Annotated in this window: 51 protein-coding genes (2 of these 51 cut by a window edge); 18 read left to right on the top strand and 33 right to left on the bottom strand. The window is 36.2% G+C overall.

What is annotated here, in order from left to right:
* Together DKG80_RS05900 and DKG80_RS05905 are read right to left on the bottom strand one after the other, a co-directional pair.
* Positions 1 to 313 carry the 5' end (the start) of an imelysin family protein gene (locus tag DKG80_RS05900; protein WP_109830395.1) on the bottom strand. 764 nt of this gene lie to the left of the window's left edge, so the window shows 313 of its 1,077 coding nt (coding positions 1-313); the start codon lies at positions 311 to 313; its stop codon lies off the left edge, out of view.
* Positions 314 to 375: 62 nt separating this feature from the next.
* Entirely contained in the window at positions 376 to 1,566 is a 1,191-nt protein-coding gene (locus DKG80_RS05905) for a DUF4856 domain-containing protein (RefSeq protein ID WP_109830396.1), read from the bottom strand.
* 219 nt (positions 1,567 to 1,785) lie between these two features.
* Here DKG80_RS05905 and DKG80_RS05910 point away from each other — a divergent pair, with 219 nt between their 5' ends.
* Genes DKG80_RS05910 through DKG80_RS05935 form a run of 6 tightly spaced genes read left to right on the top strand, consistent with a single transcriptional unit; the run spans position 1,786 to position 7,174 of the window.
* A complete protein-coding gene (locus tag DKG80_RS05910) occupies positions 1,786 to 2,442 on the top strand; it encodes a metal-dependent transcriptional regulator (RefSeq protein WP_109830397.1) in 657 nt (218 codons plus the stop codon).
* The gene (locus DKG80_RS05915) at positions 2,443 to 3,354 is read left to right on the top strand and encodes a metal ABC transporter solute-binding protein, Zn/Mn family (RefSeq protein ID WP_109830398.1); all 912 of its coding nucleotides are present in this window, start codon (positions 2,443 to 2,445) and stop codon (positions 3,352 to 3,354) included.
* On the top strand, positions 3,351 to 4,142 hold the full coding sequence (locus DKG80_RS05920) for a metal ABC transporter ATP-binding protein (RefSeq protein ID WP_109830399.1): 792 nt from the start codon (positions 3,351 to 3,353) through the stop codon (positions 4,140 to 4,142). Before DKG80_RS05915 ends, DKG80_RS05920 begins: the two co-directional genes overlap by 4 nt.
* Before the next feature lies 1 nt (position 4,143).
* Entirely contained in the window at positions 4,144 to 5,445 is a 1,302-nt protein-coding gene (locus DKG80_RS05925) for a metal ABC transporter permease (RefSeq protein ID WP_109830400.1), read from the top strand.
* A complete protein-coding gene (locus DKG80_RS05930; protein WP_109830401.1) occupies positions 5,445 to 6,332 on the top strand; it encodes a metal ABC transporter permease in 888 nt (295 codons plus the stop codon). The genes DKG80_RS05925 and DKG80_RS05930 overlap by 1 nt, the downstream gene beginning before the upstream one ends.
* Positions 6,333 to 6,370: 38 nt before the next feature.
* Positions 6,371 to 7,174, top strand: a complete 804-nt coding sequence (locus DKG80_RS05935) for an alpha/beta fold hydrolase (protein WP_109830402.1) — start codon at positions 6,371 to 6,373, stop codon at positions 7,172 to 7,174.
* On the opposite strand, the gene DKG80_RS05940 is transcribed toward DKG80_RS05935, so the two are convergent.
* From DKG80_RS05940 to DKG80_RS05950, 3 genes are all read right to left on the bottom strand, one after another.
* Complete coding sequence (locus DKG80_RS05940) at positions 7,171 to 7,716, bottom strand: rhomboid family intramembrane serine protease (RefSeq protein ID WP_245906966.1); 546 nt, start codon at positions 7,714 to 7,716, stop codon at positions 7,171 to 7,173. The genes DKG80_RS05935 and DKG80_RS05940 overlap by 4 nt on opposite strands.
* Before the next feature lie 67 nt (positions 7,717 to 7,783).
* Positions 7,784 to 8,251 (bottom strand): hypothetical protein, encoded by a 468-nt coding sequence (locus tag DKG80_RS05945; RefSeq protein WP_109830404.1) that lies wholly within the window; start codon positions 8,249 to 8,251, stop codon positions 7,784 to 7,786.
* 98 nt (positions 8,252 to 8,349) lie between these two features.
* Complete coding sequence (locus tag DKG80_RS05950; protein WP_109830405.1) at positions 8,350 to 9,753, bottom strand: TlpA family protein disulfide reductase; 1,404 nt, start codon at positions 9,751 to 9,753, stop codon at positions 8,350 to 8,352.
* Between the two features lie 312 nt (positions 9,754 to 10,065).
* Between DKG80_RS05950 and DKG80_RS05955 the strand changes: the two genes are divergently transcribed.
* The 3 genes from DKG80_RS05955 (at position 10,066) to DKG80_RS05965 (ending at position 14,501) form a co-directional block, all read left to right on the top strand.
* Complete coding sequence (locus DKG80_RS05955; RefSeq protein WP_109830406.1) at positions 10,066 to 12,927, top strand: hybrid sensor histidine kinase/response regulator transcription factor; 2,862 nt, start codon at positions 10,066 to 10,068, stop codon at positions 12,925 to 12,927.
* A 75-nt stretch (positions 12,928 to 13,002) separates the two neighbouring features.
* Positions 13,003 to 14,091 (top strand): potassium channel family protein, encoded by a 1,089-nt coding sequence (locus DKG80_RS05960; protein WP_109830407.1) that lies wholly within the window; start codon positions 13,003 to 13,005, stop codon positions 14,089 to 14,091.
* Positions 14,088 to 14,501 carry a hypothetical protein gene (locus DKG80_RS05965; RefSeq protein WP_109830408.1) on the top strand — a complete coding sequence of 138 codons (414 nt, stop codon included), beginning with the start codon at positions 14,088 to 14,090 and terminating at the stop codon, positions 14,499 to 14,501. Before DKG80_RS05960 ends, DKG80_RS05965 begins: the two co-directional genes overlap by 4 nt.
* 38 nt (positions 14,502 to 14,539) lie before the next feature.
* Here the strand turns inward: DKG80_RS05965 and DKG80_RS05970 are convergent, their stop codons facing one another.
* Together DKG80_RS05970 and DKG80_RS05975 are read right to left on the bottom strand one after the other, a co-directional pair.
* Complete coding sequence (locus DKG80_RS05970) at positions 14,540 to 15,178, bottom strand: GOLPH3/VPS74 family protein (RefSeq protein ID WP_109830409.1); 639 nt, start codon at positions 15,176 to 15,178, stop codon at positions 14,540 to 14,542.
* A gap of 32 nt (positions 15,179 to 15,210) precedes the next feature.
* Positions 15,211 to 16,488, bottom strand: coding sequence for a cation:proton antiporter (locus DKG80_RS05975; RefSeq protein WP_109830410.1), 1,278 nt, complete (start codon positions 16,486 to 16,488; stop codon positions 15,211 to 15,213).
* A gap of 310 nt (positions 16,489 to 16,798) precedes the next feature.
* Here DKG80_RS05975 and serA point away from each other — a divergent pair, with 310 nt between their 5' ends.
* From serA to DKG80_RS05990, 3 genes are all read left to right on the top strand, one after another.
* On the top strand, positions 16,799 to 18,697 hold the full coding sequence (serA, locus tag DKG80_RS05980) for a phosphoglycerate dehydrogenase (RefSeq protein WP_109830411.1): 1,899 nt from the start codon (positions 16,799 to 16,801) through the stop codon (positions 18,695 to 18,697).
* Positions 18,698 to 18,937: 240 nt separating this feature from the next.
* Positions 18,938 to 20,020, top strand: coding sequence for an aminotransferase class V-fold PLP-dependent enzyme (locus tag DKG80_RS05985; protein ID WP_109830412.1), 1,083 nt, complete (start codon positions 18,938 to 18,940; stop codon positions 20,018 to 20,020).
* 17 nt (positions 20,021 to 20,037) lie between these two features.
* Positions 20,038 to 20,964 (top strand): universal stress protein, encoded by a 927-nt coding sequence (locus DKG80_RS05990; RefSeq protein ID WP_109830413.1) that lies wholly within the window; start codon positions 20,038 to 20,040, stop codon positions 20,962 to 20,964.
* Between the two features lie 47 nt (positions 20,965 to 21,011).
* Here DKG80_RS05990 and DKG80_RS05995 read toward each other — a convergent pair whose 3' ends face one another.
* The 4 genes from DKG80_RS05995 to DKG80_RS06010 all read right to left on the bottom strand — a co-directional run bounded on the left by DKG80_RS05995 (position 21,012) and on the right by DKG80_RS06010 (position 24,922).
* On the bottom strand, positions 21,012 to 21,368 hold the full coding sequence (locus DKG80_RS05995) for a transmembrane 220 family protein (RefSeq protein ID WP_109830414.1): 357 nt from the start codon (positions 21,366 to 21,368) through the stop codon (positions 21,012 to 21,014).
* A gap of 56 nt (positions 21,369 to 21,424) precedes the next feature.
* Positions 21,425 to 22,480 (bottom strand): sugar phosphate isomerase/epimerase family protein, encoded by a 1,056-nt coding sequence (locus DKG80_RS06000; protein WP_109830415.1) that lies wholly within the window; start codon positions 22,478 to 22,480, stop codon positions 21,425 to 21,427.
* Positions 22,481 to 22,544: 64 nt separating this feature from the next.
* A complete protein-coding gene (locus DKG80_RS06005) occupies positions 22,545 to 23,708 on the bottom strand; it encodes a Gfo/Idh/MocA family protein (RefSeq protein ID WP_245906967.1) in 1,164 nt (387 codons plus the stop codon).
* A 41-nt stretch (positions 23,709 to 23,749) separates the two neighbouring features.
* Positions 23,750 to 24,922 carry an MFS transporter gene (locus DKG80_RS06010; protein ID WP_109830416.1) on the bottom strand — a complete coding sequence of 391 codons (1,173 nt, stop codon included), beginning with the start codon at positions 24,920 to 24,922 and terminating at the stop codon, positions 23,750 to 23,752.
* 127 nt (positions 24,923 to 25,049) lie between these two features.
* Here DKG80_RS06010 and DKG80_RS06015 point away from each other — a divergent pair, with 127 nt between their 5' ends.
* Positions 25,050 to 26,078, top strand: a complete 1,029-nt coding sequence (locus tag DKG80_RS06015; RefSeq protein ID WP_109830417.1) for an AraC family transcriptional regulator — start codon at positions 25,050 to 25,052, stop codon at positions 26,076 to 26,078.
* A gap of 16 nt (positions 26,079 to 26,094) precedes the next feature.
* Entirely contained in the window at positions 26,095 to 28,260 is a 2,166-nt protein-coding gene (locus DKG80_RS06020; RefSeq protein WP_109830418.1) for a TonB-dependent receptor, read from the top strand.
* Between the two features lie 80 nt (positions 28,261 to 28,340).
* Here the strand turns inward: DKG80_RS06020 and DKG80_RS06025 are convergent, their stop codons facing one another.
* From DKG80_RS06025 to DKG80_RS06035, 3 genes are all read right to left on the bottom strand, one after another.
* On the bottom strand, positions 28,341 to 30,263 hold the full coding sequence (locus DKG80_RS06025; RefSeq protein WP_109830844.1) for a plastocyanin/azurin family copper-binding protein: 1,923 nt from the start codon (positions 30,261 to 30,263) through the stop codon (positions 28,341 to 28,343).
* A gap of 20 nt (positions 30,264 to 30,283) precedes the next feature.
* Positions 30,284 to 32,167, bottom strand: a complete 1,884-nt coding sequence (locus DKG80_RS06030) for a family 16 glycoside hydrolase (protein WP_109830419.1) — start codon at positions 32,165 to 32,167, stop codon at positions 30,284 to 30,286.
* Positions 32,168 to 32,289: 122 nt separating this feature from the next.
* Complete coding sequence (locus tag DKG80_RS06035) at positions 32,290 to 33,549, bottom strand: DEAD/DEAH box helicase (RefSeq protein ID WP_109830420.1); 1,260 nt, start codon at positions 33,547 to 33,549, stop codon at positions 32,290 to 32,292.
* Between the two features lie 241 nt (positions 33,550 to 33,790).
* Here DKG80_RS06035 and DKG80_RS06040 point away from each other — a divergent pair, with 241 nt between their 5' ends.
* Complete coding sequence (locus DKG80_RS06040; protein WP_109830421.1) at positions 33,791 to 35,125, top strand: NAD(P)/FAD-dependent oxidoreductase; 1,335 nt, start codon at positions 33,791 to 33,793, stop codon at positions 35,123 to 35,125.
* On the opposite strand, the gene DKG80_RS06045 is transcribed toward DKG80_RS06040, so the two are convergent.
* The 16 genes from DKG80_RS06045 to DKG80_RS21250 form a co-directional block, all read right to left on the bottom strand.
* Positions 35,122 to 35,436: a putative quinol monooxygenase gene (locus DKG80_RS06045; RefSeq protein ID WP_109830422.1), complete on the bottom strand. Its 315-nt coding sequence runs from the start codon at positions 35,434 to 35,436 to the stop codon at positions 35,122 to 35,124. The genes DKG80_RS06040 and DKG80_RS06045 overlap by 4 nt on opposite strands.
* 693 nt (positions 35,437 to 36,129) lie before the next feature.
* Positions 36,130 to 36,471: a hypothetical protein gene (locus DKG80_RS06050; protein ID WP_109830423.1), complete on the bottom strand. Its 342-nt coding sequence runs from the start codon at positions 36,469 to 36,471 to the stop codon at positions 36,130 to 36,132.
* 1 nt (position 36,472) lies between these two features.
* Complete coding sequence (locus DKG80_RS06055; protein WP_109830424.1) at positions 36,473 to 36,889, bottom strand: hypothetical protein; 417 nt, start codon at positions 36,887 to 36,889, stop codon at positions 36,473 to 36,475.
* A 240-nt stretch (positions 36,890 to 37,129) separates the two neighbouring features.
* Positions 37,130 to 37,501 (bottom strand): RHS repeat-associated core domain-containing protein, encoded by a 372-nt coding sequence (locus tag DKG80_RS06060; protein ID WP_162555709.1) that lies wholly within the window; start codon positions 37,499 to 37,501, stop codon positions 37,130 to 37,132.
* A 736-nt stretch (positions 37,502 to 38,237) separates the two neighbouring features.
* A complete protein-coding gene (locus DKG80_RS06070) occupies positions 38,238 to 38,642 on the bottom strand; it encodes a hypothetical protein (protein ID WP_109830427.1) in 405 nt (134 codons plus the stop codon).
* Positions 38,643 to 38,972: 330 nt separating this feature from the next.
* A complete protein-coding gene (locus DKG80_RS06075; RefSeq protein ID WP_162555710.1) occupies positions 38,973 to 39,800 on the bottom strand; it encodes a toxin-antitoxin system YwqK family antitoxin in 828 nt (275 codons plus the stop codon).
* Positions 39,772 to 40,863 carry an RHS repeat protein gene (locus tag DKG80_RS06080; protein ID WP_162555711.1) on the bottom strand — a complete coding sequence of 364 codons (1,092 nt, stop codon included), beginning with the start codon at positions 40,861 to 40,863 and terminating at the stop codon, positions 39,772 to 39,774. Before DKG80_RS06080 ends, DKG80_RS06075 begins: the two co-directional genes overlap by 29 nt.
* Positions 40,864 to 40,998: 135 nt before the next feature.
* Positions 40,999 to 41,391 (bottom strand): hypothetical protein, encoded by a 393-nt coding sequence (locus DKG80_RS06085; RefSeq protein WP_109830430.1) that lies wholly within the window; start codon positions 41,389 to 41,391, stop codon positions 40,999 to 41,001.
* Positions 41,392 to 41,459: 68 nt separating this feature from the next.
* Positions 41,460 to 44,567, bottom strand: a complete 3,108-nt coding sequence (ccsA, locus tag DKG80_RS06090; RefSeq protein WP_109830431.1) for a cytochrome c biogenesis protein — start codon at positions 44,565 to 44,567, stop codon at positions 41,460 to 41,462.
* A gap of 260 nt (positions 44,568 to 44,827) precedes the next feature.
* Positions 44,828 to 46,297: an ammonia-forming cytochrome c nitrite reductase gene (gene nrfA / locus DKG80_RS06095; RefSeq protein WP_109830845.1), complete on the bottom strand. Its 1,470-nt coding sequence runs from the start codon at positions 46,295 to 46,297 to the stop codon at positions 44,828 to 44,830.
* A 20-nt stretch (positions 46,298 to 46,317) separates the two neighbouring features.
* Positions 46,318 to 46,923 carry a cytochrome c nitrite reductase small subunit gene (gene nrfH, locus DKG80_RS06100; RefSeq protein ID WP_109830432.1) on the bottom strand — a complete coding sequence of 202 codons (606 nt, stop codon included), beginning with the start codon at positions 46,921 to 46,923 and terminating at the stop codon, positions 46,318 to 46,320.
* Positions 46,924 to 47,346: 423 nt separating this feature from the next.
* The gene (locus DKG80_RS06105; protein WP_162555712.1) at positions 47,347 to 48,126 is read right to left on the bottom strand and encodes a carbonic anhydrase; all 780 of its coding nucleotides are present in this window, start codon (positions 48,124 to 48,126) and stop codon (positions 47,347 to 47,349) included.
* Between the two features lie 113 nt (positions 48,127 to 48,239).
* Positions 48,240 to 48,659 carry a toxin-antitoxin system YwqK family antitoxin gene (locus tag DKG80_RS06110; protein WP_162555713.1) on the bottom strand — a complete coding sequence of 140 codons (420 nt, stop codon included), beginning with the start codon at positions 48,657 to 48,659 and terminating at the stop codon, positions 48,240 to 48,242.
* A 50-nt stretch (positions 48,660 to 48,709) separates the two neighbouring features.
* On the bottom strand, positions 48,710 to 50,962 hold the full coding sequence (locus DKG80_RS06115; protein WP_109830435.1) for a TonB-dependent receptor: 2,253 nt from the start codon (positions 50,960 to 50,962) through the stop codon (positions 48,710 to 48,712).
* A gap of 6 nt (positions 50,963 to 50,968) precedes the next feature.
* Positions 50,969 to 51,310: a heavy-metal-associated domain-containing protein gene (locus DKG80_RS06120; RefSeq protein ID WP_221409057.1), complete on the bottom strand. Its 342-nt coding sequence runs from the start codon at positions 51,308 to 51,310 to the stop codon at positions 50,969 to 50,971.
* A gap of 50 nt (positions 51,311 to 51,360) precedes the next feature.
* Positions 51,361 to 51,741 (bottom strand): HYC_CC_PP family protein, encoded by a 381-nt coding sequence (locus tag DKG80_RS21250; RefSeq protein ID WP_221409058.1) that lies wholly within the window; start codon positions 51,739 to 51,741, stop codon positions 51,361 to 51,363.
* 391 nt (positions 51,742 to 52,132) lie between these two features.
* Between DKG80_RS21250 and DKG80_RS06130 the strand changes: the two genes are divergently transcribed.
* From DKG80_RS06130 to DKG80_RS06140, 3 genes are read left to right on the top strand one after another with little or no spacing between them, the layout of a single operon-like run.
* Positions 52,133 to 53,677: a tetratricopeptide repeat protein gene (locus DKG80_RS06130; RefSeq protein ID WP_162555714.1), complete on the top strand. Its 1,545-nt coding sequence runs from the start codon at positions 52,133 to 52,135 to the stop codon at positions 53,675 to 53,677.
* A 35-nt stretch (positions 53,678 to 53,712) separates the two neighbouring features.
* Positions 53,713 to 54,177, top strand: a complete 465-nt coding sequence (locus tag DKG80_RS06135; protein ID WP_109830439.1) for a lipocalin family protein — start codon at positions 53,713 to 53,715, stop codon at positions 54,175 to 54,177.
* A 3-nt stretch (positions 54,178 to 54,180) separates the two neighbouring features.
* Positions 54,181 to 55,053: a hypothetical protein gene (locus DKG80_RS06140; protein ID WP_162555715.1), complete on the top strand. Its 873-nt coding sequence runs from the start codon at positions 54,181 to 54,183 to the stop codon at positions 55,051 to 55,053.
* Between the two features lies 1 nt (position 55,054).
* Here DKG80_RS06140 and DKG80_RS06145 read toward each other — a convergent pair whose 3' ends face one another.
* The 3 genes in view from DKG80_RS06145 to DKG80_RS06155 are tightly spaced (at most 6 nt apart) and all read right to left on the bottom strand, a layout consistent with a single transcriptional unit that may run on beyond the window.
* Entirely contained in the window at positions 55,055 to 55,990 is a 936-nt protein-coding gene (locus tag DKG80_RS06145; RefSeq protein WP_109830441.1) for a hypothetical protein, read from the bottom strand.
* Complete coding sequence (locus DKG80_RS06150) at positions 55,987 to 57,015, bottom strand: cytochrome-c peroxidase (protein WP_109830442.1); 1,029 nt, start codon at positions 57,013 to 57,015, stop codon at positions 55,987 to 55,989. The genes DKG80_RS06145 and DKG80_RS06150 overlap by 4 nt, the downstream gene beginning before the upstream one ends.
* Positions 57,016 to 57,021: 6 nt before the next feature.
* Positions 57,022 to 57,671, bottom strand: the 3' portion of a protein-coding gene (locus tag DKG80_RS06155; protein ID WP_109830443.1) for an MbnP family protein. Its footprint extends 280 nt past the window's final position; 650 of the gene's 930 nt are visible here — the last part of the coding sequence; the start codon falls outside the window, past its right edge; the stop codon is at positions 57,022 to 57,024.

Below are 57,671 nucleotides of genomic sequence, written 5' to 3' on the forward strand. Positions count from 1 at the left end.
AAGTTTGAAAATTAAGCGACTCGGCTTTACCTATCTGAAAAATTTCAACTTTTTGCCAAGCAGTATATGTTTCAATCCATCGAGTTCTCAAGGTTTCAAGATTACCTACACTTCTGACGCTATTAAAAGCTTCAAAAGCCTCTTCCATTTTGTCTAATTGAGCAAGATATTCTTCATACGCAGGAATAATAAAATTATCGGCCCAATTAGTCAATATTACTGTACTTTGTTCTTCGGATATCGTTCGGGACTCCTCTGAGTCTCCACATCCAAAAGCAGATATTAAGATGAGTAAATAGAGTAACTTTTTCATAATTTATTTTACAGCAAAAGGCCAGCTAAAAAACTGGCCTTAAAAATTAAAATCTAAAAATATTAGTTCATTGCTTGATCGACAGTGAAACCAAAAGCAGAAGCTATCTCTTTAGACATCGCTTCGATATCTTCTGAATTTATATTCCATAGACCATTCTCTCCTGCGAGTAATTTATCCATAAAGTCTTTAGACTGCTGAGCACTGAAATAAGGATCACCTGTGCTCGGGTTTTGCGTAAATTGCAAGCTATATAAGAATCCTAAACCTTCAGAAAAATCATGAAATGCAGCTCCGAATTTTTCGTCTTGGTACATTTCTTTTCCTGTTTCGAGATAGAATACTGCCATCACACCTACGACCAATGATAATTTTTCGCGAAGAATATCAGCCTGCTGATTTCTTATTCCGTATTCTTTAGCCACAATAGCAGCTCGTCCTGTAATGAAAGCTTTATAGATATCATCAGCCAAACCAGTAAAAGCCGTCTTTTTATCCACGGTATTTAAATACTTATTTAAAAGGTCGTCAGTACCTAATGTAGGCGAGGTAGGATCTGCTTCTAAACCATATAGATATCCGAATGCTTCATCCCAATTGTGCTCCATTTCGGTATAATTAGCATCTCCATCTAGTGTTCCATTATCGTTATCTTCTTGATAAGCATCCAACTTACCTGCACTAGCATAATGATTGATAATTTGATCAAGTGTAAAAGCCCCAATTAAACTTTTTGTAAACACCTGATTCCACTCAATACCATCTCCATCGACATATCTAATAGTTTCAGTTCCTTCTATTATTTCACCTGGAGTGCCTTCTTTCGCAGCGCCAGTGATTTCATTTAACGTACTAATTTGATCATCAATATAAGTTTCAAATACACCTCCTATAGAAGCATTAACACTTCCGCCAAAAAGATCAGTAGAAGCAGCAGTTTTAGACTTTATATTCTTTTTCTGATCATTTAAATCAGTATCTGTAAAGTTTTTTGCGCCTTGCTCATGTGCAAACATCGCCTTAATAGCGTCTGCCGACTTTGTCTCTTCTACATTGATTAATTCATCAACTATTTCAGCAGCCATTTTCAATCGAGTCGTTTGCCCTTTGTATGAAACAGTGGACTCTCCGTCTCGCTCAAAAGAATAAGTTGCAGGGGTTTCAAAACTTGTCTCCTCTTCCTCATCACACGACACTAGAGCTATAGCCAATGCCATCAACAAAGCCATCATAGAGTTATTCAAGTAATTCATATTATAGTTTCGATTTATTTAGACTTGTTTAAAATAATGACGCAAATCTATGGGCTATTCTCAAACATGCAAACATTATTTAGACTTAATCCATTTTAATTTAAGAGATAAAACCAATTTTATTCATCCAAAGACACTTTATTACTATTAGATAAGACCTATCATATTTTTAGATTGATCTAAAACCTCTCTATCTTTGTACAAACAAAGATTTTGAAGATGCTGAGTCTCGCAGAAGAGAATTATCTCAAAACCATATATCACCTATCAGAATCTGGTCGACATGCTGTATCAACCAATGCTATTTCTGAAATGCAGAAAACAAAACCTGCATCTGTAAGTGATATGATTAAAAAGCTGAGTGACAAGGGTGTCGTATCGTATCAAAAATACAAGGGAGTCAACCTCAGTCATAAAGGCAAAAAAGCTGCTCTTCAAATCATAAGAAAACATAGATTATGGGAAGTATTTCTTGTTGACAAACTCAATTTTAATTGGGATGAAGTTCATGAAATAGCCGAACAACTCGAACACATCAAATCTCCACTACTTGTAAAACGACTTGACGAGTTTCTTGGCTATCCTAAAATTGACCCTCATGGTGACCCCATTCCTGATGAAAATGGAGAGATTACTTTAGGTATTAAGGCACCATTGACCGAAGTTAGTCAAGGAAAAGAAATGATCCTTACAGGCGTAGAAAACTCAGAATCCAACTTTCTTGCGCACTTAGACAAACTTGGAATAGCGCTAGGTTCTAAAATTACAATTATCGATATCAATGAATTCGATGGCTCCATGCAAGTCAAGATAAAAGAAGGTAAACCAATATTTATATCTCAGCAGGTTGCTGTCAACTTATTAGTCACAGAATAAATGAAAAACATTTTACTATACACAGCGATAACCATTTTTGCTTTGAGTTGTCAACCTGTTCAAAAAGAAAGGCAAGGAAAACTCAAAGTAATTACTACTACTGGTATGATCTACGATGCTGTACTCAACATCGGTGGCAACTTAGTAGAAGCAGAAGCTCTAATGGGCCCAGGTGTTGACCCACACCTTTATAAAGCTACTCAAGGAGATTTAGCCAAGCTTCAAAACGCTGATTTGATTCTTTACAATGGACTTCATCTGGAAGGCAAAATGGGAGAAATATTTGAAAAGTTATCTAGGATCAAAAACGTTCATGCTATTTCTGAAGACATTGACAGGTCTAAATTAAGAGCCAGTCAAGTCTATGAGAATGCTTATGATCCTCATATCTGGTTTGATGTAAAGCTATGGAAAGAAGCAGTTGTGTTTACAACAAAAACTCTTAGCAAATCAGATAGTATAAACGCAAAAATATATCAGGCTAACTCTTCAGCTTATCTTAAAAAACTTGACTCATTACATGGTGCCACTATCAGTGCTATTGACTCAATCCCAGAACCTCAAAGACTTCTTATTACTGCTCATGATGCCTTTGGTTATTTTGGAGATGCTTATAAGATTAGAGTAGAAGGTCTTCAAGGTATATCGACTTTATCAGAGCCCGGCCTCAAAGACATTACAAAACTGGTTGACTTGATTGTTGATAATAAAGTAAAAGCAGTTTTCATAGAAACATCAGTATCTAAGAAAGCTATCAATGCTGTCGTTGAAGGATGTAAGGATCGAGGACATGATGTTATCATCGGTGGAAGTTTATACTCTGATGCTATGGGATCATTTGGACAATTCGAAGGTACTTATATTGGTATGGTCAGTAGCAACGTCAACACTATTGTAAACGCATTGAAATGATAGTAAACGTCGAAAATCCTGTATTAGAAATTCATGATCTTACGGTCACCTACAGTCGAAAACCAGTACTTTGGGGTGTGGATCTAACATTACCAAAAGGTTCACTAGTAGGAATCATTGGACCAAACGGAGCAGGCAAGTCTACTTTAATCAAAGCAGCTATGGATTTGATCCCGAAGAGTAGTGGCTGGGTTGAAATATTTGGCGAAGATCTTAAAAAGGTTAGAAAGAAAATTAGCTATGTACCTCAACGGGAATCTGTAGACTGGGACTTTCCTGCATCAGTACGAGATGTAGTTGTTATGGGACGATATGCAGACATTGGACTTTTTAAGAGACCTAGAAAAGCGGACTATGAGGCTGCTGATTACGCTTTGAAACAGGTAAAACTTTCAGAGTTTTCTAATAGGCAAATTAGTCAGTTGTCAGGAGGGCAGCAACAGCGAGTCTTCTTAGCTAGAGCACTTGCACAACAGGCAGACCTTTACTTCATGGATGAACCTTTCGCTGGAGTAGATGCAGCTACTGAGAAAGCTATTATTAATATACTAAAACAGATGTCTGAACAAGGTAAGACCGTGGTGGTAGTTCACCATGATTTGCAGACTGTAACTAAATATTTCGACTGGTTAGTTCAACTCAACACTCGTTTAGTAGCTTCTGGACCTATTGAGCAAGTATTTACTCAAGAATTACTTCAAGAGACCTATGGAGGAAAGCTAACACTGCTATCTGATGTCAGTACATTGATGCACACTCAGCAATTGCCAGTAAGAGACAAAACCTGATATGGAAGACTTTATTACTTTTTTTAGTTTTCAAGATCCGAATATCCGATATGTAGTAGCTGGATCAATATTGATAGCTGTTAGTTCTGCAATAGTAGGTTGCTTTACTTTTCTTAAAAAGAAGGCTTTAGTTGGTGATGCAGTTGCTCACTCTGTACTTCCTGGAATTTGCCTCTCATTCATTTTAACTGGAACCAAAAACCCTATTTACATCATCATTGGTGCGTTTGTTACTGGCTGGATTTCGCTCATTCTTATTGACTACATCACACGGTTTTCTAAGATTAAAGAAGATACTGCTATTGGGTTGATATTGTCCGTCTTCTTTGGAATCGGGGTCTTATTATTAACCATGATACAGCACAATGGTAATGCCTCTCAAACTGGACTTGATTCTTTTCTTTTTGGAAAAGCTGCTGCTTTGGTTGGATATGACCTATTGATTTTCAGCATTATCAGTATCATTCTATTGTTAGCAGTGATTCTTTTTTTCAAAGAGTTTACTCTTATTTCATTTGATGAAAATTTTGCAAAATCCATTGGATTCCCAGTGAAGCGGTTAGAATTAGTACTAACAACATTAACTGTTTTAGCTGTAGTTACTGGCATTCAAGCTGTAGGTGTAGTTTTAATGGCAGCTATGTTAATCACTCCCTCAGCGGCAGCTAAATTCTGGACAAACAAGTTGAACATAATGCTAATATTAGCAGCAGTGTTCGCAGCATTTTCTAGTATTAGTGGTGCATTTATATCATTCACTTCTCCTTCTATGCCTACTGGACCATGGATAGTCATGGTAATTTCTATTATCGCTTTGACTTCTTTCTTTTTTGCTCCTAGACATGGCATTCTGTACAACATCATCAAACAAAGAAGTATCAAAAAGAGAATTCTTCATGAGAATATTCTTAAGCTTTTTTATCAACTCGGTGAAAGAGAAAATGATTTCAATGCGAGTAGATCTATTGACAATATTTTAGAAAAGAGAACCATAAAACTAGGAGCCCTAAAACCTGGACTTCGCCATTTAACAAAACAAGGGTTTCTCAGTAAAAACAAGAATTTCTGGACTCTGACTACGGAAGGAAAAACTAAAGGACAGCGAATAGTGAAACTACACAGACTTTGGGAAGTCTATTTAACCAAGTATTTAAGGATAGCACCAGATCATGTTCACGAAGACGCAGACAACATAGAACATTTTCTAACTCCCGAACTTGAAAAAAGATTGGAAAATTTATTGAACTACCCAGAAAGCGACCCTCATTCCTCAGCTATACCATATGACCAAATAACTTCATAATGGACACATTATATATCATATCGACTGGTGCAATAGTAGCGATTACCTGTGGAGTTTTGGGTTGCTACCTAATCCTCAAGAAAATGGCTATGGTAGGTGATGCTATTTCTCATGCTGTTTTGCCAGGTATAGTCATAGCATTTTTACTTAGCGGAAGTAGAGATTCTGTAACTATGCTCTTAGGAGCAGGTATACTAGGTGTTCTTACGACTTTTTTAATTGAATTTTTTCATACTAAAGGAAGTCTTCAATCTGATGCTTCGATCGGAGTGACATTCACATGGCTGTTTGCTCTAGGGGTGATCTTAATTTCAATGTACGCAGGAGACGTAGACTTGGACCAAGATTGTGTCCTTCATGGCGAAATAGCTTATGTCCCACTTGACCTTTGGATTCTCCCAAATGGTTCAATCATGGGTCCTCGAACACTTTATATTAGCGGTTTTGTATTAATACTAGTTTTATTATTTGTAATTATCGGATACAAAGAACTTTACATTACTACTTTCGATCCAGCTTTTGCATCTGCAATAGGAATATCTACAGTGCTTTGGCATTACCTTCTAATGGGCGCAGTAAGTTTGACAACGGTAGCTTCATTCGAATCGGTAGGGGCTATTTTAGTAGTATCATTATTAATTGCACCTCCTGCAACAGCATACTTACTAACAGAAAACTTCAAAAAAATGTTATGGCTAACCGCTTTCACAGGGATGCTTGTATCTATCTTGGGTTATTATCTAGCTGTATGGATCGATGGATCTATTGCAGGAGCCATGTCTAGCGTTGCTGGACTTTTTTTCCTATTGGCTCTTATTTTTTCTCCAAGTGAAGGAATAATTGCAAAAAAATTGCGCCAGCAAAAACTTCAACCTAATAATTCCTAAAGAACCACTAAATTTGAGCAACTAACAAAATCTACTACGTGAGAATATTTTTACTACTGATTATCCTTTGGTCTTTATCATTACAGTCGACAGCCTTACATCCTCGTAAGGAATATACAGTTCTCCCAAAACATGTTGAACTTAATCCCGAGGAAATTAAAATTGAAACCAATGATGGGGCTACACTAAATGCCTGGTATTTCAACAATAAAGGCAACCACTTAATTATTATTAGCCATGATGGTGATGGCAATATGAGCGATTACTTTAGACACATCAAGACTTTATGTGATCAAGGCTTCGACGTAATGGCTTATGATTATCGTGGATATGGCAGTAGCAGTGATTTTGACATTAACCCTTACCAATATATTTACACTGAATTCTATACCGATTTCGAAGCTGTTCTAAACTATTGCACCTCTAAATACAGACAAGATATTATTGTTTATGGATGGGGAATTGGGGGTGGAATTGGTCTGCTAAAAGCTTATGACAAAGATAGAGTAGCTGGAATCATAGCTGATGATCCTTTTTTCAGTTATAAAATTACACATGGCTCATTGTCTGATACCAATTCAATTATGAGTTTTCCAATAGAAGTAGAAAAAGGGCATTATGACTTTAAACATCCCAAAGCTGGTAAAGACCTTAAGGGAGTAATATTATTTCATGGCTCAAATAACTACATCTACTCATATGAACAACTTAAACACTTGGCAAGTTTTCATCATGGAATTCATAAAGAAAAGATTTATCCAGTTTCAAGAGGAAACTACCATGTTTCATTCACCAAGCCAATATATAACCACACCATCTATGAGTTCATCATGAACATTTAATACTTCTTTTTACGATACAAATAGGCCAATACAGTCCCCACTACTGCTCCGAAAAAATGTGATTCAAATGATATTCTCGAATCTGTAGGCAATATCCCATAAAAAAGCCCTCCATAAAGTACCACTACTGTAATTGACAACAATAGTGATTTAAAATCCTTTCTAAATAGGCCAATAAACATCAAAAAGAAAGCCAAACCATAGATTACTCCGCTCGCTCCAATATGGTAAAATGGTCTACCAAATATCCAAACCATAACTCCTGTCATAAAATAACAGGTATAAAACACCCACCTTGCTATAGTTGGATAAAAGAAGAAAACAGACAAACCCAAAAACAAAATTGGAAATGAATTGGAAACAATGTGCTGTGGCGATCCATGTACTAACGGAGATGTAAGAATTCCTATCAAACCAGATATGGACCTTGGCAATACTCCTAAAAAACCTAAATCCAACGCAAAGAAGAATTCGATAGAATAAACCATCCACATAATGAGTAGCATTCTAACTGGGATCAAATTTTGTAACGCCTTTGCCATTATTCTATAGGTACAAAAAAACCCCTCTAAATAATAGAGAGGTTTAATTTCTTAAAATACAGTGTGGTTAATAAGATTCAGGATTATCGATCATACTGAGTTCCATAAACTTAGCTTCATCATAACTAACAGACATGTATCCTAAAATTCCTCCAGAAGCTTCAGCTACTTTTTTAGCCATATCTTTCAATGAAGCGTACAACTTCACAGCAAAAGCATGATCAATCTTAGGTAAAATGTGATTTAATTTTTGAAGCTCTTTCTCTATTTCTGCAGCTCTAGCTTCTTTACCACTAGGAAGTTTTTTAACATACGCTTTGAACTTCGTAGGGAAATCTTTCCCGACTTCTCTGTAATAATCGATCAGCTGTTCTCTGGCTCTAGACTGCTTACTATTGGCAATTTCTACAGCCTGATCCATCTCGTCTTCATCTATCTTATCGTCCGCACCAGCAATAAGTATAGAAACTAATACTGGAGCATCCAGTAACACTTCTATCTCATCATCCCTAAGTGTCTTAAACTCTTGTACCATTTTTATTTTGTATTATTTTAAAATGCCGAGTCGAAAGTAAATCAATTACGTCGATATCGACAAAAAACTGATGCTAATTCTTATAAGTTAATTCCTTACTAGCTCTTCTTTCTTTCTTTAAGTCTAATTTGATCATTGATAAACCCTTCTAGTTGATCCACATCGATCTTCTTAGCTATTATCTTTTTATCTTTATCTAATACATACATCACAGGCGTACTCCTGACGTTGTATTGTACTCTAAAATTACTTCTTAAATGAGGATCACCATAATTTAACCAGTTCAAATCTAGATCCTTAATAAACTCTTTCCACTTCGGAATGTCAGTATCTGTACAAACAGCTACGACCTCCACTCCTTTAGACTTGATACGATCATATACTTCTTTCAAAACTGGAGTTTTCTTCTTACAATGACCACAAGTTGGACTATAAAAATATAAAACCGTATACTCGGACTGAACGTGATACAACCTCACTGGCTTGTCCAAAGTATCTACTAAAGCTATATACGGTGCTTGCATGCCCATTTGATTTTCACGATGAAACTTCATTTCACCTTTCAACTCTGCTATCATAGCACTATCCGCCCAAGAAGCTTTACCTTTCAAATAATATTCGTCGCTTAAGTGAACAAATACTTTATCCATACCCATGATCTTGGGATTTTGATACTTTTGAAACATTACGACCATGATGTACCTATACATTTCTTCATTTCCTTGAGACCTAAGCAGTAGTTCATCCACAGCAGATATGATAGAATCTGGATTTTGAACCACTACCCTATCCACATACTCCAACAGTTTTTTATGAAATAGTGGAGTTCTTAAGGTCCCTTGAGATTGAAAATCAACATCATCAAAATACTCTTTTCTGAAAATATTGTACTCTTCTCTCCTCTCCTCAGCTGAAAGAGATTCACTGCTAAATTTCATTCCCGGAGACATATCCATCATGGTCAATATTTGACCTACGAGATTATCTTTATTTACTTGCTTAAGCCTTTCCCGTTCTTCACTGTTAGCTGTATTTAATTCTTTTACTTGATCATAGACCAACGTAGAATCGGACTTAGTCGAAGAACTATCAAGACCTGCAGTCAATTCATTAACTTTCTTTTGATGTGAAATCATGAAAAGTTGAAAACTCTTGAAAGCTTCATTACTCTGAGAACCAGTAACTGTCATACTACCATACATATCCTGTTTCTTAGTATCTAGAGAAAAATCCTTCTCATCGACCAAAAACTCCATGTATAGATTTTTACTGTACAGGAAATAAACACCTGATGGGATTTCCTTTTGTCCATCGAATCGCACCTTCCCACCGGTATTCACCATTGAAGTATCTAGTAAATACTTCTTCTCTCCAAAATGATAACCTAGATAAGCTACTGAATCCTCTAAGCCTTCTACAGTTATCTTGATATCATATTGTTCAGGCTCTGCTAAAAGTTTGGCAGACACAAACATTAGCATAATTATAATTATTCTTTTCATATTTCTTTATTTAAAGAAGAATGCAAGTTTAAGAATAATCCTACTGATTTAAATGAGAAAAGTTTCCTACAATTTTTAACACAAAACTGTATTTTGATCACTTATGCATTAATTTCGAGTATTGAGAAAAATAAATACAAATTAATTATGAAACATTTTAACGCAGCTATTGAAAAGAATAAAGGAAAAGCAAATCCAAAGCCAAAAACAAGAGGAGAAGAGCAGGAATGTGATTCTGAAGAGAACAGCTCTAAAGGCTAAAGCAGTAATGACCTAACCTATATCTATTTAAAATAATTACCCTTCAAGATTTTGAAATTCATATCATCCGTTTTTCTTGCATTTTTATTAGCAGTCTTTAATTCCACCGCCCAATCGACTTTAAAAATAGATACCTTCAATAACCTTTTCCTAGACTCTCTCCAAAACAGTCTATCTTGTAACGAAATAAGTAATATTATCTACCAAATTGAGTCTAATCCTAGCTTAGACAAAAAAAGCAAGAACTTCGTAAAATTTCTTCATCTCACGACTGAACACTTTTATAACTGTAGCAATTTTCAGGAAGCAATTCATAGATATCTTGCTTTACTCAGGCATGCTGAAGGTCCAAAGTTAAATTCATTAGATAGAGCAGAGATATATGGAAGACTTGGAAACTGTTATTTTGAATTTAAAGAATTTGGCATTTCTCTAGATTACTATCTTGAGCAACGAGAAATTTTAAGTAATAAAAAAGAGAGTAGGTTGCACAGAGTTAATGAATCCAATATTGCTATGGTATATTATGCCATTGATGATTTAGATAACGCTATTCATTCTTATCAAAAAGTAATAAAAAAAGGGACTGACTCTGATGTAAACCTTGCTCATGAATATGTTACATTAGCGATGATATATCGTGAAAAAAACGAACTCGAATTAACCAAAAAACATCTTAACAAAGCACTTGAATATGCCCTAACTTATAAGAATTATGGGGATCTTGCTTATGTATATAGATTTTTTGCATTATACTACGTAGATAAAGGGTTATTCGAAAATGCCGTAGAGAATTTCAAATTAAGTTTGAAATTCAACGAAAAAATAGAGGACGTTGATGAGACTCTAGAGGCATCCTTCTTATTTGCCGAATCATATTATGAAAGATCTCTCTTTGAAGAGGCTATTAAAATAGGACATCAATACTTAAATCTAGCAATTGAGAATAGCAATTATGAAAAGATAGATCGCCTCACAAGAGTCATTCGTGATTCTTACATAGGCCTAAAAGAATATAAAAGTGCAATTGAGATCATGGATAAGTATTCCTATGCTAAAGACTCTATAGAAGCACAAAGAATCAAGAATATTGCACTAATGACTGAAGTAAGAGCTAATACTCAAAACAAAGTATTGGTTCTACAGCAACAAGATGAAATCAACACACAAACTATTCGTGCTCAAAACATATTGCTCTATTCCTCTATTGCAGGTATTGTTCTTTTAATTATAATAGCAATAATTATTTACAGAGCTTTAGTAATCAATAAGAGACTATCAAAAATAAATGCTGAACAAGCAGAAAAACTAAGGCAACTAGACGAAGCCAAATCGAGATTCTTCTCTAATATATCTCATGATCTGCGTACCCCTACTTCATTAATCATTGGAAGCATCGAACAAGTTCTTAAAAATGAAGATATATTTCTCAATTCAAAGACAGAGCGACAACTTAAGACCGGTCTTCAAAACGGAAATCGAATCATTCACCTAACCAATGAAATTAATGAACTTATCAAACTTGAAGACGGTCGTCTAAAAATCAACAAAGAATATATCAACTTAGACGATTTATTGCACCTATTCACACTCATGTTCAGCTCAATGGCTGAAGTTAAAGGAATTAAACTCAACTATTCTAAAACAAATTTTGAAGAAGCGCCTGTTTCTTCAATAGATGTAAAGCATTTTGAAAAAGTACTTTTCAACTTACTAACTAATGCGATAAAACATTGCAAAAAGGACGACTCGATTACTATTTCTCTTGACAAAGAGGGTAGTGAACTGATATTATCCATTGCAGATTCAGGAGCAGGTATTCCAGAAGAAAATCTTCCATATATCTTTGAAAGGTACTATCAAGCACCTAACTCCAATTTTAAAATAAAGGAAGGTTTTGGTATTGGGTTAGCATTAGTCAAAGAAATAATAGATCAACATGGAGCCAAAATTTCTGTAAAAAGTAAGATCAACGAGGGGACCCAATTTGAGATAAGATTGACTTTGGAACATGTTGATAACACACAATTATCTAATGAACATAATTTAGAATTCAGTCAAAATGCTCAAGATTTATTCAAGGATATTGAATTTGTAGAAACAGAAGATAGACCTATCGTCAAATATGAAACTAAAAACGAGAAAGGTAAAATCAATGAAAAGACCGTCTTAATCGTTGAAGACCATCCTGAAGTACGACAATATATAATTGATATTATCGAGCCATATTACAGTATTATAATGGCTGGCAATGGCAAAGACGCGTTAAAAGCTCTAGAAACAAAGCATGTAGATATTATAATTACAGACTTAATGATGCCATGGTTTGACGGGTTTGAATTACTTGAAAAACTAAAAGAAAATAGCAATTACAGCAAGATACCAGTCTTGGTTATATCGGCTCGAACGTCTGAAGAAGATAAGCTAAGAGTCATAGCACAAGGCGTACACGACTTTCTACACAAACCATTTAGTTCTGAAGAGCTCATTGCCAGACTGAAAAATTTAGAAAAGCGTATTGGTCAATGGAACAATAAAGACACTGACGCATTAATTATTAATGATAAAAGCACCTTAAATGGAATCGAAAAATCTCTTGTAGATCAAGTAGAAAAAATGATTATAGATAGAATTGATGACCCTACACTTACAGTAACTTTCCTCGCCAATAATCTATCTATCAGCGAAAGGAAATTCTATAGAATGATCAAGAATCTTACAGATTTCACTCCTTTCGAATACATCAAAGAAGTTAAATTTCAATTCGCTCATAGAGCAATTGTGGAAGGTAAAGTAGAATCACCATCTGAAGCAGCTCAGTTAGTTGGGTTAACAAATGTCAGTCACTTTAGTACTCAATTCAAAAAGAGATTTGGCAAAAAACTAACAGACTTATTTGAAGCTCAAGCCTAAAAACAAGATCAATTGTTCTCTTAATTGCGTTTTTTGGATATATTGAGTCAATTTTTCAATCCCAACACCTAGAAATTGAGCACTTCCGAAAAGCAGAAGATATATCGGTTTATAGTCGGCTTCATTATAGTTTTAGCCATCTATTTTATTCTGATTACTTTACTGGTTCATTTCGAACGAGACAGTGATCAATCGGCCATCATTAGTTATACAAATGCCATTTGGTACACAATAGTCACATTGACTACCGTAGGATATGGTGACGTCTATCCTGTCACCATCTATGGAAGAATAATTAGTTACGTTTTTGTTATATTAAGTATGGGTGTGTACGGTTTCATGATTGGTCAATTTGCTAGTATTATCACTACTTTTAAACAAAATAAAATGCTTGGATACAATGGAACTTTATTCGAAAACCATGTCGTTATTATAGGGTGGAATGATTTCGGACACTTGGTCACCGAACAACTCATAGGGGCAAGTAAACAAGTAGCCATAGTTACTAATAATAAAGACGATATTAGTATAATCCATGAGCGTTACAGTAAAAAACAAGTCTATACCTTATTCTCCGACTTTGAAAATACTGAAATGTTGAGAAAAGCTAACATTGAAAAATGTTCGGTAGTATTTGTAAACTTAAAAGACGATACTGAAAAACTCGTTTTTGTTTTAAATATGAAGAAGATTTTCAATAATCTAGACTTCGTAGTTACTCTAGAAAATTCAAACCTAAAGAATACCTTTATTAATGCCGGAGTAACAAACGCCATATCTCCACACGAAATCTCTTCGAAAATACTGGCAAGCTACATGTTTGAACCAGATGTGGCATCATACACTGAAGATATAATGTCTTTTGCGCACACTCCTAGTGACTATGACATCAAACAGTTCTTAGTAACCTATGACAACCCTTATCTTAATAAAAATTATCAAGAGGCTTTTCTAGATATCAAAGAAAAGTACAATGGAATTTTGATAGGAATGGTCAAAAAAGACGAAAATGGTGATAGAAAAATTATTAAAAACCCAATTAAGGATTTTGAAATCGAATTAAGCGACTACCTAATTATAATTGTCAATGGCAACTCATTCGAGTTGATACAGAAAGCATTCAATATTGAAGAAGGATATTTCAAAGAAAGACACCAATCATGATGATCAGGTTGACCTTAGCAGTTTTTTCAAGTTTGTATTTTTTACTTACAGGGTGTGTCGAAAATAAAGATGTGAATTCATCTTATGGACCAAACTTCCGTGAAATACATGAAGACATTCATTTTCACTTTGATGAAGTAGTAGTGGATGGAAATAAGTACTTGATTTTAGAAAGAGATAGAAATAACCCTCACGAAGGGTTTGGATTCATGGCTTTAAAAGGAAACGATATGAAGTCCAATCAAGACTCTATCAAAGCTTACCTTAAAACTATTCTTGAACTTCAAAAAAAAATACTTTCTAATCAAGGTTTAAAAGAAGTGGAATCTTTGACTGAATCTTTATTGGAGAATAATATGATAAAATCTAAAAGTATGCGCTACACAAACAAAAATGCCGAAGAAGAATAACTTCATCGGCATCTTTATTTCTTAATAACAGGTCTCTCTTAACCAAGAGTCGCAAAATGGTTTTTTAAATCTTCAAGTACAACTTGAGTATCAGCATCAACCGCAGGTGATTTGATCAAATCCTTAGCCATTTTACCAGCATCTATAAGTTGATCACTATCTCTAAAAACCTCGTTCAATATTTTGCAATTATCTATCGAAGAAAGAAGCACAACAATAGCAAGAGATGCTTTCTGACCTTTAGTCACTACATTAATTAAAGTATCTCTAATTTCTTGCTCAAATGCATAATTTGCATTATCCATTCTTTCAGATACTGGAATCCATAGAAGCTTGGTAGATTCAACTTTTAAAATACCCCTCTGTACTAGCAATTCGATAACGTCATCTTGAATTTTATCAAATTGTGGAGCAATTTTCTTTATGGTACTTACAACAGAGTCTCCCCCTCCTCCAATTGCATTTAATACTCCATCTAATACTTTATTTCCAGTACCTGTAGAATCTTTAACTACGATTTTCCCGCCAGAAAACCCTAGTCTTTTGATTAAGGCCAATTCTAAGACAGAAATAGCTAAAATACCATGATCAATAGTGTGCTCAGCTGCTGACAAGAGTCTTCCCTCTTCATCATCAAGAGCTATCAACATTAATCCTTCTGCTAAACTAAGTTTCATCTAAAAGTCAGTTATGTCTTTATTAGTTATAATTAATTCTTTATTAGTCTTTCAATCGTCAATCCTTGAATCAAAATAGAGAACACAACCACTGCATAAGTAGCTGCTACAATTATCTCTTTCGCAGGAATACTATCAGACAATGAAAGCGCCAAAGCTACGGAAATTCCACCTCTTAAACCGCCCCACGTCAATATTATAATACTTTTCTCTTCAAATTTTTTCCCCGTAATCTTCTCTATAGCAGTCACAGGAATGGCCACTCCTAAGAAACGAGCAAACAATACAATGCTTATAGCAATAGGTGCTACTATTAAAAATTCCATCTGAAAATCCTGTGCAATAACAATAACTTCAAGTCCAATAAGAATGAATAGAATTGCATTCAAAGCTTCATCAAGAAGGTGCCAAAATTTATACACATATTCGCCAGTTGCATTTGCTAGTTTTTCACTTCGTCCTTCGTTTCCTATGAATAATCCCATCACAACCATGCCTAAAGGTCCTGAGACATGAGACAATTCTGCTAACCTTCCTCCTAGCATAACTAAACTTAGCGTAACTAACACTTCCAACTCAACATGGTCGTTATCAATATAATCCAAAAGCTTAAAACCAAGATACCCCAGACCTACTCCTAATGCTACACCTCCAAAGACCTCCTGACCAAATAACTTAGCTATTCCAAAAATTGAAGTATCAACATGATGCGCGGCATGCTCTCCACCTCCTCCCATCATAGACTCAGCTATGGCAGATATAGTTAAAAAAATCACAACACCTACACCGTCATTAAACAATGATTCTCCTGCAATTTTTATTTCAAGATTCTTAGAAACTCCGAATTTTTTAACCAATGCTAGAACGGCAATAGGATCAGTTGGTGAAATGAGTGCTCCAAATAACAAGCAGTAGATTAATTCTACTTCAACACCAATCATCGGAAAAGCATAGTACATTAAATAGCCCACTATGAAGGTCGACATCAATGTACCTAAGGTAGCCAAAACTAATACAGGCACCCTTTCTTCTAGAAGTTTGCTAAGATCCACCGATAATGCTCCGGCAAACAGTAAGAAGTTTAGCATAACATTTAAAAGCACTTCTTTGAAATCAAACTCCTCTACAATATGGCTTGCTCCGTTAAGAATTGAAGGAAAAACCATACCTAATAGTACAATTACCACTGATGACAATAGTGCTATAGCCATCAACCCTATCGTTGAAGGAAGTTTCAGAAGAGTAATATTGAGCAGCGTAAAAACTGCTGCAAGAAAAATGAGTAGAGTTATTAAATCTAGAATACCCATGTTTAGTCAGTTTATGGAATTGTTTTGAGCGATTAATATCGTTCGAAAGGCTAAATTAACCTCTATCCATTTAATTCAAACTAATATACGATAATTGACGCTTCTTTAAAGAGGAACCTTTGGCATTAAGCCAATTTTCTGTCTGGCTAAACATAGCTTATCTCGGCACTTATTCAATTTTCTTATATCTACCTCAGAAAACTTATAATAAAGAGGGTTTATTGGTACAATAAAAATATTTTTGCGTTCCAAAATTAAGCACCCATAATGTACACGTTTTGAGTGCTCTTAATTATTCGATAAACTACGAATGACAAAGGCAGCGACTAAAAATTTTGTAATTGATTTTGATAGTACATTTACCCAAGTTGAAGCTTTGGACGTACTATGTGAGATTACGTTAAGTGATACAAAATTGAAGGAATCAAACCTTCAACAAATTGCAGACATCACCAATCAAGCAATGGGAGGTGACCTATCTTTCAGAGAATCTTTAGAAAGAAGAATAAAGCTTTTACATGCAAAAAAGAAGCACATTCCATTACTTATAGAAGAACTAAAAAAACTTGTCTCTAAGTCATTTGTCAGAAACAGGGAGTTCATTGAGAAGCACAAGGACAATGTTTTTATTTTATCGAATGGGTTCAAAGAATTCATTGTACCAGTTGTTACAGAGTATGGCATCAAACCAGATCATGTTCATGCCAATACTTTTGAATTTGATGATGAAGAAAACATCGTGGGGTTCGATTATGACAACATTTTGTCAGAAAGTGGCGGAAAGCCGAGATTAGTAGAATCTCTCAACTTGGAAGGAGATATCTACGTAATCGGAGACGGATACAATGACTACGAAATCAGAAAAGCTGGAAAGGCGGACAGGTTTTATGCATTTACTGAAAATGTAAAAAGAGAAAAAGTAATTGAAGTCGCTGACTACGTTGCTGAGTCACTAGACGAAATTTTATATCATAACAATATGGAAGGCAAACTATCTTATCCAAAAAACAAGATCAAAGTTTTATTACTTGAAAACATTCACCCTAATGCTTCCAAAATAGTGGAAGAAGAAGGATACCAGCTTGAGATTCATTCGGCTGGAATGACTGAGGAGGAATTGTGTGAGAGGATTAAAGATGTTTCCATTATTGGTATCAGATCAAAAACCAATATAACTAAGAAAGTTTTAGACAGTGCCGAAAGGTTAATGGCTATTGGAGCGTTTTGTATTGGAACAAATCAAATTGATTTAGCCGAAGCGACTAAGAAAGGTATAATTGTTTTCAACGCTCCATACAGCAATACCAGATCTGTGGTAGAACTTGCTATCGCAGAAATGATTCTTTTGATTAGAAATCTTCCTGACAAAATCTCTTCTATGCATTCAGGAAAGTGGAAAAAATCAGCTACTAATGCATTTGAAATTAGAGGCAAAAAGCTTGGTATCATAGGATATGGCAATATTGGTAAACAACTTTCTATTCTTGCTGAATCTATGGGTATTCAAGTATACTACTATGATTTAGATGAAAAACTTGCAATAGGTAACGCTATCAAATGTAAATCTCTTGATGACCTACTATCTACAGTTGATATTATTTCTCTGCACGTGGATGGTAGAAAAACCAATAAAAATATCATAGGTAAAGCTGAGTTTGAAAAAATGAAAGATGGTATGATTTTCTTAAACTTATCAAGAGGTCATGTTGTAGATATTCAAGAACTAAAGAAGAACATTGAATCTGGAAAGATAATTGGTACTGGAGTAGATGTTTTTCCAGAAGAACCATTGAGTAATAATCATGAATTCATATCTGAATTAAGAGGGTTACCGAATGTGATATTAACTCCTCATATTGGTGGATCAACTTTGGAAGCGCAAGAAAATATTGCAGAATTCGTACCGAATAAGATCATAGACTATATCAATTCTGGTTCTACTCAAACAAGTGTTAATTTCCCTAATTTGACATTGCCTAAATTGGTAGATGCCCACAGATTTATTCATGTACATCAAAATCAACCGGGAGTGTTAGCAAAAATCACGAATACTCTAGCAAGTGGAAATATTAATGTGGTAGGTCAATATTTGAAAACTAATGAAGATATTGGATATGTAATAACTGATATCAATAAAGATTACGACAAAGATGTAATCAAAGAACTAAAAAAGATAGAAGGAACAATAAGATTCAGAGTTCTTTACTAAAGTAAAAAATCCCGACCCAATGGGTCGGGAATACTTTGAGACGGTTGTATAAACCTCTAATAGTAAAGATTTGAGCTATCCAAATGATTCGACAATCCCCGTGAGGGGCACGCTCTAGGCACCAGAGTCGCTCGTACGTTTTATAAGCATCAGGTTTATAACTATTGCTCAAAGCAGTTACAAAGATATACCATTAGAGAAACGGTACCATAGGTACCACGAAATATTAGAGATATTTAGATGAAAAGAATTTTTTTCACTCCTGGCCCTTCAGAGTTATACTTTACCGTCGAGCAACATATTTCAAATGCGCTTAAACAGGGTGTAGCCTCTATCAGCCATAGAAGTAAAGAATATGTAGCGATACAACAAGCTACAGAAGAAGCACTAAAAGAGCTTCTGAATATCCCTGAAGGATATCATATTGGCTTTATGTCTTCGGCCACAGAAATATGGGCTAGATCAATTGAAAATTTAGTATCTACTAAGACATACCATTTTGTGAATGGTTCATTCTCAGAAAAATATTACAAAGCAGCAATTGCACAAGGTAAGGAAGCCATAGCTCAAAACGCTGAACTTGGTTCAAACAATGATATTACTACTGCGATCATTCCTGAAGGGACTGAGTTAATAACCTTAGCCCAAAACGAGACCAGTACTGGAGCATGGATTCCTATAGAAGCTATTGAAAAACTAAGAAACAACTATCCTGATACTTTAATAGCCCTAGATGGTGTAAGCTCTCTACCTACAGCAGCAGTAGATATCAATAATGTTGATATGTTATACTTCTCGGTGCAAAAGTGTTTTGGTTTACCCTCTGGTCTAGGAGTATGGATTTACAATGATAGATGTCTGGAAAAAGCAGAACAACTAAAGGCTACTGGCAAATTTCATGATACATATAATAGTATCCTGAATGTTCACAAGTTTGGCCTGAAGCATCAAACCAGTTGCACACCTAACGTAATGAATATTTATCTCTTAGGTAAAATAACTCAAGACATGGTAAATAAAGGAGTAGACCAAATTAGAAACGAGGCTAAATATAAGAGTGTTCTGATCTATGACTTATTTGAAAAACATGAGAAGTTATCTCCATTCGTAAAAGAAAAACAATACAGGTCTCAAACTGTTGGTGTAGCTGAGGTAGAAAATGGAGCAACTGAATTGATGAATAAGTTAGCAGAAAAAGGACTAATTGTTGGAGGTGGATACAGTCAATTCAAAGGTCAACATATCCGAATAGCTAATTTTCCTACACACTCAAAAGAACAAATGGAAATGTTAGTTGACACCATAAACGACCTAGAGTTTTAATCGAACAACATTACAAAATGGATACTTTTGATAAAATACTAGTCTGTATTGATAACACAGATATTGATTCTGAAATTCTTACAGCCGCATCCTTGGTTAGTAAACTATCTGAGTCTAAGGAAGTACATTTTATATATGTCATCAAGGAAATAAACTTACCCGGAAGTGTATTGAAGGAATTTCCCAACATCATCAATGATTCAATCAATGATCGTAAGAAAGAAATCCAAAGAAAGGTAGATCAGTACTTTTTTAATGACGATACAAAAATCACTCTTAAAGTTTTCCCTGGTAGTATCACCAAATCCATATTAAGATATAGTGCTGAGATGGATGCTGATCTGATTGTGATGGGTAGAAAAAATGAAGTCAAAGGTGGCGGCATTAGTATTAACAGAATTGCGAGACGAGCAGCTTGTTCATTACTTATTCTCCCTTCTGGTTATGATCCAAATCTCAAGAAACTTTTAGTCCCAGTTGACTTCTCAGATGGAGCTTTGGTTTCCTTAAATCAAACACTTCATCTCGCTGAAAAGTCTGAGCAAAAAATTAAAGTCGTAGCTCAAAACGTGTATCAGGTCCCATCAGGATATCATTACACAGGTAAAAGCTACAAGGAATTTGCCAAATACATGCTCGAAAAAGTATCTAAAGATTTCGACAAATTCTTAAAGAAAGTGAAGCCCACAAACATCACTATTAAGCCTATTCATACACTGGATCGATTCGATAATGTAATAGATCAAATCTACAGTACAGCTAAAAAAATAAAAGCTGGAGGAATTGTCATAGGAGCAAAAGGTAGAACTAAGTCCACCTCACTATTTATTAGTAGCAAAGCCGAAAGGATGATTGCACTAGACAGTGAACTGCCTCTCATGGTCATAAGACCTAAGGGTGAAAGTGAAAAAGAGGGAATTCTAGAATACTTACGTAAACTATAAAATTAGTTAGTAGCAACTGGATAAGTATTTTATCCAGTTGCTATGTTTCAGCTCTTTTTGTACAAGTAAAAAATAGCACCAGCTGCTATCCATAAACCTAGAAACTCTCTTGTTTCTTCTATGTAAGGTTTCTCATAAACCATTTCTCCAATAATTTCATTTTTATTGGGCTGAACCAAATATTCTAAAAAGCCGGGAATGTAGAAAAGTGAAAAACCTAATAAGACTAACATTACTACCAAAGTCAATGATTTATTTTTTAACCCAAAGATTCGAATCACAAATAAAATACTCACTAAAGTATACATAGCTACCCATTTAATTGGGTCAGGGTCATTTAACTGAACAATTGCGAATAAGGCAAATACGACAGCCAATACTCCATAAATTATCTTCTGCTTCATGCCACGAATCTAACTACAAGGAGACTTAATCAACGATAAGCCTCCTACAGTAATTTCTACTTTACACCTAAAATATCTCTTAGGTGCTTTTTATCAACTTCACCTCCCGCGAAATCATCAAAAGTTTTTTCTGTCACTTCAATGATGTGATCTTTAATAAAAGGAGCACCTTCAGTTGCTCCTTGTTCAGGAGACTTGATACAACACTCCCACTCAAGCACTGCCCATCCATCAAAACCATATTGACTTAGTTTGCTAAATATACTTTTGAAGTCAACTTGACCATCTCCTAATGAACGAAATCTTCCAGGTCTGTCAGCCCAGTCTTGATATCCTCCATATACTCCGGACTTACCTGTGGCATTGAATTCAGCATCCTTCACATGAAACATTCTAATGTACTCGTGATAAAAATCAATATATTGAAGGTAGTCCAACTGCTGAAGAACAAAATGGCTCGGATCATAAAGAATCTTTACACTCTCATGATTACCGGTAGCTTTGAGGAATCGTTCAAAAGTAACTCCGTCATGCAAGTCTTCACCAGGGTGAATTTCATAACATACTTCTACCCCTTGATCTTTACAATGATCTAAAATCGGCATCCATCTATTGGCTAATTCTTTAAACCCTTCTTCTACCAAACCAGCAGGCCTTTGGGGCCACGGGTATACAGTATGAAATAATAAAGAACCTGAGAACGAAGCCATCACGTCTATCCCCATATGTCTACTAGCAGACGCTGTAGCCTTCATTTGATTTACCGCCCACTCTGTTCTAGCTTCTGGATTTCCATGAACACTCTCAGGAGCGAATCCATCAAACATACTATCATATGCTGGGTGAACGGCTACTAATTGACCTTGTAAATGTGTAGCTAATTCTGACACTTCAAGCCCTGCTTCATTTACGATACCTTTAATATCATCACAATAGTCCTTACTCTGACCTGCCTTCTCTATATCTATTACTCTAGAATCCCATGCAGGAAGTTGTACAGCTTTGTAACCCAATCCTGCTACCCATTCACATATATTTTTAAGATTATTAAATGGAGATTCATCTCCCATGAACTGAGCAAGAAATATTGCAGGTCCTTTAATTGTCTTCATTTTCAATTAGTTTTAAAATTCTAAGATTAGCAATCGTTAAGCCTTGAAAGCTTAAACCTATCCTCTAATACTTGGGTTCTACCCAAACGTTACCTTTCTCTGTAGACTCAACAACCGCGTCTACCAATGCCATACCATGAACACCATCTTCTACACTTGGATAATCTAATACTGAATCATGATCATCACCAGCATAATCTGCTCTCACCGCATTGGCAAAATTTCTATAGATGTTGGCGAATGCTTCTAAATACCCTTCTGGATGTCCTCCAGGAGTTCGTAAATGCGCCAAAGCCTCTGGTAATAGATAACTGTGATTCCCTCCTGCTCTTAGTTTCTGAGCGGGTTCTCCATGCCATTTAACTAACAAAGAATTGTTATCCTCTTGTGTCCATTCAATTCCTCCTTTTTCACCATAGACTCTTACTTTGATTCCATTTTCTTCACCAGCAGAAATTTGTGACGCAAAAAGTACCCCTGGTACACCTCCCTCTAACTCAAGTAAGACATTGGCATCATCATCGAGCAATCTTCCTTCAACCACAGTAGTGAGCTGAGAAAGCACTTTTGTGATTTTCAAACCACTAACGTACTCTGCCATATTCGCGGCATGCGTACCGATATCCCCATAACAACCACTTTTACCACTCCGATTTGGATCTGTTCTCCAAGCAGCCTGTTTCTGATCTGAATCTTCAAGCTTATCAGTCAGCCAACCTTGTGGATACTCAACTGCTATTTTTTTTATTTTGCCCAGCTCACCATTTTTGATCATTGCCTTAGCCTGTTTGACCATAGGGTAACCAGTGTAAGTATGGGTTAATGCAAATGGCAAACCTGTTTCCTCCACTAAGGCTTTTAGACTCAAGGCTTCATTCAAAGTAAAAGACAGTGGTTTATCGATTATAACTGGAAAACCATTTTCCAAGGCTGCCTTTGCAGGAGCATAGTGCATATGATTCGGTGTAACAATAGATACAATATCCATTCTTTCCCCTTCAGGTAAACTAGCTTCCATAGTCATCATTTCTTCGAACGTAGCATAACATCTCTCTGGTGGAAGAAACAACTCTGCTCCAGAATCTATGCATTTTTTATGGTCGCTGCTGAATGCACCGCATACTAATTCTATCTGCCCATCCAAATTGGCAGCCATTCTGTGAACAGCTCCGATAAAGGCTCCTATGCCTCCACCAACCATTCCCATTCTAATTTTTCTATTCTTCATTTTATTTGTGACCATTAATTATGGCTAAATATTTATTCAATTTAAACTGCTTGCACTTTACCTTTCTTTATCACAATACTCAGAGCACCAAATGCTACGATTAGAATAGCTGGGAGAACTGACATCAATCTCAAAGTATCGGCTCCTGTCATATCAGAATCCATAAAACTCCCCATGATCGGAAGAACAACCGATACAGATAACATTCCTGCTCCTCCCATAAGTGATAGTCCAAGTGCTCCGCTTTGAGGTATTTTCTCAGCTACAAAACTTAGCATTGTCGGCCAGAAATAGCACACTCCTATTGCAAAGACACCAGCTGAAACAAAAACCATAGTACCAGAAGTATAGCTCATCAGTATTAGACCTACGAATGAAAATATAGCAGAGAAGAAAAGCATTGAGGTTATATTGATTCTATGGACAATCTCACCCGCAAATAGCCTTCCAAGAGCCATAATACCATTTACAAATGCCAAAATCAAAAGTGGTGCCACACCAGACTCTCCCAAAAGAGAAGATATCCTCTGACCTGTACCTAGTTCTGTAGCTGCTGTTAAAAACATACAGAGTAGGATTACTATAAATAGCGGTGAAAGACAGGCTTTGAACATATCCTTATTCGAAACTCCCAGATTTACTCGTTCTGTTTGTGGAAATTCTTGACCTACTATCATTATAGCATAGGCTGTCAATGGAATAAACAATACACTTACCAGTATCATCCAGTTGAGCCCGAGTAAATCCATTATTAAAAACCCTGCTACACTTCCTATAACTATTCCACCTGGAAACCAAACATGAAACCTGTTTAGCATTTTGGTCTTGTTATCAGGGAAAAGTGTCGCAATCAGCGGATTACATGCAGCTTCAACCATACCGTTTCCGATACCAATAAGAGTGGTGCCAGCAAATAATGTCCAAAAATCTCTAGCTATCAATGTAAGTACAATTCCTCCTAGGTGTCCTATTACTGCGAGATTTAAAATTCTTTTCATACCAAAATAGTCAACCAAAGGACCTCCTATGATCATAGCAAGGGTAAATCCCCAAAACGCAGGTCCAAAAGCAAAACCTATTTGCTCACTTGTAAGACCGTAATCTGTCATAAATACTTCTTCTAATTTGGCTCTAATGGCAAAGGTCATTGCCGTCACCACGAGGGCAATGCAACTTGCATTGAACAACCTCGACTGGGATTGATTGGATGTCATGTTCACAATTATTTATGTCTTATCACTTTGTATAAAAACGAACACTCTTATCTTTACAGAGCTAAAACCGTTCTATACTCACTACAAATTAATATTTCGAGTAAGTTTAACTGTTCATAATTTCACAATGGATGATATTAAACAGAGTATCACGCCGTTCAAAGGCGAGAATGGATCTATATTCTATGCTGATAATTGCGGGCCTTTAGTAGACGCTAGAGACAGAGGTATGGTAGAGTTTAAAGCATTAGGTAGACACTCTTATCCAGGAGATCGTCTTACTGAAGCAACTGAAGGCCTCAATACTATTGGGTATTGGAATGCTAATCGTGATCAAGATTGGGGACTTGACTGGCATCGAAATGAAGGTGTAGAGTTTCATTTATTGGAGTCTGGCAAAATGCCCTATGGGGTAGAAGGACAAGAAATGGAGCTTTCTGCTGGAGACTTTACAATAACTCGACCTTGGCAGCAACACAAAGTTGGAAACCCTGAGGTGGGTATCGGAAAATTCTATTGGATTATCATTGATGTAGGTGTCCGTCGCCCTCACCAAACTTGGGAATGGCCTGATTGGATTATGCTTTCTCAAGAGGATCTAGACAGACTTACATTATCTATTCGTCAAAACGAACAGCCAGTATGGAAAGCCACTCCAGAAATTAAAGATTGCTTTAAAAAAATCAACAAAACATTAATTACTGACAACAGAGGTTCTTCATCATCCAAAATCCGTCTGTACATCAATGAATTATTGATTCTGATTCTTGAAATGTTTGATAGAGGTAAATTAATACTTAATGAGTCACTTACTGACAGTATGAGGTCTGCCAAACAATTTATTGATGAGCTTAGCAATGACCCTGCTTACCCTTGGACAATAGAAGAAATGGCTGCTTCTTCAGGACTAGGAACGACGAGATTTACTCATCATTGCAAAACTCTCACCAACCTTACTCCGATGCAAGTACTTACTCAGAAACGATTGGAAAAAGCATGTCAAATGCTCAGAGAATCGGTTGATCTAAGTGCGTCTCAAATTGCCTATACTTGTGGATTTTCAACAAGTCAGTACTTTTCCACAGTTTTCAAAAAACACATGAAGATGTCTCCCCAATCTTACCGTACCAAATTTACTAATAGAGCGAGCGCTTAATTGCCACAAAACAATTATGAAAATAAGACTAATGATTGCCCTACTGATGGTAGGTCATTTTGCTTTTCCACAAACTATTGAAGGTTTAGTAATAGATCAGATAGATGAATCACCTCTTATAGGTGCTAATTTGAAGATTCCATATCTCAACTTACAAACAGTTGCTGATCAAGAAGGTAAGTTTAAGTTTGACAAAGTACCTCCTGGAACCTATATTATGACAGCTTCCTTTGTTGGTTTCAAACCCCTACAGCAAAAAAACATTTGGGTAAAAAATGGAAAGGTAACTTTCGTCACATTTGAGTTAGAACAAAGCTCTAGAGAATTGGATGAAGTAACTATTCAAAGTTCAAGTATCGAGCAGGTTAGTTCTATTCAAATTACCGAGGAAAAGACTAACAGACTAGCTGGAACATATTTCGACCCTGCAAGACTAGCGACTACATCTGCCAATGCAACTGTTACTAATGATCAAAATAATGCTATTTCTGTGAGAGGTCTCCCTCCTAGTTTGAACTCATGGCGTATTGAAGGTTTAGAAATCGTCAACCCAAACCACCTAACTGGAGCGGGTATTTTCAATGATCAACCTGCTGGTACTAGTGGCGGTGTTAATATATTAAGTGCACAAGTACTCGACCAATCACAGTTTCTATATGGACATATGAACAGTAATTATACTAATGCAAGTGCGGGCGTTTTCGATATGAAAATGCGAAATGGATATTCCGGAGATCATCAATTTACAGCGCAAGCTTCTTTCATAGGGTTTGACTTGAGTGCTGAAGGTCCTCTGACCTCTAAACAAAAAGCTAGCTATTTGGTAAATTATAGATATTCATTCACAGGATTATTGGCTAACATGGGGGTAGACTTTGGAGGTGAGAAAATTGGCTTCCAAGATTTATCCGCAACCGTCAACCTACCACTTAAAAAAGGTGCTGATCTTAAGTTTTTCACCTTCGGAGGAGTTAGTTTCAATGATTTCGAACATAAAACGCTAGAAGAGTCGGAAATAGAAAAAGATAGAAAAGACATCTTCTACGATGGTAAAATGGGAGCTGTAGGTGCCGTCTATGATCAACCAATTGGAAAAAAGACTGTTTTCACTTTAAAGTCGGCATACTCCAGATCTTTTGATGAGAGAAAAGAGAGTTTTTATGATGATACTAATCTTCAAGACAGTCTTTTTAATACTCGATTCGAATATGAAATTCTTGCTAATCGAATAAAACTCTTTCACCATCTTGGCAATCATTCGCTAGAATATGGTCAAACGGTTAATCTTTATACTCGAAAAGAGAATTTACTAACGAGTTACTCTATTCGTAATTTTTTTAAACATGAATACTACTCTACCTTCTTAACTTGGAACTGGAATATTTTTAAGAATTTCGATTTAGAACTTGGTTCAAGTTATAATACACTCAGATACGACAGATCTGAGAGAACCCAAAATAAAAACGAATCTTGGGTTGAACCTAGAATTAAAGCAGATTACAAAATAAATAAAATCTCATTTTCGATCGGAACAGGAATTTATAATTCTACATTAACACCTGGATTTCTCACAATCAATGATAATTTCCAAAGGGCATTCAATTCTAATTATAGAGCAACTAGCCGAAGTTTTAGCTCTATCGGATACAACCTTGATCGTTTAGCTTTTTCTTTAGAGGCCTTCAATTACAATTACTTCGATCAAGACTTTAAATCAAATGGTGTAAGCTTCAAAGCTAATTACACAACTCCTCTAATTTATTCCAATGTCGAAGCAACACTTTTCAAAGCTGAACGGATTTCAAAGGATATATACCCCTATGACATAGAACAATCCTACTCTTTCCTTCTTGGTAAGAAATGGAATTATGACAACTCCAGAACGCTTTCAATAAATACTAGAGGAATCTATCAAGGTGGAATGTATCCAGAAGCTAGCAATGGCTTCTATAGAAATAATATTGAAACTCAAGATAGACTTACCCCTTATGTTCGACTGGATCTACGCATCCAATGGATTAGACATAGACCAAAAGCTACTACATCATGGTCACTCGACATCCAAAACGTAACCAACCGAAAAAATGAGGCTTTTGAATATCTAGATAGCTTTACTAACCAAAAGGAAACACAGTACCAGCTAGGTATGATTCCTATATTGGCATATCGTGTAGAGTTTTGATGAATGAATATGCGATCTAAATACTAGAAATAAAAAAGGAGCTCAATGGCTCCTTTTTTATTGTCAATTCTGTTTAGTGGTTATTTCACCCTCAATATTCCTCGCATCACTTGACCATGACCTGGATAACTACATACAAAGTGGTATTCACCTCTTTCAGTGATCTGGAAATAAATTGATTCCTCCGTCTCTGGCTGCATCAGTTTAGTATGAAAAAGAACATCATCAGATATCGGCACATAGTTCAATTGTTGCCCTTTTAGTCCAAGATTAAGAGCTTCTTTTACCACGGCATCAATTGTACCTGGCTTAGTAATAACGAAGTTGTGCAACATATCGTCAGGATTGTGGAAAGTCAATCTGACTTTATCACCAACATTGACTTCAATAAAATCCTTGTCAAACTTCAAGCCTGATACAGTAGTCATATCGATATTTACTATTTCCCCTTCTTCCCAATCTGCAGGTTTTTCTGTAACGCGCTTATCTGATTTGTATTCTACAACTTCCTCAGTCGAAGCCATCATGGCGTGATCATGAGACATTTCCATTCGAGCTCCTTCTGGAATTTCATTCAATGTATAGTATGCATCCTTGTGAAGTAACTTTTCTCCTCCTCTGCTCTTAATTTTTGGTAAGCTAAATGAATAGATATAACCATTTTTCATTCTATCTAGATATATTCTAGCCTTCATACCATTGTCAGATACTGTTACCTTATGAACTATTCTAGACTCTAGCTCTTGTACGGGACTTCCATATTTTTGATGATACAGGTAAGTGAATTCACTAACTTCATAATTCATCAGCTCTTCGGCTGACTTTCTGTCTACTGCTTTAGTAAATTCCAACTCAAAACCATCTGGTTGGGCTCTTATTGCTTTTACTTCAAAAGGTATTCTGCCTGTCCATTCTAGTCTTTGCAAGCCGTACATTTTTGGGCCTGTAGAACTCCAACCTCTACTAGTCATTCCTACAAAAACATCCTTTCTGCTACCCCATTCAAATCTCAAAACTCCAGATTCAAACCCTTCTACGAATGGAAAACAGGCTCCTTGATAAACACCGTTTACTTTTTCTTGGAACATTCTCATAACCTTGCTATGTCCTTGGTCCCCTACTAACATCTGCCCCTTAAAAGGACCAAAATCATCAGGTATTTCTGAAATATCAGAAGTTGAAACTCCCATCAGTGTATGTGGAAACCAAACACTAGGAGGCTTTATTGCACTAATTATCTTGGAATAATCGTAGATAGAAAATCCTAATTGATCATCAATATACTTGGCTTCGAGTTTCAATGGCGAGTTAGGTTCACCAGTCCATTTCAATCCTGCAATATGTCCTGCGAAATCTCCTTTCTCTAGATGCGTCACTCTACCAGAACCTACCCAGTCTCCTTGATTTTCTGCAAAAAAGATATCTCCGGCACTATTGATTCCAAATCCAGCTGGAGATCTTAAACCTGTTGCCCAAGGAATCATTTCTCCTTCAGGTGTCACTTTAATCATCCAGCCTCTCCATTTTCTAAGACTCTTTCCACCGCCTGACCATCCAAGATTAAGTGTCAAAACCATATCTCCATTAGGCATGAATTTAGGTCCGAACGAATACTCATGGTAATTACCAGATATATCCCAGCCATACACCGTTTCGTACTTATCTGCTATATCATCACCATCTGTATCAGTGACCCGAGTTAGCTCACTTCTCTGTGCTGTATAAAAAGAACCATCCTTGAAGGCTAGTCCTAAATTTTCATGCATTCCTTGACCAAACAGCTTATATGTTGGGTTAGAATTGTACGGATTTGTTATCAACCATAGTTCGCCTCGACGAGTCGAAACCCCTAACCTACCTTTGTCGTCGAAGGCTACACCTCCAACTTCCAACTTAATTTCTTTAGGAATATTGACATTCTTGATTCGATAATAATCTGATACATTCTGTCCTACGGCTGGCATCGTCAACATGATAGCCAACAAAGTAATGATCCTATTCATATTCTTTTTTATCATTTTATCTACCATATCAATGAATATGTTACTGGTTTTCTAAGGGGTAGAATCACTTCCTTTCCTACACTTGTATTTCTATATAAAACGTCATCAATAGTCTCAGGCAAAGACACGTAGTATTGACCATCCACAGAAAAGAGTCCTTTCTTTACCTCTTTGATTGACTTACCAAATGCTACTCTAGCATATAGTTCGATATCTTCACCAATAGCTTCTATAGTTCTTTTTAACCCTTTCTTATCTTTCGTGGGCACCCAACTATCTTTAATTAAAGAATTCATGTAGGTGTATTCGAATGTCGGGTTTCCATCTTTACTTAAAGTATAGGCTATATTTTTAAACCCTCTTTCAGGGGCATCACGCCAATCACCACTTTTATCATAGACTTGATTAACGATTAATCCATCATATCCATCGACGACTGTTGGAATAGGAAATAACAACTGCTCAAAGCCCCTACCACTCCACATATCAGTTACGTCAGCAAAGCCTCCTTTCCAAAAAGAAAGCAAAGCCCCATTCTGAAGATCTATTGCATAATTAATAGCACTAGGATCACCTACTGCGATTGCCTCAGATCTTTTATCATTTGGATTGTTTTTGAAGCGAATAAAACACCTTTGAAGTCTTGGACGATTATCCACTTCAAGCAGCATCTCTGGATCACCGCCTAATTCACGCTCCTTGACTACAGTAGCCAAAGGTTGTTTTCTGATTTGTGGCGCTTCGTATTGAATTTCAAAAACTCTACCTATTTTATTTCCTACAGACAATACTTCAACATCATATTTCCCTGCCTCAATATGGAAGCTATTGACCTTAGTCCAAGGAGCTCCCCACGGTTTATAATTATCAACGAATACCCTATCCCCAATTGTTAGTTTCAAACCACCAGAAACCTTTGTCGAAAAGACATAGTCAGCAGAAATAGGCACTTCCAATTGTCCTGTATACTTAGTCACATACTTGTTCGCCTTAGCTATTTTTTGGTCGTAGAACCCATCAATAGTACCGCTCACATCAAATTCAATGGAATCCAAATTGACAGTTTTCTGCTTTGGATATTTCATCTTTTTATGTTGATACTTGACGCTAGACACCTCTATCTTCTCGTCCAAATATGCTTTGTATTGAATATTCCTAAAAGCAACTGGCCCATGATCACCTTGAATCATAATCGGAGCCCATTCTGCAGTTTCATCACCATGCTTAGCTCCTCTAGTAGGACCTGACGTTTCGACATTCTCTTGAACGACTACTCCATTTAATACTACTTTCTTAAACAGAGCATTGCTGATTTTTTTCCCATTCTTGTCAAATCGAGGAGCTTGAAATGAAATGGAAAGATGCTGCCATAGGCCTGGAGCTTTGGCTGCATTTACATCTGGAGCGGAACCTTCAAAGCCATTTTGCCCTTTTGGCTTAGACTTATCCCATCGCTGATAGATACCTCCTATATCTTTGTGTTCAACTTTTTCCTTGCCCCAACTATCATACAACTGTACTTCGTAGCGACTTTGAAAATAAATACCAGAATTAGATCCTCGCGGCATCAAAACGTCGATCTCTAAATCAATATCCTGATGTTTAAATTTCGTAAATAGGTGCTTGTTTTTTCCTTTTTCCTGATCATTAAGATTGAGGATAATAGCGTTCCCCTCAGAGTAGCTTACATCTCTCCATTTAGCAGGATCTGCCCATACATCTCCGGCCATAGTCCAGTTTTTACCAGTCGGCTCAAACCCTTCTAGATTTGTTATCTTCTCATAAGGTACATATTTGAGAGGTTTCTCTTTCTTTTCATGCTGATCGTGTTTTGAACAACTCACCAAGCATATAAGAAGAGTCAGGCAACAGATGCCTTTCAATAGAATATTAGTCATCTTCATATACTTCACACTTTTTCCAGTATCAATGATATATCAATCAAACACTACTAATGTTCGATTAATATCAGTGTAAAATAATGTACATGAAGATGATATACACAAAGATAATAGGCGACATTCAGTTAGTTTCGCCGCTTTCTTTTAGCTGTCTTTGCCTTTTTCTTTTTGACCTCGCGTTCTTCCTGACCAGCCACTTTCATCAAGGTCTTCCAGTCTTCATGGGACTGAAGAGACGCACCTACTGTCATGCTATAGTCTTCCTTTGATAATTCTATTACAGCTATAGGCTTACCCAGGTTCTCTTCGATTTCAGATAGGAGCTTTTGTTCTTCTTTACTACAAAAGGATATAGCCTGTCCTTTTTGTTTACCTCGCCCAGTACGGCCAACTCTATGAACATATTGCTCTGAACTCTCTGGAAGATCATAGTTTACTACATAATCCACATTGGGAACATCTATACCTCGTGCAGTGATATCTGTGGCTATTAATACTCTAGTCTTTCCAGACCTGTAGTCCTTCATCACCTGATCACGCTCTGCTTGTGTCCTATCACTATGGATGGTATCCGCTTCTATTTCTACACGAGCCATCGCCTTTTGAACTCTGTCTGCTCTGACTTTAGTTCTTACAAATACTAGGAATTTCTTTTCTTCATGCTCAGTTAATAAGTTCTCTAGGAAGAAACGCTTATCATCCATCTCAATATGGGCTACCGCATGTTCAATATTTTTAGCTACCGGATCTTTGGGTGATATCTGAATTCGAATAGCATTGGTGACTAATGAATAGGCTAACTTCTTAATTTTTTCATCAATAGTAGCAGAGAAGAAAAGTGTCTGACGCTTCTTTGGCAAATGCCTCATCAAGTCTCGTATATCCTTGATAAAACCGAGATCAAGCATATGATCTGCCTCATCAAGCACTAAAATTTCCACCCTGTGAAGTTTCAAGGCTCCCTGACTTACCAAATCAAATAACCTGCCTGGGGTAGCAATCAATACATCTACGCCCCTATTGAGTTGATCTATCTGTGGGTCTTGATCTACTCCTCCGTGGATACAAAATGAAACTACCTTAGTTCCATTGCCTAGCGTCTCAAACACTTTCTCGATTTGAAGTGCCAATTCATGGGTTGGAGCCATTACCAAACACTTGATGCCGTCAGGTCTTCTTTTATCTTTCTTTTCTAGAAGCTTATTGAGAATCGGTATGGCAAATGCTGCTGTCTTGCCAGTACCTGTCTGGGCTATCGCCAATACATCCTCTCCTTTTAGAATCGGTGGAATTGATTTATACTGAATATCGGTAGGCTTCTTATATCCTTGATCTGCGATATTGGACTTAATACTTTCAGCTATTCTGTACTGTTCGAATTTCATTTGCTAATGGCTTTCCCGTAAATAGATCTAAAGGAATCTTTCACATTTTACTTAATTACTTCTTCATTTAATCAATGAAGAAATGAATCAAGTCTGTTTCAAATTGGAGAATTGAGAAGCAAAGGTATACTATGCACTATTAGCATAAAGAAAAACTTTAAATTTGGGCCAAAATCAATACTGTATGAACCAACATATGGTTTTGAAAATCGTCTATACCAATGGATAAAAAACTTGTTCAATGACAGATACTACCACTCTCAACAATACTCTTAATATCCCAACAATCGATTTGCCTAGAGTCGTTATTATCGGCGGCGGGTTCGCAGGTCTTAAAATGGCTCGACTTATCAACTCTGATGAAATTCAGACTGTACTACTGGATGAAAACAACCACCATACTTTTCAGCCACTAATGTATCAGGTAGCGACTGCAGGACTAGAGCCTGATTCTATTGCTTATCCACTTCGCAAGACCTTAAAGACAAAAAAGAGGACTCATATTCGAATGACGAAAGTGACGAATATTGATTTCGTCAAAAACATGGTTCATACCACCATTGGAGAAATACGGTATGATTATCTGGTAATTGCGACAGGTGCCAAGACTAATTACTTTGGAAACAAGAACGTTGAAAAGCACGCGATGCCAATGAAGAGTCTTACAGAATCTCTTGATTTGAGAAGTTTGATTTTGCAAAACTTCGAAAAGGCTTTGACTCAAAGCAATGAAGAAGAAAAGGACAGTTTCATGAACTTCATGATCGTAGGTGGTGGCCCTACTGGAGTTGAGTTGGCAGGCGCTTTTGCCGAACTTAAGAAACATGTACTTCCTAAAGATTATCCTGATCTAGATATTAGAAGAATGCAGATTCACTTGATAGAAGCTAGCCCGAAGGTGCTGAGTGCTATGAGTGACAAGTCTTCTAATCATGCACTGGAGTATCTTAGAAAAACTGGTGTCAATGTATGGACTGACACACTGGTCAAAGACTACGATGGAAATACAGTGACTACTTCAAAAGAAGTATTTCAATCAAAAACATTGATCTGGGCTGCTGGTGTTACTGGAAACATCCCCAATGGGATTAGACCAGAGCACCTAGAAAACAATAGAATAATAGTTGATGAGTATTGTAGAGTTAAAGGTCTGGAAAATGTATATGCTATTGGCGATGTGGCATTAATGAAAACGAAAGAGAGTCCTAGAGGACTTCCTATGTTGGGATCTGTAGCTCAACAGCAAGGACAGTATCTTGCCCACTCCATTAAGGAACAGTTGAAGGAAAAGACTGTTAAAAAATTCAAATATACTGACAAAGGAACCATGGCTACAGTTGGTAGAAACCTAGCCGTTGTTGATATAGGAAAGATCCATTTTGGAGGTTGGTTTGCTTGGTTGACATGGCTTTTGGTTCACCTTATGCTTTTGGTGGACTTTAGAAGCCGTCTAGTTGTATTCGTAAATTGGATCTGGAGTTATATCAATTTCGATCGTGGTACTAGACTGATAGTGAGAAAATTCTCTAAGAAACCAGATAAAAGTGTATCTCAAAAAGAAGAGCTTGTAGCCTAGGCTGCAAACTCTTCTTTACTAGCTACTTGGTTCAGTATTACTACATGTGGCTCGGACTCACACAAAGGAGTAAGGTTGACTATGAACTCTTCGTAGTGATCTGAGTGTCTATGCTCTTCTCTTGCGTCCATATCTCTGAATGTCATCACGTGTATAAATCTACGTATGTCTTCGTCATGCTGATATGCTATATAATTTAATGTATCAGGTTCATTTGCACTCACTTGCTCTACTAGACGATTGATTAATACATGTACTTCATTAATCAAGGCTACTTGACGAACCTTATAGTTAAATCTTACTGTTAGCATGTTATTATGGGGTTTATTTATATTGAAGTTAATCAAAACCTTAGAAATGACGACACTTCTAAAGACTAAGTCTAAATAAATTAAACTCTACTTAACATATATCTTGCCCTTATAAGAGCACAGTATCTGCTAAGTACTTAGCAGACATCATGCTCACTACTGAGCATGATGTCTGCTCTTATAGGGTGTATAAATAATGACAACACTCCTACACCACCAGATCTGACAACATCTTGGATTCAGCTTTCATGGAAATATCTACTATGCTAACTTCTTTTCAACAGCAAAACGTAGATTCATGGGTGAAGCAGCTCTCGGGAAACTCCCGAAAGGTGTTTTATGGATAAAACTGCTTTCCGTAGACTTGTGGAAAGCAGTTTCACTCATAAACCGACGTTCTGCAAGGTTGAATAATGCCGATTCATGGATAAACCACAGTTCTGCAAGTCTGCGGAAGTCCGACTCACCCATGTAATGGATTCCGAGCGTTTTGAGGGGCTTTTTTAGGGATTATATCTCTTTTGCTTGAGAGAAGATCAGTACTGTATCATATATTCCTCACTGATCAACATGCTAAATTTAAATAGGCTCATTCTTTCTGATCCACGTCTATGCACATTACGATACCCCATTAAGGCTTCATGTTTCTTTCTAAAAGTAGAGAACCATGCAGAGCATGGCACCAACAGGTGGTCAATCTTCAAATACCCCTTTTTGTGGACGTAAAATTACTTTATCAACTGTAAATTCCCCTACAGCCGAAAATGGGACTCCAATCTTAATTTTACTTCCAACAGACATTTCTAACGCAACTTTTGTATTCCAAACTGCAATTACCGCATTAGAATAATGGCCTTTGTAAATTACTTTCTCTTCATTATTTAGTTCTTGTATTCGTGCTGCAGTAAAATTAGAATCGTCAATCCAAACGCTAACTTTAGTCCCTTCTAATAAAAAACCAGTGAATCCAATTTTATCATCAATTGATTCATAAAGACTTAAAATACCAGAAACTACTAATACATTACTTTCCATATTAATACACAGGATTAGGACCATAACCCACAGTCGTTTTTGCCTTATTAAAGGCATTCAAATTATGAGGATCTACTGTTACTGCAATGTTACCATCTAGTTCTCTATATTGAGCAAGACCATATGGACCAATAATCCTTTCTGAAACCAGAATTGATATAACATAAGGCTCTTTAAATGTACCATCAGACATCCATTTCTGTAAAGCGTTCACATCACGCCAAAACTGTTTTTGACCAAACATACTATCTCCGCCAATACCAAAATTATATCCTTTACGAATAAAGCTACTTAACTCTGCCTCACTTACGTTCCGGAACAAATAGACTTTATCTTCCATTTTATCTTGAACATCGTCAAGAACATGAGAAATAATTCCAATTCCAATCAGCTCCTCAATTCCAATAATCCATCTCAAGGCAGGGGCTAATAAGCCTACATTAGCCTCTTGAACATCAGCCCCCCGTTTGGAGGTATCTTTAACTAAATCATAACCAAGTACACGAGTATTTTTACCAACTCCTACTGAATAGGGTCTATATCTATATGAACTACCTTGGCTCTTAGCTATCTTCTTAGCTCTTTCAAAATCAGAGACGATAAACCCCTGATGTGCTTGATATCCCTCAAAGCTCCATCTTTCCGCTAGGCTAGTCCCTCAACCATAATAGCCGCTTTCCACTCGATCTACGTAATCACCAAACCATTCCGTTCCATCTGGCAACTCACTTCCATCTTCTCCGGGTCTTTCTTCTTGTAGACCAGTTGGATCGATAAAAGTGATAGGGTTGTTAAATCCAAATCTATATGGAGTCCAATCCATAGCTAGAGCTGCCAATGGATCAGCATTGTGCCACCTGCCTATATCTGCTGAATACATCCTAACACCGAAGTCATACCAACTCGTTCGGTTATCGTATGGTTTGCCATTGAACAAACTCTCATCTTGTCGCTCTCTACGATAATTGTTGAATGTCAATCCAAAAGAAGAAAAAGAATTACTTCTCACTACTATAAGCGACTTCGTCAAGACTTCTAAAATATCACTAATGTAAAAGCCCCTGACAATTCAAAGGCTCTAAATATCTTCACTGCAATCAACTCCGTGTCTGAGACACTACTACTCATTGGCAGTTTCAAGGAACAGTTTTAAAATAACTTGAAACCTGCAGCTAAAATATCGGATAGCAGCACTATCAAGAGAGACAATTAATTCCAAAATGGTGCATTGATTATAAAAAAGACTGCCAGTCCAAAATATAACATCCAAGGCTTTATTGAATCGTACTTTTTCTGAGTAATCATAGGTTCAATCCTTGAAGAAAAATACTGTTTTCTACAATAGGTAAAATAGTTTAAAACGTTTAAACAAAAAATCGCCCCACAAACCAATATTACCTTAAGAAAAATACTACTTGATATATAGTCTTGTAGATATACATTGATAAGCATCGAAAACCTACCAATAGTCACAAAGGTGAAAATCAACACTACAACTTGATATATAGACAAATCAATCGAGGAAAGTAAAACAAGTAAATCCTTATCCTTTTCCAATTTTTTTCTATAAAACACACAAAACAATATATCAAATATTTTCATAAAGGTATTCTATGTAAAAAGCCACTGACACTTCAGAGGCACTAAATATCCTTCACTGTAATCAACACCCTGTCAGAAACACTACTGATTCATCTCCTGTTTCAAGACACAGTCTTAAAACAACGGGTTTCCAGCACCTGCTCTCAAATAGCAAGTATCATTCCCTAAATCAATTTAACTCGTATCGGAGCCAAAATAAATATCAAAACAATAGATGTTAACGCATAAATCAAAGTCATCCGTGCCCCCCGTTTACGCTCCTCTATTGGCCGCTTTGAAAATTCCTTTACTAGCTTTTTATCTCTTCCTTGATTCGAAAAATAAAAATAATTCACCCCCATAAATATAATTGCTAATATTACTAAACAGGCCGTCATATTCTTACTTGTTAAAAACTCAGTCAAAACACGTAAGCCTACTAAATCAAGAACAATAAAAAAACAAAAGACATTTGCAATCTGTAGAAAAGCCAATGTAGGAATAACAGAGCTCAACGGAACTGATGTCTCACCAGATTGAATAGCTAACTTGTACAAGTGATAGAATACTTTATGATAATAACTTTTCATTTCTTCTTTACTTTCTCTGACTTAGACTTAACCTCATTTTCGTACTCATCGTCCTCAATTTCAAGAACACTCTTATTATGAACAAGAGTCCTACTCACCCATATAATGGATTCCGAGCGTTTTGAGAGGCTTTTTTAGGGATTATATCTCTTTTGCTTAAGGGAAGATCAGTACTGTATCATATATTCCACACTGATCAACATGCTAAAATTAAATAGGCTCATTCTTTCTGATCCACGTCTATGCACATTAGAATCCCCCCTTTAAGGCTTCATGTTTCTTTCTAAAAGCAGAGAACCATGCAGAGCATGGCACCAACAGGGAAAGCACTTAGTCGATAGAAAACTCAAATGCATACTCATTTTTAATTGATTGTCTACCATCTTCTAATACAATCTCATAAAGAACCCCAGAAATCTTACTTACTATCTGACTATTATCGACTGATACTTGATGATTTCCTATAGAAGAACCTAATACATCCAATGTATCCTTAAGCCTCATCCTTTCATCTAAAGCCCCTAAAATCACTCCGATCGCCGAATCCTCGTAAAAAGAATCTGTAAGTCGAATAATATGATTATCATCAAATTCAATATTCATATAAGGCTTAAACAAGCCTCCATCTTTAGTATAATCAGCACTATAAACTAATTCTCCTGAATTATATATCCTAGTCCCACTTATAGTACCGTCTGGATAATAAACCCAAACCTTGCCACTTCTTTTGCCCTCTTCAAAACTTGCTCGAACGTTCAGTGAGCTATCTGGGTAGTATTTGAAGTAATCACCATTTTCTTTACCATTTTCAAATGTAATTGTCTCTTTCAGGTTTCCTAGACTATCAAAATAAGTAAATATTCCTTGAGCAACACCGTTAACAGAATTCTCTTTTGCTTTTACCACACCGTTCTCATAATAAGAAATTATTTCTCCATGTTTTACACCTTTACTCCAATGACTTTTTAACTGGATTTGACCATTTTCGTAATACTGCGATAGTTCTCCGTTTCTTTTACCCTCCTGAACAGGCACTTCAAACATAAGATTACCACTTTCAAAATATACCCTTTCGTATTCATGAGAACATGAAAAAAGCGAAAAAAACAGTATTAAAACTAATATTTTCTTACTTGATAGGGAAAAATTTTTTCTCATCATAATCATAATAAAAAGTATCAGTGTTTGGATAATGTAAATCAAGCATATACCGAATGCCATCGGCCCCATTCCAAAGCTTAGATCCATTTGTATAAAGTGTATCTCCAGGAGTAGGAGGTACTGGTGTCAGAATCGATTCAGCAGCCTTTACTGAAGGCCCTGCCATATCATATACAACCTTAAGCCATCCCCAACCTCTCACTCCTCCATTGTTATTCAGAGGCTTTTGTCTAGTAGTTGCATTAGACTGATTTCTAAATTTATTGTATGTTGGTTTTGCACCTGTAGTTGGCACTCCCAAATCACCTACTTCATATTCAAATACTTTCATCCCTTTTTTCCATGCATGACCAAATGACTCCATTGCATCACCCCACCCAAAAGTATAAACCTGATCATATACGGTTATAAACTCATTGAAACCAGCTTGAAAAGCAAGCCAAGCCTTCCCTATAGCTAGATTAGCATCTGAGCTGTACCATGACCAGCCACTCCCAGCTGATGGAACTTTAACTAAATCATAACCAAGTATACGAGTATCTTTACCAACTCCTACTGAATAGGATCTATATCTATATGAGCTGCGTTGACTCTGAGCTATCTTCTTAGCTCTTTCAAAATCAGAGACTATAAATCCTTGATGTGCTTGATATCCCTCAAAGCTCCATCTTTCCGCTAGGCTAGTCCCCCAACCATAATAGCCGCTTTCCACTCGATCTACGTAATCACCAAACCATTCCGTTCCATCTGGCATCTCACTTCCATCCTCTCCAGGTCTTTCTTCTTGTAGACCAGTTGGATCGATAAAAGTGATAGGGTTGTTAAATCCAAATCTATATGGAGTCCAATTCATCGCTAAAGCAGCCAATGGATCAGCATTGTGCCACCTGTCTATATCTGCAGAATACATCCTAGCACCGAAGTCATACCAACTTGTTCTGTTATCGTATGATTTGCCATTGAACAAACTCTCATCTTGTCGCTCTCTGCGATAATTGTTGAATGTCAATCCAAAAGAAGAAAAAGAATTACTTCTCACTACTGTAAGCGACTTCGTCAAGACTTCTAAAATATCACTAATGTAAAAGCCCCTGACAATTCAAAGGCTCTAAATATCTTCACTGCAATCAACTCCGTGTCTGAGACACTACTACTCATTGGCAGTTTCAAGGAACAGTTTTAAAAACAACGGGTGTTATATATTCTTAAAGTAACCTAAACTGGCAAAAAAGATTATCATCAGCCCGAAATTAATGCTTGTAACAACCCATATACCTTTTTCTGTCTCTGGAGTTTTTTCAGATTCAATATCAATAAGACTATTTATTTCGCTCTTCTTTATTTGATAAAACAAGAATTGGAATACTGATGATATACCTATTGCATAACCCAAATTTGTAAGTGTATTAATTACATAATTTTCTGAATCATAAACCCAAAACACTAAAATCATTAAATCAGCGATTCCGAAAGATAATATCCACCAAAGAGCTGCATAGGTCATAGCTAATTGACCACTGTTCCGATGTGCTTTATTAACTAAATATTGATACCTAAAGAAATCAAAATAGACATCGAATAATTTCATAGTTCATCTTTTTAACAAGGGTTGTATTTACTGACTAAATCTAACCCAACACTTTAGTAATTAAACAATCAAACTTTAGCATACTTTTTCTGAGCAAAATATGCTCCCACAGCTATTGCTATTAAGATGGCACTGACCCAATAAACAAATGAAGGAATCGGTACAGGATCACCTTTGGCATAACTATGAAGACCTGAAAGATAATAGTTCACTCCATATGAAGTCATCAGAATAGAGTAGAAAGCAAATAAACTAGCAGTGTTGAAAATGTACTTTGTTCCTAAAGAAGGGACAAGTCTCAAATGAACTACAATTGCATAAACAATAACAGATATCAATGCCCAGGTTTCTTTTGGATCCCAACCCCAATACCTTCCCCAAGACTCGTTGGCCCATACACCTCCTAAAAATGTGCCTATGGTCAGCATAAATAAGCCTATTGTCATAGAAAGCTCATTAATATAAGTCATCTCCTCTATTGGGATTTTGACCTTCTTTTGATCGGGGAGCATCATAAAAATCAGTACCAATAGCCCTAGTAAAGCAGACAATGCTAGTGGAGCATAGCTACCAACGATTATGGCTACATGAATCTTCAACCAATAAGATTTCAGCACTGGGACTAAGTTGGTAATCTCAGGATTTAACCAATCTAAAAATGAGACAAACAGTAATGTACCTGTGAACAAACATGCTAATGGCAATACAAAATCACTCTTCTTTAAAAATACAAACCCAAATAGCATCAAGAACCAAGAAACAAGAATAATCATCTCATAGCCATTACTCCATGGTGGGTAATCTCCTGCATACCACCTCAATATAATATTGAAGGTTTGTGCTAAAAATGCCAACGATATAGCTCCTACTAATACCCAGAGTGAAACTTTAATAAACTTACTTTTATTATAAAAGACCTTCAGGATAGAAAGCACTAAAGCTACTAACCCAAGCATCCAATAAATAGGAAATAGCTTGGTAAAGAGGTTTAATTCATTGTAGAGTAACTCCCCTTTTCTTCTTCCCTCTGAAGGACTAACCTCTTTCCCTAGTACATCTTGATAGGTAGCGATGTATCCAAGATTTTGATCCGCTTGTTCCCAATCTTCATCAGAACCTGATTTTTGTGCCATCCAGACGCTTCTGTAGTATATAGGAATAATGCTTGCGACAAAAAGTGAGTCCTCTGATTCAAAACCTGCATTAGCTATCCTATAGTCAAACCACTGGTTACCGGGATCGTTTTTCTTAGGGAACACCTTCAAATAATATCCGTCAAGTGCCTGATAGAGAATATTAAAACGCTCATCTACTTTAATAATTTCTTTATCCAACTCATTCCTTTCGGCTGGTTTCTTTCTATTTGATTGCTCAGCCCATTCATAGAGCAAGTAATTTCCTTTTTGATCTATTAGATCTGAAAAAGCTAAGTAATCTCTGTTGGGCTTTTCTAGCAAATCAAGAATAGGTTCTCCTTTATGCTGATCCACCTTAATCATGGGGACATCTCTCCAATAAATAGGATCTATTGATAAGGATAAAAACAATTGATCTCCATTAAGTTTTTCTCCTGTAATGGTTTTGGTCTTAAGAGCAGTACTTCTCATTAACTTTCTAGTCAACTCAGAGGTTAGAGTGTTCAAGGGTTTAATACGACCATCCATGTCTTGAACTAGCAACTGACCAAATTTTTTAGCATGGTCTACTGATATAATATGCATGGAATCAATAACAAACGTACTCTCTGCTCTAGCGCCTATTGAGAATATCATCAACAAGAGAATAGAGGCTAGCTTCTTAGCTTGAAGCTTATTTAACCTATCCAACACCGTCCTAAACCTTGAGTGTTTTGCAAAAAGTGTCCAAAACATCCCCAAAAACAACAATGTGTAGCCCAGATATGTGATATTGGTACCTATTCCATCTCTATTTACAGAAAGGATAGTTCCCTTTTCGTCAGTATCATAGCTTGCTTGAAAAAATCTATAACCGTCATGATCCAAAACATTATTCATGAATATTCTGTAATCAAATGGTTCTCCTGATTCTGGGTTGACAGTGACCTCACTTGCATAAGAAGACGGGCTTGTAGACCCAGGGTACCTTTCCAATTGAAAATCTCTCAAATAGATCGAAAATGGTAAGTCAATAAGTTTTGGTCCATAATTTAATTTGATCATTTGACCACCCGCGTTGACCATTTTTGGCTCTGTATATACTCCATCAATAGAAGCAAATATTACTTCATGAGAATTTTCACCATCTGATACTTCGACAAACAATAAATCAGCTGCCTGACTAGCCATGTCTTTGTCTGGCGCAGGTACAAAGTCGACTCTTTTACCTTTGTGATATTGGGAAAACACGAAAGCCATTCCAGATTTCTGATACAAAGTACGGAACATCAACTTTTCTAATTTACTAGGCTCTACTATTCCTGTTCTTTGAGTAGCCATCTGAAAAAATGATAAGCTATCAGGAGTTTCTATCAATAGCGTATCTCCAGAAGTTTGAATATTAATCCCTCCTTCTACAGGTGCATTGAATGTAATAGTACCGTTTCCTAATCGGATTGACTTACCTGACTCTAGATATAAGTCATTTCTCATTCCTTGATCAGTAACTACCACTTCCAACACTTCATTAGTCGAGTCTCCCTTAACTAAAGCCTCTACCGCATCTGGAACAAACCTTGTTGTCTTGACGGTAAATCCAGCCTCATCCAGTTGAAGTTTAGGTTGTACAGCCGTAGAAGCTTTTACACGCTGTTGCCACCGCTCTTTCTGTCCTTCTTGCTCATAATCTACGGTCAAGTATCGATACATAGAAATGATCGTATTTGAACTTGAATTTTCCCTGATTCTCATCGAACCTTCATAGCTTATATATCTAGTCACAAAAGCTCCAGCTAAAATCACTATAAAGGCCAAGTGAAATACTAACAGTGACCATTTCTCTTTTCTAAAAAGCTTATATCTTCTAATGTTTGCTATAAAATTGATCATTAAAAGCCATTGAATTATTTCAAACCAAAGGCTATCGTAGACAATAAGCCTTACTGCATTAGTTCCAAAGTCATTTTCATAAAATGTCGCATACGCCATGCTGGCTGCATAAATCAATAAGAGAACTAGAGTAGCCTTATTGGAGACTATAATCTTGAGGATTTTTGCCATATTCACTTAACCGGTTGCTCATGGCCCCCGTGACTATTAAGAATTGATAGTTGACTGAAGTTCCTTGACCTGCGGCACAAGTATCTTCAGAATTTTAATTACACTCGACCCAAAGGTCGGAGAATTAAACCCAATAGACTATCGTCATGAGATTAATTCAGGCCAAAGTTGGTTGATAAAGGCTTAAAACAAAACAATCAGCAATTGGTTGTTGCTGATTGTTTTTAAAAGGACAATGTTTTTTAGCTACATTAAGATAACTAGTCCCAGCTAGCTTCTCTTTCTTCCGCGGCTTTCATCCATTTTGGTAGAAGTTCTTTTTTGAAAGTAGCTTTCTCAGCCTCTAACTTCTCCATATCCAAGCCTATATAAGCCTGTGCCTTAGCTTTGGTAGCAATATCAGGATAATCAATAGGTTTGTTGTAACCTAAATCTGCAAACAACCTTGCTAATTTAATCCTACCCTCTTGACCGATATTGATGGCAGTAGATACGATTCTAGAAACCTCCACAGGAGAATGAAACTGTCCACCATGAGATGCTACGGAAAAGTCCCATCTCCACTGAGCATGTCTAATATCCATCAAAATATCTTTCATTTGTTCTTCACTAGCACCAAGATCCCACGCTTTACCGGCCTCGACATGTAGCCTAACCAATATTTCCTCAAGCTTCGCTTGATTTTGTTTGATCTTGGTCTGTCTTTCATATACATCTGTCATTAAATCCTGTTGATTCTCCCTATGACATACTTGACAAGAATTCGCAGGATTTGCTAAAGGCGACTTAATATGGTGGTCTGTAAACTTTTGTCCACCTTCAGTCTTATAAGGCATGTGACAATCCGCACAAGAAACTCCTCTTTTAGCATGAACACCAGTTTGGAACAGTTCATAACCTGGATGCTGTGTTTTGAGCATTGGTGCTTTCGAGATTTTATGAGTCCAGTCTTTAAATTCCAATTCATCATAGTACTCTTCCATAGCTTCTACAGATGTTCCATTTTTCCATGGGAATGTTAAATATGGTACTCCTTCCTTAGGTGACTTCTTGTTAAAGTAATATTCAACATGACACTGTGCGCAGACTAGGGATCTCATTTCCTGATGAGAGGCTTCATTTATATTTTTACCCATAGACTCAAATGCCTCTATCAGTGCTGGCCTAGATATAGAAAGTGCCATAGTTTTCGGATTATGACAATCAGCACATCCAATGGCATTGTTAATCTCCTCACCTTTATCAGCCCACTTTCCAGAGTAAAATTCAGCAATACCAATTTCATTCATCATTCTAGGTACATCTGGACTTTTACAAGTCCAACAAGTACTTGGCATAGGACCTGTACCTGGACCAGTAGGACCACCAGTTCTTAAAGTATTATGAATGTCTTCCACTGCATAATAGTGACCTCTAGGTTGATTATAATCCTTTGAAAATCCATAACCAGCCCAAAGAACCACCAACTTAGGATTCTCTTCTAGTGCATCTGTTAATCCAGACCCTAAATACATACTCTTAAAAGTAGTGTCTGCTGTCTGCATAAACGATTGGTATTGCCTCGGGTAGTTTTCACCCCAAACTTGATTTCTAGGTTCGTTTTGCTTGATCTCTCTTGTTGGTTGATAAGCAAAAGAAGCTTCTGCTTTTCTACTCATTATACTATTAGCCAGCATACTTAATAACACTACTATTATTACAGTAGCTATAAACAACAACCAGTTTTTCACATTAGTATTCATCGTCACAATTATTTAATAGTAGGATTATTGATGGCATTATCAAGCCAATCAGGAACAATCGATTTCTTTTCAGATTCTGGAGCTAAAGGGTCTAAATGATATCCTACAGCAGATAAACTTTTAACTCTCCCATGAGGGACATATTGATGACATTCCCAGCAAGTACGTTCAGTTCTGGACTCTTCATGATTGAATACCCAAGAAGCCATTTTAGCATCGGTAACCTGCTCTTTATGACATCTCACACAGTTACTCTGAACTACCTCTGCACTTGCTTCTTTCATCACGATTGCTTGAGGTTCCATTCGCATCGTAAAAATGGATGCGTGGTATAGCCCATCCTTAGCTTTGAAGTAATATTTATTGAAGACATTGTCATGTGGAACATGACAATCATTGCATGTTGCAACCTCCCTATGTGAACTATGATCCCATGTTATATATTCAGCTGTCATTACGTGACAATTGATACAGGTTTTAGGGTCGTCCGACAAATAGGATGTAGCATTGGAGATATTGACTATATAAACTCCAAGTCCTGAGATTGCTCCCAGTAGGATAATCACTGGAATTCTCCATTTTGGAGGCGGGTAAATTTTCTTTAATAGACTCATGTCCAGCTAAACTAAAACTGTAAAATCAAAGACAATAAAAATTGTCATTGATCTTAGTCTTCAATTTAACTGACTGAAATCATACAACCATAATACACCTAATTATCAACCACTTACATAACAATCAAACCTTTCATCTTTAGTCTTTTTTAAGAATTAAGACATTGAATTAATCTGCTCTAAGTATTTGAAAAATATTCCATATCTAAACAATCTAAATTAGTCATTTCACTATGTTTTGATTAGTAACCGTAGGGGTACAATCTACCTCTTCTTCACCCCTGATTTATTGTTGTCTTACCTCTTACTACAAAGCCCAATGCACAAAGGGCGGTTAAACCCAACATTTTGTTAAACAAAAAATCCCAGAAGCACTCTTATCAAAGTAGTGCTTCTGGGATTTTATAATGTCAGACAACATTCTTAATAGCCTGCATGGTATACTACACGATCATTTACTTCTTGTATTGGTCTATTATCGTCATGAATAATTTGATGTATAGCCTCAATTTGTTGGAATGTAGCTTGAACGGGTTCCTCTAAGACGATCCATTTAATCCCTTCAGTACATGGTGGTGTAGTCAACGAACCCTCATAGAAAAAGAACTTTTCAAAGTGTTTTGGAAAAACCTCTGTAGGATCTGCTTTTTCAAAAGATTTAAGTTCCTCATTAATATGAGTAGGTAAAGACTTCATGAAATGGGTCAAAAACGGATTCGGTTGATCCCCATATTCAACCAGTACACCTAAGACGGCATATACACCAGCAGCGTTTTGGTGCACAAAATGGATTTCCATAGGGTAGTCACCATCATTCACATGATGCTCAGAAGGTGTATGAAAATGAAATTGCAATAAACTATAAGGTTCTCCATTAATGACTAGGGCCTTAGGCTCCACCACTCTCTCTATTAACGTATGTCCATTATTAATCAAATCAACAAAAAATGGATGATAATGAAATTCTAATTCAATTTCAGCATCAATTGACATTGCTGGAACTATATTAATTGGAGACTGATGTGTACCTCCACACGAAACGTAGTCCGGATCTATTTCAGTCCAATGATCTGGTCCATACTGTCCAGAATATGACCATTCATGATGAACTTGCTTTCTATTATAAGATCCTTGATCTTCTTGAGCTAAAATTATAAATGGAGCAGATAAAAATAATAGTAGTGGTGTTAAGATTTTATTCATAAATAAATAGTTATGCATGACATTAATGCAAATTAATACATTATCAATTACATATCACACTCTCACCTTCTGATTGGGATCAGTTCATTTTATGAGATACTATTCACCACTTTCTATTTAATTGATATTAAGCTAATTGGTTTATATACTTGTTCATCAAGTTCTCTACCTTTTTTGTTGTAATACTTCCAGACTCCTCTTTTTACAGTTGTAGGCCCCGTATAAAAACCAGCACCTTCATAGGTAACCATTGGAAACTCTACTTTACCTTGACTTTCAATATTACCATTAGGATAGTAATTAACCTGATATGCCCAATAAGCTTCTTCCTGCACTTGTTCGAATTTCAATTTCCCATTAGCATAAAATTCGTTGATAAATCCTTTCGATTTATCAGTAAATGCCACTGTTATTGAACGAATCTTACCATCGTGATAATACTGTCTCACTGTATCTAAAGAAGAATTTTGAGTATTACTATAGGGTAAGAAACTTTGACTATGAGAATGAAAAGATAGCACGTCCTGTGCCAATAATTTATGGCTAACCAAAAACAATAATAACAGGACAATGCGCATCACGACTATAGTAATTTATATCTGATTCCAGTATAAATAATCCGTCCAAATACTGGCCCCCAAACAAGAGAACTATCAAAATATTCACTAAAGGGATTATCAGATGCTAAGATAGGGCTTTCTTGTCTGACATCCATTAAATTTTCAGCTCCGACATACAACTCAAAAGTCGATGACCACCCTTTTGAAACTTGAACATTCATAGTCATAAAGTCATCTGAAAAATCTCTAATTTGATAATCTAAAGGGTTTGATCGAGTAGAAGGCAATCTTTTACTTCCCATCCAGTTCAATGTATAATCAAATGACCAATCATTAAATGTTTTGTAACCCAAATTCATAAACCACCTATGGTTTGAAACCAACGGTTTAGTTAGATGAGAACCCGAATATGTAGTCTCCACATCAAACCACCTATAACCTAGACGAGAAGAAAAGTTAGTAAACAATTCATAATCTAATTGTATCTGCGCACTATTTGAATAAGACTCTCCATCGAGATTATAGAAAGTAATCTGCTGAGGATCACTATCAAAATCGACGACGATCTGATTTTGAAATTGGGTTCGATAATATTCAGTTGATATCGTTCCTAAGTTATCGCCAATTGTAAAATCTTGGGTCAAACTAACCCCAATATTCCAAGACACCTCGGCTTCTAAACCGTAAGGGTTTCCAGCACTTTCTTGCACTACATTAAAAACCCGCGAAGATGCCAAAGCTCCAATATTCTCAGCTATAATACTTGCAGTGCGCTGTCCCCTTCCTGCTGTAAATCTCAGTGCTGTCAGTTTAGAAATTTGATACATAGCATGAAGTCTTGGAGTCACAAACAATCCGAAATTATTATGATAATCTACCCTTAAACCTGGTATGATTGTCCACTTCTCAGTTGGTGAATTCTTGTATTCCATAAATACCCCTGGAACAAACTCTCTTCTTGTAAACTCCATATCAGAACCTATCCCACTCAACTGCTCATCAAAATAATCGTACTGTACACTTGCCCCCATTTTTATAGGGTGGTTAGTATTTCCAATAATACTATGATAGATAACGTTACCATATAATGAAGTTTGAGTTCCTTGATAATTCCTTATTCCAAAGTATGATTCTTGATCATGATAAACAGCATTGATTTGTATACCAAAAGATCTCCAAGGCATCTGAGGATAAACCTTACCAACTTTACCCCAACCTTCTACTCTTCTAGTATCATCAGTCACCCCCCAAAAGCTAGTACCGCCTAGATGAACGTCAGGATCAAAATCTAATTGCCCTCCTGTTTTCTCAATATATGTCCCTTTAATACCAAACTGCCCAACCAAACCACTCTCATTTACATATTTCCATCGATTGAGTCCGATGTAGTGAGCCCCTAATGGCATATCTAAGAAACCGTCATTATTTCGATCGTTTTTTACCACACTATATTTATTGTGTAGTAATACTGCCGTAGACCAATGTTCGTTCACAGGGAGTGCAACATTAACATTAGCCTCTACTCTTCCTCCTTGGTTACCATATAAGTTGACATAAAGCTTATCTGACCTTTCTGGTTTTCGAAGTTCCACATTGATTTGTCCAGCCATGCTTTCAAAACCATTAACAACCGAACCTGTCCCCTTACTTAATTGAAGACTTTCAATCCAAGTGCCTGGAATATATATTAAACCATAGACTGAAGATAATCCTCTGATGTCTGGCATATTCTCTCTAGAAATCTGAATGTAAGGCCCTGACAAACCTAACATTTGAATCTGTCGAGTACCTGTCACCGCATCTGTGAATGATACATCTACGCTGGGATTAGTTTCAAAACTCTCACTTAGATTGCAACAAGCAGCTTTAAGCAACTCTGATTCACTAATCAATTCAGACTTGATTGGATTGATACGATCAATTAAAATACCATTCTGCTGCCCAACAACTTCTAGTCCTTCTAAAGTATTTTCACTACGTAGCAATACTACTAGATCATTGGACTCAATCTCAATCTCTTGCTTTTCATAGCCTACATATGTGACTTCAAGTACAGATGAAGTTTTGTTCTTTGATAATTTAAATTCACCTTTTTCATCCGTGACTACTCCTATTGTAGTACCCTTCCATCTTATCGAAGCACCGATAAGCCGCTCTTTAGCATTTTCATCAATTCCATATACGACTCCTCTGACAACTGAATCATTCGATTGTGCTAATGATGACCAGCCAAAACCTATCCAGATAATGACTAATCCTAAAAAAAACTTAAACATTAAGTGCTAATGTTTATTCACTCCACTGTCATAGGCACAACATGCTGGTAACTTTGAGTATGCTTCAGCTGGTGCTTTAACCTTACTAGTGGTATGCCCTACATTAGCAATCGACTTATGAATATCGAGCTCTGTGACTTTGTCACTTCTAAAGTACACCTTCATCTGACCAGACTTCTGGTCCCATGTAGCCATTTTCACTCCAGGCACTAAGGCTGCTTTTTCTATTCTTTTCTTACACATTCCACAAACCCCTTTAACTTCGAATGTGGCTTGAATATTTTTTTGAGCTAACGAACTGAAAGAAGTTAGCATGAAACACACAAGTGTTACAATATATAATTTCATTGTATTTGATTTTTATGTTTAAAATTTGAACTGACTAATGAGGAATCAATTCATGCATAAAAAACCAAACTACAGTGCTTAATGAATATTGGAACCGGATCTGGTGGCGAACTATTTGAAGCGTATAAGACAACGCTATTGTCCTCTTTGGAGTTAAAAGAAGGATAAAGGACCCTATTAACCTTTACTAGTACTGCTTCAAAAGAAAATGAAAAACTAGAACTAAGTTTCTCTTTACTCTCTTCATCAAAAGAAATAAGCTCATCGTCACAGCAAGGCATTTCTAAAAGAGCCTCTTCACAACATGATGTCGTTTCAGAAATAATGGAAACAGACCGTAACTCACCTAAACACCTATGCAGTTTCACAGTTGTATGTGAAGACACAATAAGGTAAAACAGTGTAAATAATATAAGTAACGGCTTTCGCATAAAACAAAGTTAGTACTATAATCAGTTATTGATGATTGAGTAAATAGTTTTTTGAATTAACATCAATAACAAAATTCTCTCACTGTTATGATTTAAATTTTTAGCGCATACGACCTTTTTGGACATTAAGTTGCATTGAGCAATTTTAGGCTAACAAATAACTAACCTGTAACCTTATAACTTAATCATTTGGTTATTAATTATTTAATAATTTTTAACAAAGCATTTATTAACTTTATTCCCGTACACCTACCACCATATAAAAGGACTATTTGGTTAGAAGATTTTATCATTTTTTTCATGAAAAGATACCTATTGTTATATTGCAACTCGATCATGTTATAAATCTTAATCCTCCTTAACTTTTAAAGTTTGGATCAACACCAGCAAATTGAGAAAGATAATTAAGACCGTTCTATTGGTGTCAATCATAATGTCAACTGAGGCTTTTGCAGGCATTAATCAGATATCTAATGTTGACATTAATGATCCTACCTTTAGGATACGTCTTCTTTTAGATAATGTCTTTGATATATCCTCAATAGAAAGAGAAATTGATCAATGCACAAGTATCATCAACAATTCTGAGAATAACACTGAAAGATTCTATGCCCATTTAGTACGTGCCAAACACTTGATGAGTAAAGACTTTACCGCTGCTACAGAAGATGTGATCAAAGCAAAAACACTCATCAATGGGATAAAAAGTAATTCGGAGGATAAAATAATACTACGGCTACTTGAAGCTAAAGCTTATATTCATGTTAAAAACTTTGACAGAGTCATGGACATCTTGGATGCTATTGATCTACTAATTTTGGCAAATCAAGACGTATCACTTTCCATTGTAGCGAAAGATTGGCGAGCTAATACATTAACAAAAATTGATAGAGAATATCTAGCCTACACTATTAATAAAGAGTGCTTTATTGAATTAAAAAAAATTAAAAGTATTGAAATACAAAAGGTACTCCAAGCTCAACTTACTAGTACCAAGGCTTCTTTGTTGACATTAAAGTCCATAAATGATACGACTTATATCCAACAAACTATTGATGCTCTCAGTGAAGCTATTGATTTAGCACGTCAAGAAAATTTAAGGGGGATAGAGTACAATGCATATGGAAACCTGGCTTATATGTACTATTTGCAAGGAAAATTCTCTGAGGCCTTAGAGCTTGGAAAAAAAGGACTTCGTCACTCACAAGAAGTTGCTTATAAAAGTAATGAAGGAGTATTGCACTCCCTTTTAGCTCAAACTTACTTTGAACTTGCAGATTATGATAGTGCTGCTATTCACATGAATAAAACCAATGAAATGCTCAGTCATTTCACATACTACCCATTAGTAAGAAACCATCTTAATTTTTGCAAAGAACTATATCTGGTGACCGGAGAAACGGAAGAAGGGTTTGACCAATTATACAATCAATTTTTAAAACTAGCTGAATATCAACGTAACCAGTATAATAAAAATTTTGACCTTCAGTTTGCTAAAGAACAATTGGAATCGACACAGCAAAACCTAGCTGAACTAGAAAGTGAAAATAAAATGAGCTTGAGAATAGCTACTCTTTTACTTGTCATACTGCTGATATCAGGGATTTCACTCTATCTAAACCACAGAAGTAACAAAAAAATAAAGTCGCAGAAAGATGAATTAGCACAACTCAACCAAGACCTTGAAAAAGAAGTTGTCAAGCGTACAAAAAGAATCCTAGAACAGAACGATAAGATTAAAGACTTTGCATATCACAACTCTCATCATACTCGTGCCCCTGTTTCAAGACTTCTAGGGTTGATTGACTTATTCGAATACAACGATGGCAAAACAGACGATAAGGAAATTGTTGAAATGATTAAACAGCAAACTGAAGAAGTAGACCAGGTCATTATTAGAATGAATAGGATTCTTGATGAACAACCTGCTGATTAATTGAACTATTCTTAATCCCAGACTGTTTCCTTTATATGAAACAGCTAATCATAATATTCATTATAGGTATAACCGCCTGTACTGTCATTGAGTCTCCTGAAGAAGGAATAGAAGCTATTACATTTCAAAATATCTTCCCTACTTCTCAGTCAGAAACCTCTTCAATACTTAATTCAACCAGTAATGGCACTTGGAAAATCACAGGGTTTGAAATGGAAAGTATTAATGGTTTTCAAAGTTGTAGAATGGATGATTTAATCACTCTTAAAAACGACGGAACGTATGATTATGATGGAGGAACTAAACTCTGCGGAGCTGAAGACGACCAACTCATCAAATCTGGAACATGGATTCTTGATTACCCAAGTAGAGTTATAATCATTGATCAAGGTACTGAAAACGAATTTTCATTGTATATCGAAAGTTTAACAGAAAATGAAGCAATTTTTAGTACCAGCTACCTTGGCCTTGACATATTAGGACGATTCCAAAAAAACTAAGCTTTGAAAAACATATTCATATTATTAACGCTGATAAGTTACTCAGCTATCGCACTTGGACAAAACCTTCAGCAGTACACTCCATCAATTTTATTAAGTAAAAACCAAATGGAAATTAAGGTTTTTAATAACATTTATACTCAAACACAGATTACCAATGAGTTTGGAAATAAAATAGATCTTGGGCAGAGACAGTCCTTTTTAAATAACCAATTTAGATATGTTTATGGTATTAGTGAAAACCGACGATTGAATGCTGGGTTAGAAGCCAACTATTCCTTTTCAAAATATAGCGATAGCGCTAGTGGTAATTTTGACATTCTATCTTCGGGAGGGGCTAGCTACAAACATTCTCAATTAGCGAACATTGGCCCTACTATCCGATTTACTCCCATCGAATCTATTGGGAATTTCAGTGTAACAAGTACTTTTCTATTTCCAATTAAAGAAAAAAACTTGGAATCCCCCAAGTTCACCAATCACAATCGATATACATGGTGGAATCAAATCTTCTATGACTATTCTATAACAAGTAAGTGGAATTTATTCATGGAAGTAGATTTACTGGTTCGGTTTAAAAATTCTGATCAACAAAATAGTTTTTTCAGACTTCCAGTATCAACTTTCATCAGCTATTTCCCATCTAACAAATTAACCCTGTATAGTAATTTACAATATGCGCCTGCTTTTGGTAGATTAGAAGGATTTGAAGATTCTGCTTTTGGACTAATGCGTTGGTATACTCAACTAGGGCTAGGTGGAAAATACCTAGTAACCTCGTTTTTAGAACTGGAAGCCTCCTACGGTAAATTTGTTGCTTCTAAACGAGACGGAGCTGGTGAAGTGTTCAACTTTGGCATTAGGATTATAAGATAAGTTATCGTTTGGAAGAAATATTATACATCAAACCTATTGTAGTTCTTTCGCCTGCTGAGATGCTAGAGTACTGATCTACATTGTACGATTGATTCACTGGAATCTGAAATTGTACATTTATGGACCAGTTACTTCTAATAATCTGACTACCGATACTTGCAAATAAAACCTTCCCACCTGTATTAGTCTGAATAATAATACCATCTTTATGCAAGTCAGACCACTCATAATAAAAGCCTCCATATGGTAAAATACTGGCTAATGTGGTTTCTATTTGATAGAACAAGTATGAGCTATAATTAATTTGATTTCCAAACTGATAATTTTCCTTATTCTTAGTGTTCATCTTATAAGAAGACTCAATGTTTACCCCCCATAAATTATATCGAAGCGTATAATTAAGGGAAACCACATAATCTAAACTACCTGAGCCAAGTTGAAAATTCCTGTTTATAATTTCACCGTTATCTACGGCTTGGTAATTGCCTAGAGGTAATTTTAGTCCCCCTCCTATCAGAAGCGAATGTTTCCAACGTTTTTCCATTTCATATCCAGTATTTATTGGATTATAATAGATCAACATCATTGGATCTCCTATACCTGAAACACTTATGTTTTGTTCATTACCTCTCATAACATTATGCATGTAAGGAAATATTACATTGAGATAAATCTTTGAAGTAACAACGTATCTCCCAATTAGATCTACTCTATTATATGTATCGTTTGAATAAACATCTTGATCATATGGACTATTATAATTAATCTCTGCTTTGAAGCTAGCATTGCTATATCGAAGCCCTATAAAATGGCTATCGTATTGAGGAAGAATACCATAAGACAGACCTCCTAATTTGCAACCACATATATCACAAGCTTTTGAATCAAAGGCTGATAGACTAATAATTATTAAAAGATATAATAGTATTCGCTTCATTGTGGCGCAGTAAATCTTTCATCTGAAATAAACTCATAATCCGTCAAAGTCTTCAAAAAAACGATAATATCATCCTTCTCCCCATTTTCAAAAACGATTCCTTTTTCTAGAGATGAATCCAGAGTTTCTGAAATACTTATACCAGATTCATAATGGTCCAATACTTCTTCTAACGTCTTGAATTTAGCATTATGCATATATGGGCTGGTTCTTTGTACATTTCGAAGGCTTGGAACCCTGAACTTACCAATATCACTTTCTAACTCTGTAATTGTCGCTCTTCCCAAATCTACGAAATCAGAAGAAATACCATTATTCCGATATGACATGTCGGTAAACAATACTCCGGAATGACAACTCGAACATTTAGCTTCAAAAGATTCGAGCCCTCTCAGTTCTTGTTCTGTTAATGATTCCTCCTCATTTCTAACGTACTTATCATATTTGGAATTAGCAGACACCATCATGGTGGTAAACTGTGCTAACGCATACAACATAAATGGACTAGTAATTTCATCCACATCAAAAGCTTGCTTGAACAACGAATCATATTTTGAACTTTGTCTTAATTTTTGAACTACGTTCGATAATTCTTCATCCATTTCAAACTCTGCCTCAATGGCATTAATAGGAACATGATCAAGGTGTGTTACTCCTCCATCCCAAAAGAATTCAGTGAAATAAGCTAAATTGGCCAATGAAGGAGCATTTCTGATTCCTAACCGATCATTTACACCTATACTCAACGGGTGTTGTTGAGCATCAGCAAATGCTAATGACAATTGATGACAACTATTACATGATACAGTTCCGTCTACAGACAATATAGGGTCATAAAAAAGGTGCCTACCTAATTCGAAACCTGCTTCTGTGATTTGATTATTTTCAAAAGTGTAAGTAGGCTCAGGAAAATTAACAGGACTTATGAATTTATAGTCATTATTGACCTTTACCTCCTCTTCTGAACATGAATAAAAGAAAATGCAAGCCCACAGTAGTGGACTTACTTTGAATACTCTTTTCATCTATAATTAGTGATTGTGTCCTTCACCTGAATGATCATCGTGATCATGATCATCTTCTTTCATTTCATGACTATCTGTTTGATGAGTATGCTTAAGAAAGAAAGCTTTATTCAAATTTTCGGCAAAATTTGCGCCTAATAATGGGCTATGAACAGCATAAGTAGAAGCAAAATCAACCCCTGTTTCCTCCAGTAATTGTACTATATCAAACCCCATGTGAATTGCTGGGTTTTGTTCTGCATTTACAGAGAGTTGACCATCCAAATCGAATGTTAAGGTTTTGATATTGTTAGCAGTGGTTTCCTCAATATCTTTCCAACCTCCAATATGAAAAGCATAAGAACCTTCTTCAATAGTCCAACCATCACCAATAACTTGAGGTTGCTCGGAGTTCATAGCCATACCTTCCACAGTCAAACCAATATAGCCATTGTTCCAATTCCAAAATGGAGCTCCTTCTGCAGGGTCTAAAACACCACCAGCGGCCCCTTCTTTAATCCCTTCTTCAGGTACACCTATGGTAAAGGTAATTTTATCATATTCTCCAGCAGGTACGTTTGATAACATAATAGCTTTAGATGATGATTTACCTTCCTTCACTAAGTAGTATCCTGTAACCTCTTCTGCCTTAGCACTTACTTTCATAGGATCAATAA

The organism is Reichenbachiella versicolor (assembly GCF_003171675.1).
Taxonomy (GTDB): Bacteria; Bacteroidota; Bacteroidia; order Cytophagales; family Cyclobacteriaceae; genus Reichenbachiella; species Reichenbachiella versicolor.

What these genes read in the sequence shown, in the direction of transcription:
- DKG80_RS05905 (WP_109830396.1), bottom strand. Translation starts at nt 1,566, where the DNA reads ATGAATTACTTGAATAACTCTATGATGGCTTTGTTGATGGCATTGGCT.
- DKG80_RS05910 (WP_109830397.1), top strand. Translation starts at nt 1,786, where the DNA reads ATGCTGAGTCTCGCAGAAGAGAATTATCTCAAAACCATATATCACCTA.
- DKG80_RS05915 (WP_109830398.1), top strand. Translation starts at nt 2,443, where the DNA reads ATGAAAAACATTTTACTATACACAGCGATAACCATTTTTGCTTTGAGT.
- DKG80_RS05920 (WP_109830399.1), top strand. Translation starts at nt 3,351, where the DNA reads ATGATAGTAAACGTCGAAAATCCTGTATTAGAAATTCATGATCTTACG.
- DKG80_RS05925 (WP_109830400.1), top strand. Translation starts at nt 4,144, where the DNA reads ATGGAAGACTTTATTACTTTTTTTAGTTTTCAAGATCCGAATATCCGA.
- DKG80_RS05930 (WP_109830401.1), top strand. Translation starts at nt 5,445, where the DNA reads ATGGACACATTATATATCATATCGACTGGTGCAATAGTAGCGATTACC.
- DKG80_RS05940 (WP_245906966.1), bottom strand. Translation starts at nt 7,716, where the DNA reads ATGGCAAAGGCGTTACAAAATTTGATCCCAGTTAGAATGCTACTCATT.
- DKG80_RS05945 (WP_109830404.1), bottom strand. Translation starts at nt 8,251, where the DNA reads ATGGTACAAGAGTTTAAGACACTTAGGGATGATGAGATAGAAGTGTTA.
- DKG80_RS05950 (WP_109830405.1), bottom strand. Translation starts at nt 9,753, where the DNA reads ATGAAAAGAATAATTATAATTATGCTAATGTTTGTGTCTGCCAAACTT.
- DKG80_RS05965 (WP_109830408.1), top strand. Translation starts at nt 14,088, where the DNA reads ATGATGATCAGGTTGACCTTAGCAGTTTTTTCAAGTTTGTATTTTTTA.
- DKG80_RS05970 (WP_109830409.1), bottom strand. Translation starts at nt 15,178, where the DNA reads ATGAAACTTAGTTTAGCAGAAGGATTAATGTTGATAGCTCTTGATGAT.
- DKG80_RS05975 (WP_109830410.1), bottom strand. Translation starts at nt 16,488, where the DNA reads ATGGGTATTCTAGATTTAATAACTCTACTCATTTTTCTTGCAGCAGTT.
- serA (WP_109830411.1), top strand. Translation starts at nt 16,799, where the DNA reads ATGACAAAGGCAGCGACTAAAAATTTTGTAATTGATTTTGATAGTACA.
- DKG80_RS05985 (WP_109830412.1), top strand. Translation starts at nt 18,938, where the DNA reads ATGAAAAGAATTTTTTTCACTCCTGGCCCTTCAGAGTTATACTTTACC.
- DKG80_RS05990 (WP_109830413.1), top strand. Translation starts at nt 20,038, where the DNA reads ATGGATACTTTTGATAAAATACTAGTCTGTATTGATAACACAGATATT.
- DKG80_RS05995 (WP_109830414.1), bottom strand. Translation starts at nt 21,368, where the DNA reads ATGAAGCAGAAGATAATTTATGGAGTATTGGCTGTCGTATTTGCCTTA.
- DKG80_RS06000 (WP_109830415.1), bottom strand. Translation starts at nt 22,480, where the DNA reads ATGAAGACAATTAAAGGACCTGCAATATTTCTTGCTCAGTTCATGGGA.
- DKG80_RS06005 (WP_245906967.1), bottom strand. Translation starts at nt 23,708, where the DNA reads ATGAAGAATAGAAAAATTAGAATGGGAATGGTTGGTGGAGGCATAGGA.
- DKG80_RS06010 (WP_109830416.1), bottom strand. Translation starts at nt 24,922, where the DNA reads ATGACATCCAATCAATCCCAGTCGAGGTTGTTCAATGCAAGTTGCATT.
- DKG80_RS06015 (WP_109830417.1), top strand. Translation starts at nt 25,050, where the DNA reads ATGGATGATATTAAACAGAGTATCACGCCGTTCAAAGGCGAGAATGGA.
- DKG80_RS06020 (WP_109830418.1), top strand. Translation starts at nt 26,095, where the DNA reads ATGAAAATAAGACTAATGATTGCCCTACTGATGGTAGGTCATTTTGCT.
- DKG80_RS06025 (WP_109830844.1), bottom strand. Translation starts at nt 30,263, where the DNA reads ATGAATAGGATCATTACTTTGTTGGCTATCATGTTGACGATGCCAGCC.
- DKG80_RS06030 (WP_109830419.1), bottom strand. Translation starts at nt 32,167, where the DNA reads ATGAAGATGACTAATATTCTATTGAAAGGCATCTGTTGCCTGACTCTT.
- DKG80_RS06035 (WP_109830420.1), bottom strand. Translation starts at nt 33,549, where the DNA reads ATGAAATTCGAACAGTACAGAATAGCTGAAAGTATTAAGTCCAATATC.
- DKG80_RS06040 (WP_109830421.1), top strand. Translation starts at nt 33,791, where the DNA reads ATGACAGATACTACCACTCTCAACAATACTCTTAATATCCCAACAATC.
- DKG80_RS06045 (WP_109830422.1), bottom strand. Translation starts at nt 35,436, where the DNA reads ATGCTAACAGTAAGATTTAACTATAAGGTTCGTCAAGTAGCCTTGATT.
- DKG80_RS06050 (WP_109830423.1), bottom strand. Translation starts at nt 36,471, where the DNA reads ATGGAAAGTAATGTATTAGTAGTTTCTGGTATTTTAAGTCTTTATGAA.
- DKG80_RS06070 (WP_109830427.1), bottom strand. Translation starts at nt 38,642, where the DNA reads ATGAAAAGTTATTATCATAAAGTATTCTATCACTTGTACAAGTTAGCT.
- DKG80_RS06075 (WP_162555710.1), bottom strand. Translation starts at nt 39,800, where the DNA reads ATGAGAAAAAATTTTTCCCTATCAAGTAAGAAAATATTAGTTTTAATA.
- DKG80_RS06085 (WP_109830430.1), bottom strand. Translation starts at nt 41,391, where the DNA reads ATGAAATTATTCGATGTCTATTTTGATTTCTTTAGGTATCAATATTTA.
- ccsA (WP_109830431.1), bottom strand. Translation starts at nt 44,567, where the DNA reads ATGGCAAAAATCCTCAAGATTATAGTCTCCAATAAGGCTACTCTAGTT.
- nrfH (WP_109830432.1), bottom strand. Translation starts at nt 46,923, where the DNA reads ATGAGTCTATTAAAGAAAATTTACCCGCCTCCAAAATGGAGAATTCCA.
- DKG80_RS06105 (WP_162555712.1), bottom strand. Translation starts at nt 48,126, where the DNA reads ATGAATAAAATCTTAACACCACTACTATTATTTTTATCTGCTCCATTT.
- DKG80_RS06115 (WP_109830435.1), bottom strand. Translation starts at nt 50,962, where the DNA reads ATGTTTAAGTTTTTTTTAGGATTAGTCATTATCTGGATAGGTTTTGGC.
- DKG80_RS06120 (WP_221409057.1), bottom strand. Translation starts at nt 51,310, where the DNA reads ATGAAATTATATATTGTAACACTTGTGTGTTTCATGCTAACTTCTTTC.
- DKG80_RS21250 (WP_221409058.1), bottom strand. Translation starts at nt 51,741, where the DNA reads ATGCGAAAGCCGTTACTTATATTATTTACACTGTTTTACCTTATTGTG.
- DKG80_RS06135 (WP_109830439.1), top strand. Translation starts at nt 53,713, where the DNA reads ATGAAACAGCTAATCATAATATTCATTATAGGTATAACCGCCTGTACT.
- DKG80_RS06145 (WP_109830441.1), bottom strand. Translation starts at nt 55,990, where the DNA reads ATGAAGCGAATACTATTATATCTTTTAATAATTATTAGTCTATCAGCC.
- DKG80_RS06150 (WP_109830442.1), bottom strand. Translation starts at nt 57,015, where the DNA reads ATGAAAAGAGTATTCAAAGTAAGTCCACTACTGTGGGCTTGCATTTTC.